Consider the following 55,875-nt stretch of genomic DNA (forward strand, 5'->3'; position numbering starts at 1 on the left):
CCGAGTCAATCGCGTTGCTGACGATCTTCGTGCTGGCGGCGTTCGTCGGTGTCGAGGTGATCAGCAAGGTCTCCTCGACCCTGCACACGCCGCTGATGTCCGGGGCGAACGCGATCCACGGCGTCATCCTGGTCGGCGCCATCATCGTCACCGGGCAGGCCGAGTCCGCGATCGTGGTGGTCGTCGGGCTGCTGGCCGTCGTACTGGCGACCGTCAACATGGTCGGCGGGTTCGTGGTCACCGACCGCATGCTGGAGATGTTCCGAGGCCCGGGGGCGCGCAAGAAGGAGCTGCAGAAGTGATCCCCACCTGGGCCCAGATCGGCTATCTGATCGCAGCGGTCTGTTTCATCGTCGCGCTGAAGGCGCTCTCGTCACCTCGGACCGCCCGAGGCGGCAACCTGCTCGGCGCCGCCGGCGCGGTGCTCGCGGTCGTCATCACGTTCGTCGCCTACAAGCCGGACCACTTGGCGCCGATCCTGATCGCGCTGGGCGTCGGCACCGTCGGCGGCGTGGTCGGGTCGCGCCGGGTGCAGATGACCCACATGCCGCAGCTCGTTGCCCTGTTCAACGGTGTCGGCGGTGGCGCGGCCGCGCTCGTCGCCCTGGTGGAGCTCGGGGAGGTGCACGACGGCCAGACGGTCGCCGCGATCGCGACCGCGTTCACCATTCTGGTCGGCGCGATCAGCTTCTCCGGCTCCATCGTGACATTCGCCAAGCTGCAGGAGCTGATGACGACCCGGCCGGTGACGTTCCCCGGTCTGCCGGTGCTCTTCATCGCCTCGATGCTCGGCGGTATCGCGTTGTCCGTCTGGCTGGTCTCGGACCCGCGGGTGTGGGTCGGCGTACTGCTCTGCCTGATCGGTCTCGCGGTCGGCGTGATGCTGGTGCTGCCGGTCGGCGGCGCCGACGTACCGATCGTGATCTCGCTGCTGAACGCCTTCACCGGTCTGACCGTCGCGGCCGGCGGGTACGTGCTCGGCAACACGCTGCTGCTGGTGGCCGGCACGCTGGTCGGCGCCGCCGGTACGTTGCTGACCAAGCTGATGGCCGACGCGATGGGCCGCTCGGTCTTCAACATCCTCTTCGGCGCGGTCCGCGGCGGCTCGACCCTCGGCGGCGGTACGGCGTCCGACCGGCCGGTCATCTCCGGCGGCGCGGAGGACGTCGCCATCCTGCTCGGGTACGCGAACCGGGTCATCGTCGTGCCCGGGTACGGCCTCGCCGTGGCCCAGGCACAGCACACGCTGCGCGACCTGGTCGAGGAGTTGCAGGCTCGCGGCGTGAAGGTCGACTACGCGATCCACCCCGTCGCCGGCCGGATGCCAGGCCACATGAACGTGCTGCTGGCCGAGGCGCAGGTGCCGTACGAGCAACTCCGTGAGATGGACGAGATCAACGGCGACTTCAAGTCCACCGATGTCGTCCTCGTCGTCGGCGCCAACGACGTGGTCAACCCGGCCGCCCGCAACACCCCGAGCGCCCCGATCTACGGCATGCCGATCCTGAACGCCGACGAGGCCCAGCGAGTCATCTTCCTCAAACGCTCGATGCGCCCCGGTTTCGCCGGTATCGAGAACGAACTCCTCTACGACCCCCGGACCACCCTCCTCTTCGGCGACGCCCGAGAGTCCCTCACCAAACTCCTGGCCGCCCTGAAGGCGGTCTGACCCGACGCCGCCGTCATTCCCAAATCCGCGAGGTAATTGAGCAGTCGTAGTAACCGCAAGTGCTCGCGGTAAATGGCGAGCGTTCGATCCGTGAGGCCGAGTGAGTCGAACTACGGCCATTCCACCAGGTGGTGCTCTCAGACCCAGCCGCGTTTGGCGGCGGCTACGCCGAGTTCGAAGCGGCTGGCGGCGTCGAGGCGTTCGGAGAGGTTGGCGGTGATGCGGCGGGCGGTGCGCAGCGAGATGCCGAGGAGGCGGGCGACCTGTTCGTCCTTGGCGCCACCGGCGAGCAGGCGCAGTACCTCTGCCTCGTGCGGGGTGAGCGGCGTGTTCTCGTCGCGGTCCTCGGGGTCGAAGAGTTCGCTCGCGCGGGACCAGTACGCGTCGAACAGGGCCAGTGCCAGGGAGACCACGGCCGGGCTGCGATGGATGACCGCGCCGGCCGTCGGGTTCTCCGGGTCCATCGGCATGACCGCGATTTCCTGGTCGAAGATCAGCAAACGCATCGGCAGTGTCGGTGTGGCCCGCACCTCTCCGCCGAGGCGATGCATGGCCTCGGCGTACTCGAGCGCTGCCTTCGAAGCGGTCATGCTCTGCAGGTAGATGGTTCGCATCTTGAGGCCGCGCTCCAGCAACGGCACATCCGGTGACCGGTCGACCGGGTGGATCGTGTCGTCGATGTGCGCAGGGACCAGGCCCCAGAACGTCTCTCGGGCCTTTTGCGCGAGTTCCTCGACCCGGCGGGACGCGTTCGCCCGGCCCTTCAGGATCTCGACATCGCCGCTGCTACGGGCGGTGAGGAGTTCGTTGTACTGCTCGCCGACGATCTCGGCCGAGGCCTCTGCCTCCCGGAGCTCGGCGAGGAGTTTGGTCAGCTCGCTTCGGCGGCGTTCAGCCAGGCTCGTCAGGCCGACCCGCGGATGGACCGCATGCTCGCCATCGGGGTTGGTCCAGGTGGGCACCAGGAGTTCCAGCTCGCGCAGCTTTTCCATCCGCTCGTGAACTTCCGTCACCGGCCGGTTCACTAGCGCGGCAACTTGTTCCGGCGTACTGTCTGGATGCTTGAGCAGGGCGTGATAGACCGCGTAGGTGGCTTCGTCCACACCCAGCGGCTCGAACACGTATCCCTCCTTCAACGCTTGTCGGAACCGACCATATACAGAGCGCGTCCATAGTTCGCATTCAAGTGTTCGGTTCGGATTATTTCGAAGGGACGTTTTGTGATCAAGAAGTTGCTGATTGTGATGGGTAGCGCCCTCCTGCTCGCAACAGTTGCCGCGGCACCGGCGGAGGCGGCGGGTGCTGCGCCGAGGTGCATCCCGGCGACCTGCTGGTAGGAGCGGCCATGCGGATGCCTGAGGTCGAGCAGGCGTCCCGTAGACTGCTGGCGTGGCTCGTGGCGATGGTCGGCTCACTCATGATCTTGACCCGCAGGACCTGGGACCGCAGGACGCTTGTGGCGTCTTCGGGGTTTGGGCGCCGGGGGAAGAGGTCGCCAAACTCACCTATTTCGGGCTCTACGCTCTGCAGCACCGGGGGCAGGAGTCGGCTGGCATAGCGGTCAGCAACGGCAGTCAGATCCTCGTCTACAAGGACATGGGGCTGGTCAGCCAGGCGTTCGACGAGGCGACCCTCGCGTCCCTGCGGGGCCACATCGCGATCGGTCACTGCCGGTACTCGACCACCGGGTCGAGCGTGTGGGCGAACGCACAGCCGACGTTCCGGTCCACCGCGACCGGGTCGATCGCGCTCGGTCACAACGGCAACCTGACCAACACCGGTGAGCTGGCCGCCAGCCTGAACGGCAGCGGCGACCTCGGCCTCGAGCTGGATGCCGAGGTCGAGCACGCGAAGGCGAACGCCAAGCACAGCGCGTCGTCCGACACCGACATCCTCACCTCGATGCTGGCCGGGTACCCGGATCTCACCATCGAGCAGGCGGCGGCGAAGATCCTGCCGAAGGTCAAGGGCGCGTACAGCCTGATCTTCATGGACGAGAACACCCTGTACGCCGCTCGCGACCCGCAAGGCATCCGCCCACTGGTGCTGGGCCGGCTGGAGCGTGGCTGGGTGGTCGCCAGCGAGACCGCCGCCCTCGACATCGTCGGCGCCTCCTTCATCCGGGAGATCGAGCCCGGTGAGATCGTCGCGATCGACGCCGACGGGCTGCGCTCGACCCGGTTCGCCGCGGCGGACCCGAAGGGCTGCCTGTTCGAGTTCGTCTACCTGGCCCGCCCGGACACCCAGATCTCCGGTCAGCGCATCCACTCCACTCGGGTCGAGATCGGCCGCCGGCTGGCTCGCGAGCACCCGGCCGACGCGGATCTCGTCATCGCCACCCCGGAGTCCGGCGTACCGGGTGCGATCGGGTACGCCGAGGAGTCGGGCATCCCGTACGGCTCCGGCCTGGTCAAGAACGCGTACGTCGGCCGCACCTTCATCCAGCCCAGCCAGACCATCCGCCAGCTCGGCATCCGGCTCAAGCTGAACCCGCTGCGCGAGGTGATCGAGGGCAAGCGGCTGGTCGTGGTCGACGACACCATCGTGCGCGGCAACACCCAGCGCGCGGTGATCCGGATGCTGCGCGAGGCCGGTGCCAAGGAGATCCACGTGCGGATCACCGCGCCGCCGGTGAAGTGGCCGTGCTTCTACGGGATCGACTTCGCCAGCCGCGCCGAGCTGATCGCGAACGGCCTCAACACCGAGGAGATATGCCGCTCGCTCGGCGCCGACTCGCTCGGGTACATCAGCCTGGACGCGCTGGTCGAGTCCACCACGGTGCCGAAGGAACGACTCTGCCGCGCCTGCTTCGACGGCGTCTACCCGGTCGAGCTGCCGGACCCCGAGCACCTGGGCAAGCACCTGCTGGAGCTGCCGGTGGCCACCGACATCGACGGCCTGGCGACGGTCTCCGGCGGTGCCGGTGCGGCCGACGCCCTGAGCCGTCCGTGACCGGGCCGTTGGCGACCGAGCCGTCCGTGATCGCGCCGTCCCTACCGGCGTACGCCGTACCGAGGAGAAGAACGTGAGCCAGGGCGCGAGCTACGCCGCCGCCGGAGTGGACATCGAGGCCGGTGACCGGGCCGTCGAGCTGATGAAGGAGTGGGTGGCCAAGGCGACCCGTCCCGAGGTGGTCGGCGGGCTCGGCGGGTTCGCCGGGCTGTTCGACGCGACCGCGCTGACGTCGTACCGGCGGCCGCTGCTGGCGACCTCGACCGACGGCATCGGAACCAAGGTCGCGATCGCGCAGAAGCTGGACAAGCACGACACGATCGGGTTCGACCTGGTCGGGATGGTTGTCGACGACCTGGTCGTGTGCGGTGCCGAGCCGCTGTTCATGACCGACTACATCTGCACCGGCAAGGTGGTCCCGGAGACGATCGCGCAGATCGTGAAGGGCATCGCCGAAGCCTGTGTGGAGGCCGGTACGGCGCTCGTCGGCGGCGAGACGGCCGAGCACCCGGGCCTGCTGGAGCCGGACGAGTACGACGTCGCCGGCGCAGCGACCGGCGTGGTCGAGGCCGACGAGGTGCTCGGCGCGGAGCGGGTTCGCGCGGGCGACGTGGTCGTGGCGTTGGGCTCTTCGGGCCTGCACTCGAACGGGTACTCCCTGGTCCGGCACGTGTTCTTCGACCGGGCGAAGTGGACGCTGGACCGCGAGGTGCCGGAGCTCGGCGCCACGCTGGGTGAGGTGCTGCTGACGCCGACCCGGGTCTACGCGAAGCACTGCCTGGAACTGATCCAGGAGCTGAACGGCGAGTTCGAGGGTGACGCGAAACCGCTGCACGCGATGTCGCACGTCACCGGCGGTGGCTTCGCGGCCAACCTGGCCCGGGTGATCCCGGACGAACTGTCGGTCCGGATCGACCGCTCCACGTGGACGCCGGCGCCGATCTTCGGGCTGGTCGGGCTGCTGGGTGACGTGCCGCTGGCTGAGCTGGAGAAGACGCTGAACATGGGCGCGGGCATGGTCGCCGTACTGGACCCGTCCGCGGCCGACCGGGCCGTGGCCGCGCTGGCTGCCCGCGACATCCCGGCGTGGGTCTGCGGTGAGGTCAGCCAGACTCCTGGCGGGACTGTCACGCTCGAAGGTGTTTACGCGAAATAGCCGCCGCAGCCGCCGCAGTTTGGCGCGGGTAGCTGCCGTCTGGCTTCTTGCCCTCGTGCGGGTGGCGTCCTGCCTGACGCGCCACTGTCCGGGCAAGAAGCATCAGCCGTCAGCCGCTGTGACACAGGCCCGCTGACAGCCTGCTGGCCCAACTGGTCCGAGGCAGGCCGCGCCCTGGCCGTCGTGCCTGAGATCGGCGAACAGCATGCTGGCATGCCTCAGGCCACCAGCTTGGCCGCCTTGGATCAGGAGCCCGGGCGGCAGGCTGGCTGTGGCTTTGGGCCGCCTGGTCCTGGAGTTGGGCAGGCGGCACCGTCGCGGTGGTGCTGGTGTGGTGGTACTCGTCGGGCGCACGACGAACTGCTCAAGCACCCCTAAGGGTGCTGAGCAGATCAGCCGGGCTGGTGTTGCTTACCGACGGGGGTGGTAGTCGTCGGCGTCGTAGTCGTCGCCGTCGTCGTCGCCGTTCGCAGAACGGTTCGCACCCTGCTCACCGGACAGCTCGCGCTTGAGCTGGTCCAAATCGGTGTCCCAGGTGCGGTACTTCAGGTCGCGAGCGACCTTCGTCTGCTTGGCCTTTGCACGGCCGCGCCCCATAGCGTCGACCCCCTCGCACAAGTCAACCGGGTACGCAGCGTGGCGCCCACGGATCAGTCGTCAGTAATCGTGTTTCTAGGATACCCGGAGCACGGGATCGACACACGCACCGGCCCCCTGGCTGGACCCCGAGAGGTCCGATCACACGGTCGGATGGGGCGGTCCGGTTCCCTCAAACCGGCCCACCCCACCGCGTCGATCCCCGTTACTTGACCTCGCGACGTGAGCTTGCCCACAGTCCCACGATGGTCGGCAGGACGATCCAGACCCCGATCGCGGTGAGCGTCTCGGGCAGCATCCCGTTCAGGTTCCGCTCGATGATCCGGCCGAAGGCGCCGAACACGTCGAGCCAGTTGGCGTTGTCCTTGAACAGCGCCGGACCGGCCAGCGACCAGGCGGTCGGGGCGATGAAGAAGACCAGGATCGCGACCGCCGTCTGGGCGATCACCGCACCGAAGGCGGCGGCCATCACCACGTTGAGCGCGACGGTCAGGTAGCCCCCGGCCACCAGTCCGCCCATTTCGGCGTACGACGCGGCGTGATCGGTGACGGCACCGGCCAGAGCAGTGCCGGCCACTGCGAATCCGACGACGAGGGTCATCACCACGACGCTGAGCACGATGGCGGAGACGAACTTGGCCAGCTGGACCCGGACTCGGCGAGGCGACAGCGTGAACGTGGTCAGCGCGGTCCGCTGGGTCCATTCGCTCGTCATCGCCATCACTCCGACGACGGGCAGGATCAGCATCACACTGCTGGACGCGGCGCCGAGGAAACCGTCGAAGGCGGCCGGTCCCTCCGGCAGGTGGGTGAGCTGCCAGCCGATGGCGATCACGGCGAGCAACAGGACGGCCGCGATCAGGACCCGGCCGCTGCGGGTGTTCACGGACTTGCGCAGTTCGATGGTGACGAGTTTGAGGAAGGACTGGCCGCGCGCGGGCGGCAGCGAGGTCGCTACCTCGGCCGGTGCTTGGCCGGGGCCGAGGGGGCGACGTCAGTGATTGTGGTCATGGCTATGAGCTCCAGAAGTAGGTGAGGTCAGGCGGCTTCGGCGGCCGGGCTGGTCAACTGGAAGAACAGGTCCTCCAGGCCGGCGCCGTCGCTCTCGCGGAGTTCGAGCAGGATCTGGCCGGCCGCCGCGGCTGCCCGGCCCACCTGCTCGGCGGTGGCGTCGACGCGAAGCGAGCCGTCCAGCATCGGCTCGAGGTGCAGACCGGCGGCGGTCAGGGCCTGGTTCAGGCCGATCGGATCGAGACCGCGGACGAGCGTGCCGCTACCGGCCAGCAGCTCCTCCAGCGAGCCGTTGGCGACGATCCGGCCGCCGCCGATGACGACCAGCCGGTCGACGGTCGCCTGGACCTCGCCCAGCAGGTGGCTGGACAGGATCACCGTGCCGCCGCGGGCGGCGAAGTCCTGCAGCAGGCCGCGCATCCATCGGATGCCCTCCGGGTCCATCCCGTTGGCCGGCTCGTCCAGGATCAGTACGGCGGGATCGCCGAGCAGCGCGCTCGCGATACCGAGCCGCTGCCGCATCCCCAGCGAGTACTGCCCGACCCGGCGCTTCGCGGCGTGGCTGAGACCGACGGCCTCGAGCAGGTCGTCCACCCGGGTCTTGGGGACACCGAGCAGGCTCGCGTTGAGCAGCAGCGTCTCCCGCCCGGTCCGGCCAGGGTGCTGGGCGGCCGCGTCGAGCATGACCCCGACGACACGGCCCGGGTTCGGCAGGTCGACGTACCGCTTGCCGGTGATGGTGGCGGTGCCCGACGTCGGCGGGGTGAGCCCGGTGAGCATCCGCAGCGTGGTGGACTTGCCCGGCGCCGTTCGGGCCGAGGAAGCCGGTGATGCTGCCCGGCTGGACGGTGAAGGAGACATCGTGGACAGCCGTGGTGCTGCCGTACCGCTTGGTCAGGTTCTCGACGGTGATCATGACGTCGAGTCAACCGTCCGGCACCCCGGTCGCACATCGGACGAGCGGCTGCGATCACCCCCTACGAAAGTCGTCCGGGACGACCCCTGAACCCACCCTTACGGGTGACGAGATCACCATGACCGCGCAACTACGCTGACACAATGCGACGGTTGCGCCGGTGGTACGCCTGGTGGGTCAGGCATGCCCCGCGCCTGCGCGACATCCTGTTCGTCGGCTTCAGCCTGCTCACCGTCGTTCTCCAGGCCGCCTCCGGCGGGGGCGGCTCGGGAATCAAGGACTGGTACGTCCTGGGCGCCGGCGTGGTGGCGTCGGTCGCGCTGTTCTGGCGCCGGCGGTTCCCGGCGATCGTCACCGCGATCACCGTGCTGGCGATGCTGACCGCGGCGATCTTCGTCCCGATGGGCCTCGCCCTGCTGACCTTGGCGATCCGCCGCCGCGACCTGGTCCTCGCCGTCCTGGGCATCGCGGCGTACGTCGCCTATGTGGTGAACTCGTCGTGGTCCGGCGACAGCAACCTCGTGGTCTCGTTGTTCACCGCGCCGTTCCTGATCGGCACCTGGATCGCGGCCGGTGCCTACATCGGCGCGCGCCGCGACCTGATGGTGTCGCTGCGGGACCGTGCCGAGAGGGCCGAGGCGGAGCGTGAGTTGCGCGGCGAGCAGGCCCGGCTGGGGGAGCGGGCGCGGATCGCCCAGGAGATGCACGACGTCCTCGCGCACAAGGTGTCGCTGATCGCCCTGCACGCCGGTGGACTCGAGGTGAACCCGGCGGTCGGCCCGGAGAAGGTGGAGGACTCGGCCCGGCTGATCCGCGAGACCGCCCGGCAGGCGATGGAGGATCTGCGCGAGGTTCTCGGCGTACTGCGGTCCGACCTGAGCGTCGCCGGGGCCGACCTGACCCCGGTGCCACGGGCGTCGGACCTGGATCGCCTGGTCGAGGCGTCCCGGGACGCCGGGGTGAGTGTGACCGGCGAGTTCTCGCTGGCGGACGACGTACCGGTTTCGCTCGGGCGCACGATCTACCGCGTGGTGCAGGAGTCGCTGACCAACGTGCACAAGCATGCCCGGGGAGCCTCGACCGAGGTGGTCGTCCACGGCGGCCGGGGAGATGGCGTCACAGTCAGGGTGACGAACGTGCGGCCGGTGGCTGCTGGTTCACTGCTCCCAGGCTCCGGCGCCGGCCTGGTCGGCCTGCGGGAGCGGGTCCAGTTGGCAGGCGGCCGGCTGTCGACCGGACCGACGCAGGAAGGCGGCTGGCAGGTGGAAGCCTGGCTGCCCTGGCCGGACGGCCGGGACGACGTGGATGAAGGGGAACGATGACGCGGCTGCTGATCGTGGACGACGAGGCGCTGGTCCGGGCCGGGCTGAAAATGATCCTCGAGTCGGACGACGACCTCGAGGTGGTCGCCGAGGCCGGGGACGGCGCCGACGCCGCGGAGATGGTGGTCAAGCACCGGCCGGACGTCGTCCTGATGGACATCCGGATGCCTCGGCTGGACGGGCTGGCGGCCACGCGTGAGGTGCAGGCCCTGCCGGACCCGCCGAAGGTCGTCGTACTGACGACGTTCGACCTGGATGACTACGTGTTCCGGGCGCTGCAGGCCGGGGCCAGCGGCTTCCTGCTGAAGGACACGCCGCCGCGCGAGCTGGTGCAGGCGGTGAAGGTGGTCGCGGCCGGGGACGCGATGCTGTCGCCGGCGGTGACGCGTCGGCTGATCGGGCACTTCGCGGCGGACTCGCGCTCGGACCGGCAGCGGCAGGCGCGGCAGCGGATCGGCGTACTCACCGATCGGGAGCGCGAGGTGCTGGGCGCGGTCGGGCGTGGGTTGTCGAACGCCGACATCGGCAAGCAGCTCTTCATGAGCGAGGCGACGGTGAAGGCCCACGTCTCCCGCGTGCTGGTGAAGCTGGACGCCACCAACCGCGTCCAGGTCGCGATCCTCGCCCACGACGCCGGGCTGCTGGACGACTGAGACGCCGGGCCTCGGACGAGACGCCGAGCTCGGACGAACACCGGGCTCGGACGAGAGGCCGGGCTTGGACGAACAGCCGGGCTTGGACGGACAAGGCGGAACCGGTCGGGGCCGTCGGAGGGGAGGGGGACGACGGCCCGCGACCGGTTTCAGGTCAGCGATCCTGGGGGAGAGGATGCTGACAGGTCGGACTCAGACGCGGCCGAAGGCCACGCTCTTGGTCCAGATCTTCGCCTTCCGGACCGGCACACCCGGCTTCGAGGAGTGCCACAGCATGTTGCCACCGGCAAAGATGCCGACGTGGTACACGCCGCCGCCACCGCTCTTGAAGAACACGAGGTCACCCGGCTTGGCGGCCGTGCGGCTGATGTGCTTGGTCGCGCTGTACTGCGCACGCGACGTACGGGGCAGCTTCTTGCCGGCCTTCTTGTAGACGTAGCCGGTGTAGCCCGAGCAGTCGAAGCCACGCGGAGTCGTGCCGCCGTAGCGGTACGGCGTGCCCTTCAGCTTGGCGGCCTCGCGCAGCACCTTGGCGCGGAAGGTCGTGGTGGTGCTCGAGGTGCCCTTGCTGCCGTACAGCAGCCCGCGCTTGGCGGTCCAGGTCAGCCGGCTCCAGGTCTCCCGGGTCGTCGTACCGGTGACCTTGAGACCCCAGGATGCCTGGTACTTCTTCAGGACCCGGATGGTGCTGGCGCCGTAGTAGCCGTCAGGGCCGAGGTGCAGGGCCCGCTGGACGTACTTGACGGTCGGACCGGAGTCACGGAACCGGAGCAGCGGCCGGCTCGGGACGCTCCAATATCCACGCGGCGTAGTGGTTGCGGTGGCGGAGGTCGTCGCCGCCGAGGCGGAGGCCGGAGGGGTGATGACGGTGAGAGCGGATCCACCGCCGACTGCGAGGCCTACCGTGAGGACGGCGGCCGCGGCCCGAGGGGTCGTGGGCTTGGTGGGCTTGCGGTGCTTCGCGAGGGTCCGGCCGGTGGGCCTGGTACTGAGCTCGCTGGTCTGGCTGACGGCGCGCGACAGCGACGTCCGTCGGACAGTGACGGGCATGGTGGTCTCCCGACGCCTGCGGAGTTAGCTGTCGGGTTCGGGCTGGGATTCATAGCCCGGTCCGCTCCCGCGGACTTCACCCCAGGGTCCCGACCACTCACGGTCGAGACCCAACCTCCTGGGTCCCCCACCCCTGCCATGTATTTCGAGGGGGTCAGCTGTGTCTGGCAGGGCTCGGCGTTGACACAGCTGCGGTTCGTGTGGTTTACCGAACCGTCGCCGACTGTATAACAAAATGATCACGACGCAAACCCTCAGATCCTCAGGGTGTGTCGTGGAAGACCCTGAATGGCTCTCTGACGGATCAGTGACCGGTGGTGAACACCAGGTGTCCTGAGCGCGTCTGACCGGGGTTCAGGGGGCAAATGAGCAGCTCGATGTGATCTGGCTCACACTCAATAATTGCTTTCTGTGACAACGGGCACAGTGCGTACGCAGGGCACCCTCAGGTGCTTGTGAATTCAGCTAATTTCCGAGCAGTTCGACGAACCGGTCCAGGCCGATATTCCCGCCCGACAGCACCACTCCGACGCGCTCGGGCAGCGGCTGGATCCGCCCGGCCAGCAAGGCCGCCAGTGCGCTGGCACCGCTCGGCTCGAGGACGATCTTCAACCGCTCGAACGCGAACGCCATCGCGGCCACGATCTCGTCGTCCGCGACCAGCGCGAAGCTGTCCACCAGCCCCCGGTTCACCGCGAAGGTCAACTCGCCCGGAGTCGAGATCGCCTGCCCGTCCGCGATCGTCCGCGGTACGGCGATCTCCACCCGCTCGCCCGCCGCCAGCGACCGGGCGTGGTCGTCACCGGCGGCCGGCTCGACCCCGATCATCCGGATTCCCGGCGACAGCGCCGTCGCGGCCGTCGCGCAACCGGCCATCAACCCACCGCCCCCGACCGGGACGAGGAGCGCGTCCAGCGGCCCGGTCTCCTCGATCAGCTCCAGCGCGACCGTCCCCTGCCCGGCCATCACGTCATAGTGGTCGTACGGCGGAATGAGAGTGAGCCCTCGTTCGGTCGCCAGCTCCTTGGCCAGTGCGGCCCGGTCCTGGGCGTAACGGTCGTACGTGACGACCTCGGCGCCGTACCCACGGGTCGCGGCGAGCTTCGTCGGCGGCGCGTCGGCCGGCATCAGGATGACCGCCGTGGTCCCCGCGATCCGCGCCGCCAGCGCGACGGCCTGCGCGTGATTCCCCGACGAGTACGCCGCGACGCCGTACCGGAGCTGGTCGGCCGAGAGTCGGCTGACCGCGTTGTACGCGCCGCGGAACTTGAACGCGCCGATCCGCTGCAAGTTCTCCGCCTTGAGGAACACCTGCGCCCCGACCCGCTCGTCCAGGGTCCGCGAGGTCAGGACCGGCGTACGGTGGGCGACCCCGGCGATGCGGTCGGCGGCGGACCGGACGTCTGTGAGACTCAATCCGGTCATGGGGCCACGCTATCTGCTCTCGCGCGCAACCGATGTCAAGATGGCTCGGTCGGCTCCGTACTGATGGGCGAGAGGCTCCCGGCCGGGGGCCGTGGATGGAGGAGACACCATGAAGTACCTGCTGGTGCTGAACATCAACCCCGACGTGCTGGCCGCGCTGACCGAGGAGGAGCAGCAGGCGATCGGCGCCGGGCACGAGAAGTTCATGGCGACCATCAAGGAGTCGGGCGAGTTCCACAGCACGGTCGCGCTGGGCGAGCCGGCCAAGTCCGCGGTGGTCAAGGTCCGCGACGGCGTACCGGCCGTGACGGACGGGCCGTTCGTGGAGTCGAAGGAGTTCCTCGGCGGCTACTACCTGATCGACGTGGCCTCGGCCGAACGTGCGTACGAGTTGGCCGCGATGATCCCGGACGCCGCGATCGAGGGCCTCGGCGTCGAGGTTCGGCCGGTGGAGTTCGAATCCGGTCTCTGAACGCAGAAGGGGTCTCGCCGTCGTGGCGAGACCCCTTCTTTTGTTGGGTTCTCAGGCCGTCTGGTTGTCTACGTTCGCCCTCGGCCGCGTTCCGCTTGATCGACTCGATCCCGTTCAGTGCGCCGGCCTCGCATCAGCCTGCCGGGACGTCGCGGACCACGCCGGGTGGGCCGGACCAGCCGGGCCAGGGACCGGGCGGCGGGCCGTCGGCGTCGGGGCGTTCCTCTGCGACCGTCTTGTACGGCTTGAGGCCGCGCGCCTGGTAGTTCACCATTGCGGCGGGTCCGTCGAGGGTGTTCGTGTTCACCCAGACGCGGGTGATCGGTTCGACGCTGTCGTGGCGCTCGTGCAGGGTCCACGCGTTGCGGAGGCCGACTGTCAGCAGGTGACCGCCGATGCCCCGGCCGATGAAGGCTTTCAGGAGCCCGAAGTTCTCGAGCTCGACCTCGCTGCCGACGCCGCGCATCGCGACGTACCCGGCCGGAACGCCACCGACCCACGGCACGTACGTCTCGAACCCGGGCCGGCTCAGCCACTCGACCCACTGGTCCCAGTTCCAGCCGAGCTTGCCGATCCAGTGCCAGTGACCGCCGACCGCGGTGTAGAGGTAGCGGGCGAACTCCGGCGAGACCTCCTCGACCCGTCTGATCTCCACCGGCTGCTCACGCGCCGGCACGATCTCGTCCGGGCTGTGCTGCTCCAGGTAGGTCATAACACTGAGCGCCAAGCTACTTCCCCTCTTTCAGTACGCCGCGGATGCCTGCAACCACCAACTCGATACCCAGCTCGTAGTACCGGTCTGTTGACGTCGGGCACACCAGAGTGTCAGCGGCGGCCGTGACCAGCGGGTACTTGCGCGGCGGCAGGGCGGCCAGGGACGCACGCTTCCTTCGCAACGAATCCTCGCGTGCGATCGGGTCGCTGACCTCACGTGCGATCGGGTCGTTGGTCACCAGCGTGATCAGGGAGCAGATCGACTGCCGTCCGACCTCGGCCGCGTCGTCGACCGAGAACCCGCCCTCGGTGAGCAGTTCCATCGTCCGCTCCGCCATCACCAGGCCCGGCTCGGCCACCAGGATGCGGGACAGCGTGAGATCGGCCAGCCGCGGGTGTCCTCTGAGTGCGTCGACGAACGCCGCCAGCACCTGGTGCAGCTGACGGTCCCACGGCTCGTCGGTCGGCTCCGGCAGTACGACATCCGCCAGCAGCCGGTCGCCGAGCGCGGCGAGCAGGTCGTCCTTGTCCTTGAAGTGCCGGTACAGCGCCATCGGCGTGACCTCGTGCAGACCGGCCAGCCGGCGGAGCGTGACGGCGGCCGGGCCCTCGTCGTCCGCGATCGCGAGCGCGCTGTCGACGACCTTGTCCGGATCCAGCCGGCGGGCGGGTTCTTTGCTGATCACGTTGACAAGTTTACACCGTAGACCTAGCGTGTACTGCGTACGCATACAACGTATACATACAGCGTAGACTTCTTCTGAGTGAGGTAGGCATGCGACGCAGTCCCTGGGCCACCCTGGCGGTGCTGGCCCTAGCGCAGTTCATCGTGGTGCTCGACGTGACGATCGTGAACGTCGCGCTGCCGCACATCCAGGCGGACCTGAACTTCTCCGCCGACTCCCTGCAGTGGGTGATCAACGCCTACACGCTGCTCTTCGGCGGCTTCCTGCTGCTCGGCGGCCGGATGGCCGACCTGCTCGGCCCGCGCCGGGTGTTCGTGGCCGGGCTGTTGCTGTTCGGTGTCACGTCGCTGGTCGCGGGGTTGTCCAACTCACCCGAGTTCCTCATCGGTGCGCGCGCCGTACAGGGTCTTGGCGGGGCGCTGCTGTCTCCTGCGGCTCTCGCGATCCTGACGGTGACGTTCGCGCATGGGCGGGAGCGCAACATCGCCATGGGCGTGTGGGGTGGTCTCGCGGGTCTCGGTGGCACGCTCGGTGTGGTGGTGGGCGGCGTACTGGTCGACTCACTCAGCTGGCAGTGGATCTTCTTCGTCAACGTGCCGATCGTGATTGCACTGGTCGCTGTGATCCCCGTGTTCGTTCCCGACGTACGGCACGCGGTTGGTCGACGTACTTTCGACACTCTGGGGGCTGTGCTCAGTACGGCGGGGCTGCTGGCGGTCGTGTACGGCGTGGTGCGGTCGGAGCCGTCGGGGTGGGGTTCGTTCGAGGTTGTCGGCGTACTGACTGCCGGAGTGGTGCTGCTGGTGACCTTTGTAGTGGTGGAGAAGCGGTCTGCTGCTCCACTGGTGCCGCTGCGCTTGTTCCGGTCACGTGCGTTGAGTGTGTCGAGTGGATCGCTTGCACTGAACGGTGCTGCGTTCCTCTCCATGTTCTTCTTGACTGCTATCTACCTGCAGCAGGTGCGTGGGGACAGTGCGCTCGAGGCGGGTGTGCACTTCCTGCCGATGGGTGGTGCGGCGATCCTCGGGGCGGTGCTGGCGTCGCAGCTCGTGCAGCGCGTTGGCACTCGTACTGTGCAGCTCGCTGGGGCTGTGTTGAGTGTGACCGGCTTGCTGCTGCTCTCGCAGGCTGACGCTACCGGCAGCTATGTCACTGAGTTGCTGCCTGGGTTGGTGATTTTCGGCTTCGGCATCCTCGGTGTCGGTGTTCCTGGTCAGATCACGGCTGTCTCCGAAGTCCAGCCGGCTGAGGCCGGCGCCGCGTCCGGTGTGGTCAACGCGATGTACCAGGTGGGCGGCGCACTCGGTCTGGCGATCGTCACCACGCTCTCCATCACTCACACAACGCATGAGCTGACGCGCGGCGCCACTGAGCAACAGGCCCTCGTCGCCGGCTACGAACGAGGCCTCCTGGCCGCCGCCGTCTTCGCCGTAGCCAACGTCCTCCTCACCCTCGCCTCCCCCCAACTCCAACCCACTTCGGAACAACTGACCGAAGCCACCGCTGCGGCATGAGGTTGCCTGTGGCAACCCCCTAGATGGCATTAGGGGTAGATGCGAGGGCGTTCCCGGATCCGGTGGGGCAGTTGGTTCGGAATGGTTGGTCCGAACTGATCTGTACAGGAGGACGGGATGAAGCGACTGGTTGGGGCGCTGGTGGCCGGGGTGACTGCTATGGCGGTCGTTGCGGCTCCGGCTGCTGCTGGAAGTGCACCTTTGCAGGGGCAATTGGACAGCGTGGTTGCGGCGAGTGCGGTGGGTGGGCTCGCCGAGGTGCGTGACGGGCATCGGGTCTGGCGCGGCGCCAGCGGTGTAGCGGAAGTCGGTACGACGCGGGCTGTGCCGGTCAACGGACGGTTCCGGGCCGGAAGTATCACGAAGACGTTCGTGGCGACCGTCGTACTGCAGCTGGTCGACGAAGGCGAGCTGCGGCTGGAGGATCCCGTTGAGAAGTGGCTGCCTGGGGTGGTTCCGAACGGTCAGCAGATCACCGTGCGGCACCTGCTCAACCACACGAGCGGGCTGTACGACTTCAAGGACACGTTGACGATGCCGGACATCCTCGCCAACCGGTGGCGGACGTGGACCGCCGACGAGGTGATCCAGCGTGCGGTGGCCAATCCTCCGACGGTCGAACCGCCGGGCCAGACCTTCGACTACTCGAACACCAACTACACCGTCCTCGGCGAGATCATCACGGCGGTGACTGGGGAGTCGTACGGCGACGCGGTCGAGCGCAGGCTGATCCGGCCGCTGGGTCTGCACGGCACTGAGATGCCCGGAACGTCACCACGGATCCGCGGGCCGCATCCGCACGGCTACGTCCCGTCCGGGCACGGTCTGCTCGACTTCACCGAGATGAACCCGTCGGTGTTCGGCGCCGGCGGCGAGCTGATCTCGACCACCCGTGACCTCAACAACTTCCTCACCGCCTTGCTCGCCGGCAAGCTGCTCTCATCACGTCTGCTTGCAGAGATGAAGACGCCGGCTGAGGCGGGCAGGAACTACGGCCTGGGGCTGGCCTGGCGAGACACCACCTGCGGCCTCCGGCTCTACGGCAACGACGGCGACTCCCTCACCTACCAGTCCTGGACCTTCTCCACGACCGATGCCCGCCACCAGGTCACTGTTGCCCTCACCCCCGACTTCGGAGCCGACTCCGACCAGTACGTGGACACCCTTCTGGACAAGGCTGTTTGCGGCTCCGCGTGAACCGTGTCGTCCCTAGGATCAAGGACAGCGGGGACATGTTCGCGTGCTCGGGTCGTACGACGAGGCCGAGGACCTGGTGCAGGAGACGTTCCTGCGGGCGTGGCGTGCGTACGGCGACTTCGAGGGTCGCTCGTCGCTGCGGGCGTGGCTGTACCGGATCGCGACGAACGCGTGCATCGACGTACGGCGTCCGCGGCGGGTGTTGCCGTACCACCTGGAGCCGGCCTCGTTCCCTGCGGTCGCGCTGCCGGCGCGGGAGGACGTGCCGTGGCTGCAGCCGTTTCCCACGTACTGCTGGACCGGGCGGAGGAGCCGGATGCGGTCGCGATCCGGCGGGAGACGATCGAGCTGGCGTTCCTGGTCGCGATCCAGCACCTGCCTGCGCGTCAGCGCGCCGTACTGATCTTTCGTGACGTGCTGGGCTGGTCCGCTCGGGAGACCGCCGCTGCGGTCGAGCTGTCGGTGGCGGCCGTCAACTCGGCGCTGCAACGCGCCCGTCCGATCCGCTCGATCACCCCCAAACTCACGCCGACCTACCGCGGCCACTGGCGCTTCCTCCCCACCACCGTCAACCACCAACCCACCCTCGCCGCCTACCTCAAACTCCCGATCGCCACCACCTACCGCCTGTTCGCCCTCGACATCTTCCGCATCGAGTCCGGCCAAATTGCACAATTTCACCCGGTACCGCCTCCCGAGCCATCTCCCCTGAAACCCCGGCGACGCGGGCGGGCGTCACCGGTCTCGGCTCGGACCTGAATGGTTACCTCGACAATCCGCCTCCGGTCCGGCGGGTCGCCTTGTCGTACGTCCTGCCCGTCACCGCGCCGCCGTTCTCTGCCACCTCCGAAACGTGCGCGGCGGCGGACTTGCCTTTGGGCTTCTGCTGGATTTCGGACTTCTTGATCTTCCCGCCGGTTCCCTTACTGCTGTTGCTGTCTTTTCTAAACGTCATGACGTTTCACGTCCTCACATGTCGTATGACGGAGTACATGAGCTTAGAGGCGTCATGGGGGCAAGAGGTCGGATTTGAGCGGCGCTATTTGGCGTCGGCGTAGCTTTTTACGGCGGCCACGGTGAAGGCGAAGTTGGTGGGGGTGGGGCCGAAGGTGAGGGTGCCGGCGAGGTTGCCGGCTTGTTGGATGGCGGTGGCGACCTGGTCGGCTTCGTCGGCGGGGCAGTGGACGATGACCTCGTCGTGCTGGAAGAAGACGAGCTCGGCCTTGAGCGGCGCCAGCGACTGGCGGAGGGCGCCGAGGAGCAGCAGGGCCCAGTCGGCGGTGCTGCCCTGGACGACGAAATTCCGGGTGAAGCGGCCGCGGGCCCTGGCGTGGCGGGGATCCGTGGTGGGTATGTCGGCCGGCGGGCCCTCCAGGAGCGCCGCGTCGAGCGGGTGACCGCTGGGCGGGCAGGTGCGGCCGAGGTACGTACGGACCAGCCGCCCCTCCTCACCCGCCCGCGCCGCGTCGTCGACGTACGCGACCGCCTGCGGGAACCGCGAGTGTGATACCCGAGGAGGAGTCATGGTATTCAGAAAGAGGCCGACGGATCAGGAGATGATGTCGGGAAACGGGCGTCGGGAAGACAAGCGGAGAAGTACGCCAAGCGCGGCGGTTTGGGAGACGATGACAGGGTCCGCGGACACACAGGGCAGGGTCACCAGTGATTACTCCCAGCGCACCCGGCGGCCGGCGCGGCAGGTCAACGAGAACGGCGTCTGACGCGCCGGTCACGCCGCCGGGCGTGTTCCTAGTCTAGGCGTCCGGCGGCACCACTCCGGCGGTCGCGACGTGGAATGTCACGGCGTCCGGGTGAAGGTGAGGCTTCGCCAGTGACGTGACCAACTTCGCGCCGTCGGCTGCCTCACGCTGAATCCACTCGATCGGCGCAGATCGCCCGATCCGCCGTATCTCCGCGACGGCCTCGAGGAACTCGCGTGACTCCGCGGCCGTCCATGGGCGCTTCCGCTCCCGCTCGACCGCTTCCGCCGCACTCGATTCCTGCTGCCAACGGCCGTTGCCGGCGTGGATGATCTGCCCGTCGGGACGCAGTACGGCGACTTCATCGACGTACTGCGGTCTGTCGATCGCCTCGGCCGTGTCGAGCACCCTGTGGTAACTGCTGTCGTGCATCGCCGGATCGGCGAGCCGGCCGTAGCCGTAGACCTCGAGTGCGCGGATGTGACGATCGAGTACGCCGAGTCGGCTGGCAGCCTCCGGTACGGCGAGGATCGCGACTTCGACCCGATATCCAGCCGACTTGAATTCCTGAGCCGCTTGCTCGACGTCCCCGGGGCTGAGCAGCGGCGACTCCATCACCACGTCGAAGCGGTGGGAACGCGCGTACGACGTCGCCTTCGTCGTCCATCGGCGGCTGTCCGTGCTCAGGTAACCCTCGGACGTTGGCTCTTCGTCGAGCGGCGTACGAAACAAGGGCCAGTAGTGCTGATACCGGTCCGGGCTGATCGTCACCGGCTGCCGCCCGTGGCGACTGAGGACGCCTTCTATCAGCGCGGTCACCACCGCCTTGCCGTCCCCAGGCTGCCCGGCGACGATCACGAGAATCGGCTGCTCCTGCGGCGTTCCGGTCAGTTCGTCCGGAACGATCCGCTCCCGAAAGATCCGCTCGTTCTCGGCTGCGTCCAGAACCGGCTCGCAGCGCGGGGTCTCATCAGGCTCGGCCAGCAAGACCTCGCCCTCCGAATAGATGGCATCAATCTCCGCCCCATCCTCCGGCCGCAACCCCCGCCGCCGCGCAGCCCAACCCCGCTGCTCGGCCCGCCACTTCGCAATCGCCCCGACGTCCGGCTCCGCGCGCGCGTCCTCACCAGCGATCAACTCCGCATACAACCCGATCGCCTGCCCGGCCCCCTCGAGCGCAACCTCAAAAGCCGCCACCTGCTGCCTAGGCGCCCCACCTACCACAGCCACTTCGGCTAGCACATGGACCATACGCAGACGCTACCGAACCCCCGGTTCTCCAGCCGAGCCATCGGCTGCGCACCGGCCGAAGGCCGAGCACGATGAGCCAAGCTAGCAAGCTCACGTTGAATGGTCCGGCCAGGAAGCTCAGGCCAGCGAAGATCCCGGACGATGCGGCAACGAATCCGAGCACCCCGGTGATCACGCCCCAATAGCCGAACCATGGTGGTGCGCCCAAGTCGCGCAGGAACCCCATCCCTGCCGTCAGAGCGCCGAGCCCCAAGACGCCGAAGGCGAGCACCGACGCGGATGAGGCCACGGCCCAGAGAGCATCGCCTGGCGGCACGGTCCCAGTGCGCGAACCCTGCGCCCGTCATGGCCGCGTGCTGTGGCAGGCCCGCGACCGACACCAGGTTCGGATCATGTGAGAGGTTTTCACTTACGAGGTGGCCGTTTCTCGGCGCTCGATACATTGTCTGGGCTTGTCATTTCTGACGGACCCAGGTGGGACCTGCGCAAGAACGTCTCCCCGGCGTGTATTGCTGACTCGTGAGAGGCTCTGAGCCCGCAAAGGTGGGTGGGAGGAGGGTAATGAGACACATCTACCTCGTCACGCATCCCGAGGCGCAGCATCACGTTGACGGCATCGTTGGAGGCTGGCACGACTCAGAGTTGACAGCCCTGGGGCGACTGCAGGCCGAACGCATCGCCGAGGTCCTGGCGAGCAGGATCGGACTCCAGCCGGTCGAGGTCTACTCCTCTGATCTGCGTCGAGCCAGCCAAGCGGCAGAGCGAATTGCTCGGAGGTTCTTCGTCGAGGTTCAGACTGATGCGCGGCTTCGCGAGAGGTCCAACGGTGAGGCTGACGGGCATCCCCAGGCGTGGCTCGCCGAGCGCCGCATCCCACTTCCGGAGTACGGCGATCGACTCGGCCACCACGACGGACCGGCTGGTGCGGAGACACGAATGGCACTGGTCGAACGCCTGTACCCGGCACTAGAGGACGTCCTCCGTCGACCAGTCGCGAACCAGATAGTGGTGTCTCACGGGTCCGCATCGAGCTATCTGATTGCTGCCTGGATCGGCATGCCGATGACGTCGACAGACCGGGTCTTCTTTCCCCTGAGTGCAGGCAGTATCACCACCCTCCGCCGCAACGACACCCACTTCAGCCACCAGGTTGTGTCTCTGAACGACACCCACCACCTGCAGGGTCTTGGAGAGCCACCCCTGGTGTGATCCCGCCGCACATCGTGCAGGCGATCGTCGGGCACGCGGACGTACACGTGACGACCTATGCGCATGCGTCGCCGGAGGACCGGCGGAAGGCGCTCGACAAACCGGGGGTTCTCCTCACCGCGTAGGGACGTTGCGGTCCTAGCGGGAGTGGTTGGCGGTTCTCAGAAAGAGAAAACCACACTCAAGAAGTGCGGTCAGGGGCAATCTCGAACCGCCGACCTTCCGCGTCCTTGCGTTCCTGCACACCGGGGGTCACCAACGCCGGCTCCGAAGGTACCAACCGGGTCATCAAGACCATCGCCCGCGACGCCTACGGCTTCCGCAACCCCGGCAACCAGCGCTTACGCACCCACTGTGCGACCACCCGTCGAGCCCGTGGACACCTCGATGCCCGGCAATTTCGTTGAGCCCGCACCCTGCAATCGTGTTAGCTGGCGGCACCGAACTGTCAGTACCGCAGGTGGCCGCTCGGCTGTAGCAGGGAGTTAAACGTGGAGGACAATGTTGTCGACCCCGTTGCCCACAATCGGGCAGCCTGGGACAAGTATGTCCAAGAGGGCAACGAGTGGTCGAGGCCGGTGAGTGCTGAGGATGTCGAGCGCGCCCGCATGGGCGACTGGTCGATTGTTCTCATCGGGCGTGAGCCAGTCGACCGCTCCTGGCTGCCGACGGACCTGACCGGCAAGGACGTGTTGTGCCTGGCCTCCGGCGGTGGCCAGCAGGGTCCGATCCTCGCCGCCGCAGGGGCGCGGGTCACCGTATTCGACAACTCACCCCGCCAGCTCGGCCAGGACCAGATGGTGGCGGCGCGCGACGGACTCGAGCTGCGCACCGTCCTAGGCGACATGCGCGACCTCAGCGCCTTCGGCGACGCAACATTCGACGTCGTATTCCATCCGGTCTCCAACCTCTTCGTACCAGACTTGGCACCGGTGTGGCGTGAGTGCTTCCGCGTCCTGCGACCGGGCGGAAGTCTGCTCGCGGGCTTCCTCAACCCTGATGTGTACTTGTTCGACCACGAGGCGCTCGACGAGCGCGGCGAGCTGATCGTCGTGCACAAGCTGCCCTACAGCGATGTCACGCAATACTCCGCCGAGGAACGCGCCACGAAGTTCGGCGCGGATGCCGCTCTTGAATACAGCCACACCCTCACCGACCAGATCGGCGGGCAACTCGCCGCGGGGTTCGTCCTCACCGGCTTCGCGGAAGCGCCGCACCAATCCAACGCATCCGCTCAATACATGTCGCACTATTTTGCGACGCTGGCGGTCAAGCCGGGCTGACCCAGCCGTGGGGCCGGCCGAGACAGCCGTGTCTCCGAATGGCCAAGTGAAGCGCTGTGCCAGCCCGACCGCTCAGCCCGCGTGCCGGCGGAATTGAGCAAACCCGACACGCTTGACCCGCGCCGCACTCGCCTGGGTTTGCAGCCATCTGGGCGACAGGCGGGTGCGGAGGTCGTGATCAGAGCCAGAGCGACCACACGCTGGCAGTCGCGCCGCACGCGACACTAGCGCCCCCCACAACACCGGTCCTCGAAGGTCTTCCAACGCGTTGCGCATGATCGCTTCCCGGGTCCGTTCGATGGTGTAGAGGACGTGGCCCCAGGTGCCTTGAGGAGACAGGACCGGGTTAGCGCGAGCGGTCTTCTCAGCCGATGACAGCGACGTGTCGGCATGAATCTGTTGGATCTCGGCAAGTTGCCCGGACAGTTTCTGATGGGCGCCCACAAGCCGTCGTCCCGCCACGAAGAGGGCACCGAGGGACGCCGTGCGATCGGCGTGCGATTAGCTATGGCCAGTCAGGGTCACTCAGAAGTACTCGGAGGCACTGGCCAATGGCCGAATTCACGCTCAAGAAGGGTGGTCTGGGGCGGTCTCGAACCGCCGATCTTCCGCTTTCAGTTCGACAGCAGTCGCAGGGGAGACCACACGGCCGGTCGCCGAGTTGCTCCATCCGTCGGGTGCTCGCGGCCGCCGGCGCTGCCTGGTGCGGTCCAGGTTGCGGTCACTGGGCTAGGCCACCTTGGTGATCTTGCATTCGATGCCTGCCGGTCCAATGGGAGCTTCTGCCGGGGTGGTTCCTCCGAAGGTCGTCGTGTCGCGAACCTCGAAGGTCTGACCGCCGATCCTCTGCTGAGAAGCTCCATCCAAGACCTCAACGGTCACTGAGTAGCTCCGCGAGTCGCCTGAAATCGTGCCGCTGATCGTCACCGTGCCCTGTGATCCGACGGTGTTCACCTGGCAATCGACGCTGGTCTTGTAGCTTTTCGTGTCAAGGACCGGAGCATCCCCTCCTTGCGCACCGATCACGTAGCGCACGGCTGCGACACCCAGGCACGCCAGCACACCGAAGGCGATGACCATCTGAGCCTTCCGCCAGGGCCGTCGAGGCGGGCCATATCCATCGTTGGCCATGGTCCACTCATGAGTCGGCAATTCCTGCCCCCCAGTAATCGTGATCGCGCAGTAAGCGCCGGTCAGCATACATCTCAGGCCGGGTGGCTTGATCATGATCGGTCGGGTGCTCCTGCGGCTGACGGTGCCGTCGCGCAGCGTCCAGGCGATCGTCGGGCAGGCCGCCATCCTCGTCACGCCGGTGACGAGCGTGGTCCCCGGTGCATCGCATGCACGCGGTCGGCGTGATTGCGCTTAGCTTGCGGGATGTGGCCTGGCATCCGTCCGACCGGCTGGTGGAGCAGGTCCACGCCGTTCTTCGGAAGGCATTGCAGGCGGCCGTTCGCGAGGAGGTGCTACAGCGGAATGTCGCCAAGCTTCAACGCGTTGGTGGGGTTCAGCAGGCTGTCACCCCGAAGACGCGGCGATCCCACCGCACGGTGCCGTTGATCGAGATTTGCAGTGAAGGGCTGCGCAGTCACAAGCGGCAGCAGGCGAAGGAACGGCTGCTGGGCTGAGGGAGATGCGCCTCCATGATCTGCGCCACAGCTGCGTGACGCTACCGCTGATGCTCGGTGTGCGCGACACATGTCCGCCAAGTGATGTGCGACGGGCTAGAAGTCTGCCGTCCACGTGAGGGAGTAACGCACGGATCTGCCGATGAGAGGGCGCAAGCCTCCTGCGAGCAACCGCGCGGTCCGGCCAGGGACTGTGAGCCCGTTGTCTATACCTTGCTCGCCACCACCATGTAGTTCTCGGCCTCAGGGTTGTACGTGCTCCTTTCCGTCCGGAGTCCGACCTGGTGCAACTCGGCTGCGAGTTCGTCGTATCGGTAGGGCCAGCACGACAGCAGTTCCGAGCGGACAAGAACCGACCCAGCCGCATCAACTTGCGCGACCGCAATCTCGATGTGGTGCTCCTCCTCCCAATGTGACGCAATCTCCCAGCGGTAGACCACGACGGCATTGCGACCGTTCCGGCGGACAAGTCGGTCACTGATGTCCAGCCGGGAACCTCTGGCCCTCACGAGTTCCCAGGTGCGGGAGGTGAGTACCAAGCGCCCGCCACGGCGCAGAAGCCGTGACATCGACTCCAGAGCAGCAACCCTGCCTCTCGCGCCCACGGCATGGTGCAGCGAGTTGCCAACGCAGAACACCATGTCGAAGGTGTCGTCATCGAAATGGTCGGGCAACTCTTGCCAGTCCGCCCGCACTGTCCGGACAGGTGCCCTGAACTCCTCAGACAACTCCGCAGTCCGACGAACCATCGCTTCGCTGGCGTCAGTTGCGACAACCTGCATGCCAAGACCGGCGAGGCCAACCGCCAACTGTCCGGTTCCGCACGAACAATCGAGGACGTGAGCGTTCGACGGCAGGAGACTGAGGACGTCATCGAACGACGCAGCGAACTCGGCCGGAGCCAGCTTTGCATCCGAGATGAGCCACTCGTACACCTCGGCAAGCGCGTTATAGCTCGTCGTCACAACTACTACCTCCGACACGGGGCAGACTCAAAGTCGCACATCAGTACATCAGCGAAGCAAGTCGGTTCACCAATGGTTTTGCAAGGGCAACCCGCCCTGTCATGCCGCGATGCGTACTTTCGGCTGTCGCAGATCATCTGGCGGATGAATGTGGCGCATCACCCGACGGAGGACAGACCATCCGGCCGGACCTCTGCCGGATTTAGCTCTTATGGATCAAGGCGCGCCTGCGGCGCGCTGCGCGGGCGTGCGCATGCGCCCTCCGGCCGTTCACCACCCGCGCAGCGCGCTCCGGGGATCTTTCCTGGAGCAACAGCAGACGCCTCCGGCGGGGGCCTCACGACTCCGGGATGACGGGTCCGATTTGGCCGGCTAGTTGGGAGGGGTCGGGGTGCGTCTTCCCGTCGGCCGCTCAGCCCAGTCAGGACCTATCAGGAGCCACCAGAGGGGCCAAGATCGTTCGTCCAGCGGGGCGCTCCATTTGGCCCCTCTGGCGTCTCCTGATCGCGCTACGCGTGGGCTGAACGGCAGACGGGAAGACGCAAGCGTTGGCCTTGTGCAGGTGCACCAAACGACAAAACCCGCCCTCGATCCCTTGACAGGAAGAGGACGGGTTCTCGTGCAACATCCGTGCAACTACAGATGGTCTTTCAGGGGGACTCACGGGCACTTGCGGTCGAACCAGAATGGCCCGATTCACGCTCAATGAAGGTGGTCAGGGGCGGTCTCGAACCGCCGACCTTCCGCTTTTCAGGCGGACGCTCTACCAGCTGAGCTACCTGACCGGGGAGAAAATGCGGCGGCGGTGTTTGACACCGCCGCCTCTCCTGGCGACCCAGACGGGACTCGAACCCGCGACCTCCGCCGTGACAGGGCGGCACGCTAACCAACTGCGCCACTGGGCCAGATTTCTCGATGATCCTACAGCATCCTCGAGGTGGTTCTGACACCGGTCTTTCGACCGTATCCCCAACGGGATTCGAACCCGCGTTACCGCCTTGAAAGGGCAGCGTCCTAGGCCACTAGACGATGGGGACTCGGACCCGCGGGAGCCGAAGCTCCAGGGACAGCCGTAAGCATAGAGGAGTTGGGCGCTGGCTCCAAAACGAGTTACGAGACGGGCGCCGTACGCCGGGGAGGAGACGGCGTACGGCGCCCTGGTGGGGAGGGCTAGCTGGTTGCGTCAGGGGCGATCAGCTGGGGGTAGTGCGCCTTGAACAGGTCGTAGAAGCCGAGCGCCGGCAGGATGTGGCCCTGCGGCCGGGCGGCGTCCGCGAGGCCGTGGGCCCACAGGGCGGACCGCATCCGCTGGTTGGGTGTGCCGTGGCGCCCGTCGCCGTCGAAGCCGCAGTCGCCCAGCTGGTAGAACATCTGCCCGAATGGCTCGACCCGCTTCCACTGCATCGCCGCCCCGCGGGCATGGGTCAGGAAGTACGCGCTGTACGCGTCGGCCATCAGTTCGGCCCACCGTGACGCCTCGGGTGCGGGCAGGTCGGCGCGCATCAGGCCGTCGGCGTACTGCACGTGGTGACCAAACTCATGCGCCAGGATGGCCTGCGGCGCCACGTCACCCAGTCCGACCCGGGCGAAGCCCTCCAGTACGCCGTCACCGAACGCGATCCGCTTCGGCGAGACGCCATACCCGGGGATGACCTCGCCACCCGGAGCGGCGTACGCGTTGAACGTGAAGAGGGGCAGGTCGCCGTACCCGAGGGCCAGGCTGTTCAGCTCCCGCGCGACCAAGTCGGCCGAGATCCGCGAGGCGACCGGGTCGAAGCCGTACAGGGCGGTGAAGACGCGGTAGTTCACCTCCGGATCGAGCATCGAGCGGCCGTGAGCGGGCACACACGTACGCCGCGTCGCAGGCGGTGCTGAACTCAGTCCAGACCGACGTCCAGCGGCAGGTCCGCGCCATGACGATGGGCAACCTCGCGGCGCGGGAGCTCCGGATCGTCGACGGGATGTTCCAGGCTCTGGAACGCGGCGTTCGGTACGACGTGATCTACGGAGCCCATGTCCTCCAGGACGCCAACGCACTGCACATGGTGCAGGCGTGTATCGACGCGGGTGAGACCGCACGGGTCTTCCCACACGTGCCACTCAACATCACCATCCTCGACGACCGGTGGGCGCTGGTCGGTGCGCGGTCCGACGTACGACGTGGGCCGGCGTTCGCTGCGGTCGTCGTACATGACTCTCCGCTGCTGGCCGGGATGGCCAGGATCTTCGAGGCGCTGTGGCGGATGGCCGTGCCGATCACCGGCGGTACCGAGCTGAACGACGTGACCGCCGGCCCGAGCCTGGAGGAGAAGCGGCTGCTGACCTATCTGAGTGCCGGGCTGACGGACGAGTCGATCGCGCGGGAGTTCGGCGTGAGCGAACGCACCATCGCCCGCCGGATCGGCCGCCTCCAGGAGGCCCTCGGCGCCCAGACCAGGTTCCAGCTCGGCGTACAGGCCTCCAGGCAGGGCTGGCTCTGACTCACTACCCTGGCTGCGTGATCGAGATGAGCCGGGCGGACTTCGAGGTGCTGGTGTCCGAGGCGCTGGACGAGGTGCCGTCGGAGCTGGCGGCGCTGATCGACAACGTCGCGATCTTCGTCGAGGACGAGCCGCCGGCGAGCGATCCGCAGTTGCTCGGGATCTACGAGGGCATCCCGCTGACCGAGCGCGGGCATTACTACGGCGGGGTGCTGCCGGACCGGATCACGATCTACCGCAACCCGACGCTGGCGATCTGCGACACAGTCGAGGACGTCGTAGACGAGGTGAACATCACCGTGGTGCACGAGATCGCCCATCACTTCGGCATCGACGACGCCCGCCTGCACGAACTCGGCTACGGGTAGGCGTTGCTACTTGGTGCGATTCGGCCGTAAAAATGCGACGCGGATCACGAGATTGAGGTAACCTCACCCGGCCGGAGTCGGGGACCGGTCTCTTCGTCATCGCCAACCGAGTGAGGCCCCCGCGTGAGTGACCCGACCTCCCAGACGCCTGCCTGGAACCCCGACAACGAACCGACGCTCCCGTACGGCGTCCCGCCGGCCCAGCCGCAGCCCGCCCAGCCGCAGCACTACGCCCAGCCGCCGCAGCCCCAGCCGAACTACGGCCCACACCAGAACCCGAACTCCGGCCCACAGCAGGACCCGTACTACGGCCCACAGCAGAACCCGTACTACGGCCCGCCGTACGTCGACCAGCAACACCTCGGCCCGCACCAAACGCCGCCCAGGAGCAAGGCACCCTGGCTGATCGCAGCCGCGATCGCAGTCGTGGTCGCCCTCATCGGCGGAGCAGCGGTCGTCCTCCTGACCCGCACGGGCTCGACCACCACTGCGGAGCCGACCGCCACCTACTCCGACGGCCTTTCCACCCCCAGCCCGTCAGATCCACCGACGACCATCCCGAGCACTCCACCAGCCAGCCCCACGCCAACTCCCAAGCCGACCCCGACCCCGACGCCGGCTGAGCGGACGCGGACGCTGAAAGACATCGACGAGGGCATCAAGGTCTACGACGACGTCTACGTCAAACCGGCCAGCGGCTGGACCAAGGACCGCTCGACGCAGTACTCGGTCACGCTCGGCTCCCGCACCAAGGCTGGTGCTGTGTTCGTCATGGTGAGTCCCGTCGGCTACCCGGCACGCGTCGCGGTCGCGGCCGTGGCGCAGGATCTGATCAAGGCCGATCGCCTCACCGGCGTCCGGAAATCATCCGTCAAGACTCTCAGCCCGGCGAACTCGAACATCGGCAGCCAGGCCCAGTTGACCTATTCAGGCCGGTACACCGCGAGCAACGGCGGAGTCCTCTCGCTCGTTGCCAAATGCACCACGATGACCGGCGTCGAGTCGATCCACAACGTCACCGTGACGTTGTGCGTCGCCGCCCGCAAGGACGCTCAGACAGCGGTCTTCCGCGACGGCACCCGCATGCTGGCGTCCGTCGCCCGCTCGATCTGATGGGGTCGGAGCAGGGGCTGGGCCGGCTACGTCCAGGACCTGGACGCAGTCCGGCCCGAGGTGCAGCGGATGACCGCGTCGGTGGCCCGCTCGATCCGAACGTCAGGAGCGACGGAACCGGAGCTTCCACGGCATCAGCGCCGACTCCATCTGGACCCTGAAGCTCATCTTCGAGGCACCCGCCGTACGCTCCTCGAACCGGATCGGGACCTCCGCGATCCGCAGCCCGCGGCGAACCGTGCGGTAGTTCATCTCGACCTGGAACGAGTACCCGTTGCTCTGGATCGTGGTGACGTCGATCCACCGCAGCGTGTCGGCCTTCCAGGCCTTGAAGCCGGCGGTGGCGTCCTTCACGTGCAGCCGCAGGATCGCGTTCACGTAGAAGTTGGCCCACGCGGACAGTGCCCGGCGGTGCCAGCCCCACTCGGCGGCCGCGGAGCCGCCCTCGACGTACCGCGAGCCGATCACGACACCGGCGTCCGTCGTCCGCAGGGTCTCGACCATGGTCGGGATCACCGAGGCCGGGTGTGACAGGTCCGCGTCCATCTGGATCACGATGTCCGCGCCCTCGTCCAGCGCCCGGCTGATCCCGGCGATGTACGCGCGGCCGAGACCGTTCTTCTCGGTCCGGTGCAGTACGCCGACGGTCTCGGGGGACGCCTTCGCCAGCTCGTCGGCCACGTCGCCGGTACCGTCGGGCGAGTTGTCGTCGACCACGAGCATCTGCAGGCCCGGCAGGTTCAGGTCGGACAGCAGCCCGGCCAGCACGGGCAGGTTCTCCCGCTCGTTGTAGGTCGGCACGACGACCACGATCTTGCTCAGCTCACCCATGACATTCCTTCTTCGGGGACCACCGGACGCTATCGCATCACCCGGTCTAGGGTCTTACAGGTGACCTGGATAGGTGTCGATGTCGGTACGACGAACTTGAAGGTGTGCCGAGTTCCGGGCACGCCAGGGCCTGGCGTGGTCGTCCGGTCGGTGCGTACGCCGGATGACGCTGTGGAGCTGCAGGACGCCGTACGGCGATTGGTCGGGGAGCTCGCGGGCGGGGAGCAGGTCCAGGGGATCGGCATCTCCGGCATGGCGGAGACCGGCGTACCGCTCGACCGGGAGCTTCAGCCGCTCACCAAGCTCATCACCTGGCGTGACCAGCCAGGGGTGGCGGAGGCTGAGCAGCTGCGGGCTGAGATCGGTGCTGAGGAGCTCTACGCCCGGACTGGTCTCCGGCGCAGTCCCAAGCTGCCAGTGGTCACCTGGCGGTGGCTTGGCGCCCAGCGAGCCCGCACCAGGCTGTGGGCCGGTGCTCCGGACCTCGTCCTAGCCGCGCTGACCGGCACCTACGCGATGCACCTCACGCACGCCCAGCGTCTCGGCGTACTGGATCTCCGCACCAAGCAGTGGGACCCCGACCTGCTCGCGTACGGCGGCCTGGACCGCTTGCCACCCGTTGTCGAGCCCATGACCGTCGCAGCGACCACACCGGACGGCATACCAGTGGTGCTGTGTGGTCACGACCACCTGGTCGGCGCGTGGGCGGCAGGGGTGCGTGAACCCGGTCAGGTCGCTGACTCCCTCGGTACGGCGGAAGCCGTCATCACACCGAGTCGTGCACCGGTGCTGGACGACGTACTGCGGCGAGAGGGCATCAGCACTGGCTGGTACGTCGACGGCCGGTACGGCTGTGCGATCTCGGGCAACGGTGCGGCGGGCGGTCTGGTCGAGCAGCGGCTTGTTGCACTCGACCGCGACTACACGTGGCTGAACGCCGTACTGGACGAGGTGGACGCGCCCAGTGAGCGGTTCATCGCGCCTTATCCACAAGGGCGACAGGCGCCTGCGCCGGATCCGACGTCGACGTACGACGTACTGCGGTCGGTGGATGATCCAGCGGAGGAGATGCGGGCGCTTGTGGACGCGCTGAGCTTCCACGCGCGGTGGATGGCTGAGGAGCAGACGCGGTTGCTGGGGATCGAGTGGCGGAGCACTGTGGCGTTCGGTGGTCCGGTGCGGCTTGGTGGCTGGATGCGCCGGAAGGCTCAGGCGTCCGGTGGCCGGGAGTTCGCCGTACTGGACGGTGAGGCGACGGCAGCCGAGGGAGCTGCGCTGATGGCCGCCGAGGTGGTGACGGGATCGGCGGCGAAGCCGTTGCCGGCAAGGCAGATCGAGGTTTGTCCACAGGTTGCGGAGGCGTGGGATGGCGCGTTCTGGCATCGATTCCATAAAGTGGTGTCGCGGACTACCTGAGGAGAGTTCATGACACCGACACTCGACGCCCTGGCGTACCCCGACGGCACGTTCGCCATGGTCGCGATGGATCAACGCGAGAGCTTGCGCGCGATGCTCGCCGAGCACGGACGGCCCGACGGGCCTGCGGCGATCACGGCGTTCAAGGCCGCCGTCGCGGAACACCTTGCCCCGCTGGCGTCCGGCTTCCTGATCGACAAGGGGTACGACGCTCCCCGCCGGCCCGGATTGATCCTCGCGGCCGACGCGCTGACGCAGGAGCGCGGTGGACCGGTCACGGACACTCAACTGGACGAGTCCGTCGATCCGCACGCTGCCCGCGAGGCCGGTGCGGTCGCGCTCAAGCTGCTGGTGATCTGGAAGCGCGACGACCAGGCGGACCGTCGGCTGGCGATGTCTGCGGAGTTTGTCCGGCGCTGTGCTGACGCCGGCCTCCTGTCGGTCCTGGAGCCGGTGGTCCAGCCGGCACCCGGCGAGGACGACTTCGAACTCGACGCCGCCATCGTCGAGGCAGCGGAGGTGCTCGGCCCGGTCCGCCCCGACCTCTACAAGGCCCAGGTCCCCAGCCGCGGCCTCGGCGACCCCGACCAGATCATCAAGACCTGCGAACAACTGACCAACACGTTGGAGGTTCCCTGGGTGGTGCTCTCCAACGGGGTGGCTCGCGACGACTTTCCGCGCGCGGTCGAGCTGGCGTGCCGCGGTGGTGCGTCGGGAACCCTCGCCGGCCGAGCCCTGTGGACACCAGCGCTGGAGACGGATGACCCGGCGTCCGTGTTGGCGACGACCTGCCGGGAGCGGTTGGCATTGATCGCCGGTACCGTCCGCCAACACGCCCGTCCGTGGACCCAGCTGGGCTAGGCGCGCCGGCAACTGTTGCACAGTCACACCGATGTGGTCGACCCTGATGCACGCTGATCCTGCCGCCGTCGGCGCTGTCGTAGAGCTGCTCGGACAGATGAGAGGACAGTGAATTGCCCGCGACGAACCGCCTCATCGATTTCCGATCTCCGTATGTGGCACAGGATGGCGGTCAGGTCCTGCGCTCGAGTGCCTTGGCGCTGGTCAAGCAGGTCCTCAGCATGACGGACATCCACAGCAAGCACCGGCGGGAACTCTTGACGATCGGGCTGTGGAAGTGGACCGAAGCGCCGGGAGTCAGCCCGCACCCCAAGTACAACATTCGCTATGTCAGCCGAGGCGTCCTGGGTGAGGACGCCGCCAAGATCAACCACGAGCATGTCTGGCCACGCAGGTGGATCATCGACAGCCTGCTCTCACGCAACGACTGGACCATCGCCGAATTGGAGGAGCTACTCGACGCGTACGGCGTCGCGTGCGTCGTCACGACTGAGGAACATGCTCGTCTCAGTGGCGGGTCCGGACAGGGGTGGCAGCGGTACATCCAAGCCAAGGTGGACGTTTGGGACCGCCAACTTGGCCGCTGGGCAGAGCTGGCCGCTGATCTCTCGCCCGACCCGGCAGTCAAGTCGGAGCCGGCGGAGGCCGAAGAGCCGTCCGCCGCCGCCCTTGATCTGCAGCAGGTACTGAGCCAGCGCTCCGGTGAACGTGCTGCCCTCCTCAGCGACCTAGCTCGATGGGTCGAGCTCGAGGAGGCAATCGCAGTGGTGGGAGGCACTCAAGACCCCCAACAACCGATCGGCGCCTACTTCCGCATCCATGACACGCAGATCGAAGAACCGACCCCCACAGTCGCTTACGCGCACTGGAACGGCCGGATCTCCTTCCGCCTCGTCGCGGAAGACCTTCCAGCCGCCAAACTGACCGGCATACAGATCGTCAGCCACGCGAAGTACGGAGTCGAATGCCGCGTCTCGGACGATGGCACACTTCGGGTCGCGAAGGATCTGTTGTTCCTCGCCCTCGAGAAGCTGCGCGGTCACCTGTGACCGGACTCGAGAAGTTCGGTTGCTCGACATCGTGGCCTGGAGGTCGAGAGGCGACGGCGCGGCCTACTAGCGCGAACAGTTCGTGGTCTGGGGCGCCGGCTGATGTTCCCCATCCGCAAGGATCGCCCAGGTCTCAGCCGACAGGTGGTGGCGTCGTTGGGTCCCACTCGATCAGGTCGACCTCGGCCGGTGCGGCCTCGGCGGACGAGGGGAGTTGCAGGGTCTTCACCTCATGCGGCCGGAACGCCGTCTCGAACGAGCGGCCCAGGAACGGCAGGTGGACCTTCACCTCGGCCGCCCGCCCGCTGGTCTCGTAACCACGCAGGATCACCGCGCCGTTGTCGTCCTCACCGCGTTTCAGCACCGAGAAGATCACGTCATCTGAACCACTGACCGTCAGATAGGACTGCGACACCGGCAGTGGCCCGTCGTGGAAGCATTCGATCAGCGGGGTCACCGGCTGGTTGAGCTCGGCCGCACGTCGTACGACGCCGGCCGCACGCCAGTCACCGCCATGCGGCTGCAGCCGATACGTGAACCGCTGGATGCCCTGATCCAGGTACTCGTAAACTCCGTCGTCGTCCAGCCGCCGCGGATCGTGCCACGCATAGACGGGCGACCGCACCACGGTCATTGCCAGCACCGGCTTGCCCGCCTTGGATCCGTCGACCGCGAACGAGTACTTCCCGTCGTTCAGCACCGCGACGCCACCGCCGGCACCCGAGATGTCCACCCACGCGTGCGATGGCACCTCTTCGCGGTTCTGCTCGCGCACCAAGTGCCCGTAAGGAATCTCGTGCGTCGCCTCGGCCTTCTTCACCGCGAACGGGAAGCACAGCTTCAGCGCCTTCAAGGTCTCCCGCCAGTCGATCGTCACCCGCACCTCGACCGCGTCGGACTCCGCATCGAGGACGAACTCCTCAACCAGCTTGGAATCGCCGTACGCCGACTCCACCCGGACCAGCTGACGAACCGGCCCGTCCGCGAGTCGTCGTACCCGGGTGACCTCGAAAGCGCCGGTCGTGTTCCACAGCGACCGTACGCCGTGGCTCCAGGTGTCGGTGTCGTCGTCGATGACCTGGGCGTGGGCGATCCCAGAGGCCAGCAGGTTCGGCCCGTCGGTCAGTCCGAGCGTCCGAAGCCAGCCCGTCTTCCGATCGACCTCCGCGTGCACAAGGCCGTTGTCCAGTACCAAGCGATCATCCGAGGGAGCACCAAGGTGGTACGACGCACCGCCCGGACGCAACGTATAGAGCTGGTACCCGAGCGGCGGAACCGTTGCCGTGAAGGCGATCCGCCGCCGCCCGTTCGCTGTCGCCGCCGACCGGACCTCCTGTACGTCGACCAGCCGGCCGTCGAGGCCCTCCGACAACGCGATCGCACCACGCAGCGGCGCCGGGTACCCGAGCTCGAGCTCCACGGTGGAGGTCACCGGCCACGCGTGCGGGTTGAACACGGCAACCGGCACCATCGCCGACTCGGCCGGGATGTCGATCTGCCGTGCGATCGACTGGATCGAGCGGTTCGCCAGCCGGGCCGCGATCGACTTCGCCTCGCCGAGCTGGTCACGTGCGTCGTCGTACGCCGGCTCGATCGCCGTACCGGCCGCGATGTCGTGGAACTGGTTGAACAGCACCTGTTTCCAGGCGTGCCCGAGCTCGGCGGTGGCATCCGGCGTACCGCTGACCGCCGCGGCGATGGTCGTCCACTTCTCCGCGGCGAGCAGGGCCTGCTCGGCCAGGCGGTTCTGCCGTTTCACCCCCGAGTGCGCGGCGTAGCAGCCGATCGCGTGCGGTTGCAGCTCGGTCGCGTGCACGGGGATGCCGTCGAACGTGCGGGCCTCGTCGAAGAACCGGCGCATCGTGGACGGGAACATCTCCGGGAACAGGTCCCGATGGGCGAGTTGCTTGATCGACTCGATGTTCTCGATGGTCGGGCCGCCGCCGTGGTTGCCGACGCCGTAGCAGACCATCAGCGGCTCCGTTGTCACCGGCAACTGTTGCAGCGCCTTGGTGACATGGCCGGAGATCTCACCGCCGGGTGAGCAGTACTCGTGCGGGATCCGGTAGGCGAGGACGCGGGAGCCGTCGGCCGACTCCCACCAGAACTTCTGCCCGGGGAGCTCCCGTTCGTGGCTCTGCGGTCGCAGGAACGCATACGAGTCGAGCCGGGCCTTGCTGAGCAGTTGCGGCAAGGTGGCGTTGTGGCCGAACGGGTCGACGTTGCAGCCGACGGTGGCGATCACGCCGAGGTGCTCCGCGAGCCAGCGCTGGGAGTACAGCGCATGCCGGACGAACGCCTCACCGCCGGGGATGTTGCAGTCCGGCTCGACCCACCAGCCGCCGACGATCTCGAACCGGCCTTCCGCCACCCGCTTGCGGATCCGCTCGAACAGCCCCGGGTCGTGCTCGGCGATCCAGCTGAAGTACGCGACCGAGTCGGCGGTGAAGACGTAGTCCGGGTACTCGTCCATCCGGTCGAGCGCCGAGCGGAACGTCGCCCGCACCTCCTGGTAACCCTCCTGCCACTGCCAGAGCCACACCGCGTCGATGTGAGCATTGCCGATCATGTGCAAGGGACCACGGGTCATGGGGCCTCCCGGCCTGGACTGAGGAGCGTAAGGAGCGAAGCGACTGGAGCGACGAGGGAAGGCCGGGAGTCATAGCCCCATGACCCGCCGCGCGGCAGCGCGGCAATTCGCACAGTCATGGGCTCTCCACGGTGTCTGTGCCTACTGCCCAGCGGTCGACCAGTTCGCTGATCAGGTGCAGGGCGAGGACGTGCATCTCCTGGATCCGGGCCGTCTCCTCGGCCGGTACGACGACCGCCAGGTCGGCCGCTGCCGCGAGATCCTTGCCCCGCGTCGAGGTGAAGGCGACCGAGCAGGCGCCGTTGGCCCGCGCCGCTGCGAGCCCGTTCACCACCGTAGGCGAAGCGCCCGATGTACTGAAACCCACCACCATGTCCTGTGGACGAGCCAACGCGGTCACCTGTCGCGCGAACACGTCGTCGTACGCGTAGTCGTTCGCGATGCAGCTCACGACCGCGGCGTCGCCGACCAGAGCGACCGCGGGGAGGGGACGACGTTCGCGGAGGTAGCGGCCGATCAGCTCGCCGGCCAGGTGTTGTGCGTCGGCAGCAGAACCGCCGTTGCCGTACGTGTACAGCACGCCGCCGGCAGCAAGCCGGCGGATCAGTTCATCGGCGACGGCCTGCACTTGGGGCAGCTGCTCCCGCATCGCCGCTGTCACCTCAGCATGTCGCTCCAGCTGCCCGTCCAGCAGCCCGTCCACAAAGAGCTCGGTCATCGTTCCCCCATGCGCTGGTAGCCGATCGCGGCGGCACCCAGCACCCCGACCACATCACCATGTCTGCTGAGCACTACGTCGCACGCGGCCGCGGCCGGTGGCATCGCCTGCCGCAGCGCCGCCTCGCGGACCGGATCCAGCAACTGAGCACCCGCCCGGGTCACACCGCCGCCGAGTACGACGAGCTCCGGCTCACAGACGTTGATCAGTACGGCGACCATCCGGCCGAGCATCGCGGTCGTCTCGTCCCAGACCGCGCGGGCGACCGGGTCACCGGCGAGTGCCTGCTCGGCGACATCCTTGGCGGTGATGGCTGTCAGCGTGGCCAGGCTCGACTCCGGCCGGTCCGCGACCGCCTCGGCGGCGCGCCGCGCGATCGCCGTACCGGACACGTAGGCCTCCGCGCAGCCGCGGGCGCCGCAGCCGCACTGGCGACCCTGCCAGTCGACGACCACATGCCCAAGCTCACCGCCTTGATCCGCCGCCCCGCGAAACAACTTGCCGTCAGCAACCACTCCGCCACCGAAGCCGGTCGAGACGGTGAGATAGACCAGGCTCCGTACCTCCCAGCCACCCCAGCGGTACTCACCGAGCGCGGCCGCCGTCGCGTCGTTCTCCACGTACGTCGGCACGTCGAAGTGCTCGGCCACGAATCGGCCCAAGGGCACTTCATCCCACCCCGGCAGACCGGGCGGACCGAGGATGACGCCGGTCCGCGGATCCAGCGGCCCACCACACCCGACACCGACCGCGGCGACCCCAGCCGAACCGGAGTCGGCGAGCGCCTGTTCGCCCAGCTCCAGCAGGCGTTTCAGGACCGCGGCCGGCCCTTCCCCGACCGCGGTCTCGATCTGGCAGAAGGAGCGGACCGTGCCGTCGGGCGACACGACGCCGGCGGCCAGCTTGGTGCCGCCGACGTCCAGGGCCAGCACGGGCTGCCCGGGGTCGGGCGGGCCGGGGTGATGCGAGCTCACGCTCAGCCTTTCTGCGCGGTCGTGGCCACGCCGTCGAGGATGTACCGCTGGCCGAAGGCGAACAGGATGATCATCGGGACTACGGCGATCACGCTGGCGGCCACCGCGATCTCCCACTCATAGTGACCCGAGAGGGCGAAGGCGTCGATGATCTGCTTCAGGCCACGCGGCATCGTGAAGTACTCCGGGGTCTGCAGGTAGATCAGCGGTTTCATCAGGTCCGACCAGCTCGCCTTGAACTCGAAGACGAACACGATCACCAGGGCCGGCTTGCAGAGCGGGAACGCGATCCGCCGGAACATGGCGAAGTAGCCGCAGCCGTCCACCCGGGCCGCCTCGAACAGCTCCCGGGGGATGCCGAGGAAGAACTGCCGCAGCAGGAACACGTAGAACGCCGAGCCGAACAGGTTCTGCGCCCAGAGCGGGATCTGGGTGTCGATCATGCCGAGCCGGTTCCAGATCAGGTACACCGGGATCATCGTCACCGCGCCCGGCAGCATCATCGTCGACAGCAGCACCCCGAACAGCAGGTTCCGGCCGCGGAACCGGAAGTACGCGAACCCGAAGGCGACCAGCGCACTCGACAGCGTCACCGCGGCGGCGGCCATGAAACCGACGGTCAGCGAGTTCGTCAGCCAGCGCAGCACCGGCGCGGTCTCCCACACGCGCACGTAGTTCGACGGCTGGAACACCTCCGGGATCAGCCGGTTGTCGAACACCTGCGACCGCGGCTTCAGCGACGCGCTGACCAGCCAGACGAGCGGATAGACGAACGCGAAGGTCGCCAACGTCAGGAAGAACAGGAAGGGGAGCCGGCGCGGGCTGAAGCTGGAGGGCTTCTTCGAGGCCTGGCCACCCGAGGGCCCCGGCGACGTGACGGCGACGGCGGCCGCGGGGGCTGTCGACGGAGTCGGAGTGGTCGGTGGAGTCGCCATGGTTCACCGCTCCCCGTGGTAGTAGACGTACCGGTTGCCGACGCGGAACTGGATGAACGTGATCAGCAGGATGATCACGAACAGCAGCCACGCCATCGCCGAGGCGAACCCCATCTTGAAGAACTGGAACGCGTTCTGGAACAGGTAGACCATGTAGACCAGAGACTCCTCCGACGCCGCCGCCTTCTGCTGCGGGCCGTAGAACATCGTGTAGGCCTGGTCGAACATCTGCATTGCCGCGATCGTGTTCGTGATCACGGTGAAGAACAGCGCCCCGGAGATCATCGGCACGGTGATCCGGAAGAACCGCGTCATCGGTCCGGCGCCGTCCAACTCGGCCGCCTCGTACAGCTGCTTCGGCACGCCGTTCAGCGCGGCGAGATAGATGACCACGGTGCCGCCGAGGGTCCACAGGCTGACGATCGCGAGCGACGGCTTCAGCCAGTTCGGATCGGTGGTCCAGTTCGGTCCGTTGATACCGATCCAGCCGAGCACCTTGTTGAGCAGGCCCTGCTGACCGTTCAGCAGCAGCAGGAACATCGCCGCCGCGGCGACCGCCGGTGTCATCTCGGGCAGGTAGAACGCGGTCCGGAAGAAGCCGCCGGCGCGGCCGACCCGCTGCAGCATCATCGCCAGGATCAGCGCGAAGATCGTGCCGAGCGGGACGAACATCGCCGCGTAGACGAAGGTGTTGCTGAGCGACTTGAGCACCCGCGGGTCGTTGAACAGCTCACGGTAGTTGTCCAGCCCGACGGCGTTCGGTGACTGGATCATCTGGTAGTCGGTGAAGGACAGGACCAGGCTGGCGATCATCGGGCCCGCGGTGAAGATCAGGAAACCGATCACCCACGGCGCCACGAAGAGCCAGCCGGCCCGGTCCTCCTGCTTCGCCAGCGGGCTGCGCTTCGGGCGACCGGCGCGGCCGCTCGAAGCGCTTCCGCCCGGACCGCCCGGTCCGCCGTCCGGCTGCGGGACCTGTTGGGTCTCCGCACCGGCGCCGGCCGGGGCCGACGCCGATCCCGACGTGCTGGTCGTCGCCATCGATCAGCCCTGGCTGACCTTGTCGAAGGCGGTCTTCGCCTCGCTCTGCGCCTGATCGAGGGCGGCCTGCGGGGTCGCCGACCCACCCAGCGCCTTGCCGACCGCGTTCTTCCAGGCGGCCTCGATCTCCGCGCCGGCCGGCGACGGGTTCAGCGCCTTCGCCTTGTCCAGCACGTCGTAGTAGTTGTTGATCGCCTGGTCGAACCCGGCGTCACCGGTGGGCTTGAGGTACTTCGCCTTGATCTCCTCGTCGGCCAACTTGTTGCCGGTGAACAGGCCGGTGAAGAAGCTCTTGTCCTTCTGCACGGTCTGCATCCGCGCCTCGGCCGCCTTGTGCCAGGTCTCGACCGAGGTCAGCGTCTTGGCCCACTTGCAGGCGGCGTCGAAGTTCTTCGCGCCCTTCGGCACCACCCAGGCCGAGCCGCCGATGGTGCTGATCGGCTCGCCCTCCCGATTGGTGAACGGGGTCGACTGCAGCTCGAGCCCGTGCTTGCGGGCGTCGCGCAGGACGTTCACGTACCAGTTCTCGATCGGGAACGCGGCCAGCTGGTCCTTGGTGAACTGGTTCTTCTCACCGAACAGGTCGAAGGTGTCGCGAAAGGTCTTGAAGTTCGACCAGCCGCCCTGGAGGTTGATCAGCTTGATCGTGTACTGCAGCGCCTCGACCGCCTTCGGGTCGTTCAGGTTCGGCTCGCCGCCGGGCTTGACCAGCTCGGCGCCGTTGGCCATCGCCCAGAGCGGGAAGAAGTCCGGCATCTTCGGGTCGTAGCCGATCCGGGCCGGCCGCCCGGCCTTCGCGACGTACAGCTTCTTCACCGTCTGCTCGAGCTTGTCCCAGTGGGCGGTCTGGATGTCGCTGGTCTGGACACCGGCGGACTTCAGCGCCTTGCCGCTGATCAGGTTGGTCGAGACCGTGTAGAACTCCGGGATGCCGTAGGTCTTGTCCTTCAGCTTGACCTCGTTCATCGCGGCTTCGCGGTACTGACTGGTATCGATGTCATTGTCTTTGATGCAGTCGTCCAGCGGCTGGATCGCGCCCTTGGCCGCGTACGTCCCGATCAGGTTCCGGGCCATGTAGACCACGTCCGGCGGGTTGCCGCTGGAGACCGCGGTGAGGAACTGCTGGGCGTCGAAGTCGCCCTTGTTGTTCTTCACCGTGACGGTCGGGTACGCCGACTTGAAGGCGGAGATCCGGGACTGGGCCACCTCGTCCTCACCGCTGAAACCCATCACGTTCAGCGTGCCCGACGGGGTCGAGTCGGCGGAGCTCTGGTCGCTGCCGCCGGAGTTCTCCTTGTTCCCGACGCCGGCGCAGGCCGTGAGGACCAGGGTGCCGGCAGCCAGCACCACGGGAAGGCGCAGGTGCTTCATTGCGATTGCTCCTAACCTCGACAGGGGACGAGAGCGCCCAAATGTGGCATCGATGCCACATTTTCGGATGCACGCACCGTATGTGTGACTTTCTGCCATCGTCAAGATGTTGCGCCGAAGGTTGTGGACAACGGTCCGGTCGCGGCGCGCCGAAACGCGCTGGGAACGCTCAGCCGCGCGGTGCGGGCCCGGTGGAGCCGCGGACGATCAGCCGTGGTGCGACCCGGACGATCCGCCGTTTGGCCGGGAGCTCGCCGCGGATCCGGGCCAGCAGCAGCCGGGCGCAGCTGCGCCCCAGCTCGACTGTGTGCTGGTCGACCGTGGTGAGGGCCGGCTGCACCAGCGACATCCACGGCACGTCGTCGTACGCCGCCAGGCTGAGCTGCCGCGGGACCTTCAGCCGCCGGTCCTTGAGCTCGGCCAGGGCACCCTGGGCCAGCACGTTGTTCGCCGAGATGATCGCGGTGACGTCGTGCTCGTTCAGCAGCTTGCGGGTCGTCTCCCGGGCGGCGTCGGCGTCGAAGCTGGTGTACGCGATCAGGTCCTCGTCGAGGTCGACGAAATTGTCCAGGTGCGCGGCCCGGAACCCGGCCAGGCGCCCGGCGCCGGTCGACCACTTGGTCTCGTCGATCAGCAGTCCGATCCGGGTATGGCCGAGTGCGATCAGGTGATCGGTCAGCTCGCGCGCACCGGCCTTGTTGTCGCTCATGACGACGTCGCCGTTGGACCTGCCGAGCTCACGGTCCGCACACACCACGTGGACGCCGTTCTCCTGCAGGACTCGCGGGCACTTCGCCGTGACGGGTGTGACGATCACTCCGGGCACCCGCATCGCCAGCAGTGTCTCGGCGGCCCGCATCTCCTCTGCCGGGTCGCCGTTGTCGTTGACGAGCACCATCTGGTACTCCGCCGCCCGCAGCTCCTCCTCGATCCCGGCAGCCAGATCGGCGTAGAACGGGTTGCGCAGGTCGGAGATGAGCACCCCGATCGAGGTCGACGTACGACTCCGCAGGTTGCGGGCGTTGTGGTCGAGTACGTACCCGATCCGCTCGGCCGCCGCGCGCACACGGGCCCGTACGTCGGGAGACGCATAGCCCCGGGTGTGCAGCGCGCGTGAGACGGTCGACGGCGAGACACCTGCCTCGCGGGCCACATCCTGCACCGTCGGACGACGTACGGACGGCTGGACCGTCTGCTGCACCGCCCGTGCCGCCTGCTGCCCCCGGGGACTCATGGCAGGGAGTCTAAGGGCGTTCGACGTCCAGCGTCGCGGTGAAGCTGGTCCAGCTGGACTGGATGGCGGCGAAGTCGTCCGGGCCGAAGTCATGACGGTCCGTGTCCGTGCCGTCGACGTAGTACAGCGCGGGTACGCCCAGACCGTGCTGGATCTTCAGGTACTCACGCCACTCCGCGTGACTGGGCATCATCCAGCCATCGGTGTCGATGCCCAGCTCCGGACAGGTCGACTTCACCACTCCGGCGCGGTAGGTCATGTGACGAGCGACATAGCCTGGTTCACCGTGGTCGGCCCGCAGGACGTCGTTCAGCCGGATCATGTCCGTCACGTCGATGAACGCCGGGTTGGGGGTGTGCGTGACGACCAGAGCGTCGGGCTTCACCCGCTTGGCGGTGTCGTAGACGAGCCGCAGTTGCTCGTGCAACAACGCACTGCCCCAGCGCGGGCCACTGTGCCGCAGCGAGGAGCCGGACGGCGTTCGCGCGGTGAAGTCGATCTTGAAACCGTCTGCGTCAAGGTCACCAAGCATGTACTCAACTGCTTCGGTGATCAGCGCAACACACGCAGGAGAATCCGGATCGAGGCCGACCGGGTTGCCGGCCGCATCGGTGATGCAGGCCTCTGCCGGAGCTCCTTCCTCGTCCCACGCCTTCCACCACAGCAGCACCCGCTGTCCGGCCGTGTGCCGCTCGGCGATCCAGCCCTTGAGGTCGTGCCACTTCGCCGGATCCGGCCGGCAGGTCGCGTACGACGTCTGCCACTTGTCGTCGACCACCACCGTCTGTGGGCGGATGCCCTGCTCGGCAAGGGTCTCCAGGAACCGGTCGTAGTTCACCTGGGTCGCCAGCGGCTGGGGCGCCTGGTCGGTCCGGGCAGCGATGGCGCACTGCGCACCCCACCCGCAGAAGATCGTCCTGGTGGTGCCGGGCCTGGTGGATCTCGATGTCGCCATAGGTCTCGTCGAGTCCGCCGATCGTGTCCACCGACGCGTGCAGCCGCAGGGCGAACCACCGCTGTCCCTCGATGTGCACAGCGGCGTAGGCCTTGGCGGGGTGGAGCTCTACGGCATAGTTGCCGATCTTCAAGGGATGTCCTCTCAGGGAAGGCGTACGTCGACCAGTGCCTCGGCCAGCTGGCCCAGGTACCGGCCGTCACGGGTGATGCCGGCGGCGATGCGCGCACGTCGTACCGGCTGGCGCACATGCGGAACAACGGAGAACAGGTGCTCGTCGACCTGCTTGCACTCCCACCCCGCGGGCAGCACGAGCTGTGCACCCGCACAGCTGACAAGCAGCTCGAACGGCTGCCCGTCAACGGCCTCCACCCGGTACGGCGTGATGCGAACACCGCCCGTGAACACCGGGTCGTCCGGCACCAGCAGCTCGCGGTGGACCCTGGCGACCTCCTCACCCAGCCGGGTCAGCTCGTCCAGGTAGTCCTGCGTGATGATCCGGGGCTGCCAGTGCCCGGAGATCATCAGCTCGGGCTGGAGTCGTTGGTAGAGAGCAGCCGAGGCGGCGAAGTCGTCCGGACGGAACAGGTTCGCGTACTGGAAGTTGGGGATCTCCGCGGACTCACCCGGCACCCAACTGCTCGTTTGCTGGTCTCCAGTGGCCAGCACGCGCCGACCGTCCACCTCGAACCCGATGGCTGATGCGTAGAGCGTGTGCCCAGGCAGTGCGTGGATGTCCAGCTCGTACTCCCGCCACCGGACACTGGTGCCGTCCGGCACATGCCTCTCGCAGGCAATCGGCTCGTACCAGAGACAAGGCAAGTCGTAGTGGGTCGGGTTCTCCAGCACATGTGCCACCGGACCGGACGCCCACACCTCCGCGCCGTGCACCTCGCGCACCAGGTTGAACGCCGCCACGTGATCGTCGTGATAGTGCGTGGGTACGGCGACCTCCACCCGCTCGATCCCGTAGTCGCGCTGCAGTGCCCGCAGACTCGGCAGCCACGGCCGCACGGTGTAGCGGTCACCACCCTGCGGTATGCCGGTCGACAGGTCGTAGCCGTAGTCGATCAGCAGCGCAGTGCCGGAGTCGCTCAGCAGGACATAGCTGCGGGACTCGCTGGTGTGGTTCATCAGCAGGTGGGGGCTGAGCTCGACGAAGGGGTCGTCCAGCTTGCGCAGCATGTCTGTGCGTATACCGAGACGCACGTGGATCAGCTCGCCGAGCGTCTCGCAGGTCCGCCAGACCGCTGTCACCGGGTCAGGCATCGGTGACCCGTGGCTGGGGAGCAGGAGCCTGGGCTCGTGGTCCAGGAGTTGCACCAGAGAAGCCATGGTCAATGCGGCGCCCTCGAGACCGACGTACGACCATTGCAAGGCGGCGGCCGACCACACCTTGCCGGGACCGTGGATCAGGTCTCCGGTGAAGGCGTAACCGTCCACGAGATAGGTGACGCTGCCAGGGGTGTGGCCGGGTGTCGGAACAGTCTGTACGTCGACATGGCCGATGCGGCGACTGCTGTAGTCCTTCATGACCCCAGTGACCTGGACAGGATCGAGCAGGGAGAAGCGGTCGGTGCGCAGGTCGTAGTTGTTCGCCACCTCCCGTCCCTGCCAGTGGTGGTCCACCCCGGCGATGAGGCCCAGCTCGTTCTCCGGCACCCAGATCCGCGCTCCGGCCGCAGCCAGGCGCGGCAGACCTTCCACCTGATCCCGGTGGTGATGCGTCACCAGCACGTCGGTGACCGTGTCCACGCCGTACGACGACAACTGGTCGAGCCAGCGCCCGCTGCCCGCGTCGATGGCGACGGCGGACCGCTGCACGGGATCAACGAGCAGATACACCGTGCAACTGTCCTCGATGGCATAGAGGTCCGCGCTTACCAGTTGGCTCCCCAGAGTCACACCCAGCAGCCTAAGCAACGCTTCCCCCGAGCTGGCAAGTGAGGGTGGCATCGATTCCATCCCCGATCGAGTAGCGCTGCTCTGCGTAGCGCTTCCAGGGATGCTCCAGGCGGGCGGAAGAAAGCAGCGCTACTCCACGTGTAGGAGGTCATTGGCTGGGTACCGACGCGCCTTGCCAGCCCGGAGTGCGGGCAGCACAGCCGCGACCGAGGAGGTGCGAGGTGCGGATTCTCGGGGTCAACGCGATCTTCCACGACCCGTCGGCCGCCCTGGTCGTCGACGGCCGGATCGTCGCCGCGGCGGAGGAGGAGCGGTTCAGCCGGCGCAAACACGGCAAACGGCCGGTGCCATGGTCGGCCTGGGAACTCCCCGAGCAGGCGATGCGCTGGTGCCTCCAGGTAGCCGGACTGCAGCCCGCCGATCTGGATCGGGTGGGTTACTCCTTCGACCCGTCGCTGTGCGTGGACCTGTCCGAGCTGGGCGTCACGGACCCAGGCGACCACGTTCGGACCGACTATGCCCGCCGAGCGCCGAACTTCCTCGCCGCGGCGTTGCCCGGGCTGGACCCGGGCAAGGTGACCTTCGTACCGCATCACGTCGCACACGCGGCGTCGGCCGGTCTGGCAGCGCCGTACGAGCGGAGCGCCTGTCTGGTCCTGGACGGGCGCGGTGAGCGCGCTTCCCACCTTGGCGGCGTGTACGACGGCCCGGAGCTCCAGGTGCTCGCCACCCAGGACCTGCCGCATTCGCTAGGTCTGCTGTACGAAGACTTGACCGAGCACCTCGGGTTCCTGCGCTCCAGCGACGAGTACAAGGTGATGGCCTTCGCCTCCTACGGCAAGCCCCGCCACCTGGCCGACTTCCGTGAGCTGGTCCGTACGACGGACTCCGGCGGCTTCCGCACCGACAAAGTGGACTGGGCCGGCTACGCACCGAAGATCCAGCCTGGCGACGAGCTCACGGACGCTCACGCGGATCTGGCCTGCAGCGTGCAGCGGCGACTCGAGGAGGTCATGCTCGAGCTGGCCAGCTGGCTGCACGAACAGACCGGCGCCCGAGCGCTCACGATGGCTGGCGGTACCGCACTCAACTGCGTCGCCAACTCGGTCGTCGCGCGGAGAGGGCCCTACGAACACGTGTGGGTCCAACCGGCCGCAGGGGACGCTGGTACGTCGCTCGGCGCAGCACTACAACTGAGCGCCTCGGCAGGTCGGCCAGAGCCTATGCAGACACCTGCACTCGGCCGTGGGTGGTCCGACGACCAGCTGGCCGCCAGGCTCAACCAAGCCGCACTGCCGTTCGATACCCCGGCAAACCTGGCTGGTGTGGTTGCGCAGGCCTTGGCGGACGACCACATCGTGGCCTGGTACCAGGGCCGGTCCGAGTACGGTCCGCGCGCACTCGGGCACCGGTCGCTGCTGGCGCACCCTGGTCGTCGCGAGAACCTGGAGCGCCTCAACGACATCAAGGGCCGTGAACAGTTCCGGCCGGTGGCCCCGCTGGTGTTGATCGAGCGCGCCGCGGAGATCTTCGACGGTCCGCTGCCCAGCCCCTACATGCTGTTCGTCCACACCGTGGCCGCGGCCTGGCAGGACCGCATCCCCGCGGTCGTCCACGTGGACGGCACGGCTCGGATCCAGACGGTGGACCATGCGGACGAGCCCTTGCTGGCGAGGCTTCTGGAGGAGTTCGAGCGACGAACCGGATTGCCGGTGCTGATCAACACCAGCCTGAACACTGCTGGTCGTCCGATGGTCGACAGCCCGTCCGACGTACTGGAGCTGTTCGGGTCGACCCCTGCCGATCTCCTGGTCCTCGGGCCGCACGTCGTACGCCGGGAGGGGGCGTTCCGTTGACGCAGACCAGTGTGGTGATCCCGACAGTCGGTCGCGCCTGCCTGGCCGACCTGCTCGCCGACCTGGCCGGCCAGTGGACCGGCCCGGTGTACGTCGTCGACGACCGCCCGGAGCCGCATGGCGCGTTGCCGGCGGGGGACTACCAGGTACTGCGTTCCGGAGGGCGAGGACCGGCCGCCGCACGCAATGTCGGCTGGCGAGTCGCGAAGACCGAGTGGGTCGCCTTCCTGGATGACGACGTGCGGCTGCCGGCGGACTGGTCGAGCGCGTTGAAGAACGACTTGACAGTCGATGACCGGGTCGCTGGTGTCCAGGGCCGCATCAAGGTGCCGAGAGGGTCACGGCCGACCGACTGGGGACGCAGTACTGCCGGCCTGGAGAAGGCGGATTGGGCCACCGCCGACATGGCCTACCGCCGTACGGCGCTCGACCAGGTAGGCGGGTTCGACGAGCGGTTCCCGCGGGCCTATCGCGAGGACGCCGATCTGGCGCTCCGGATCAGGCAGCATGGCTGGGAACTACGCAAGGGCGCACGACATGTCGTCCATCCGGTCCGGGAGGAAGACTTCTGGGTCAGTGTGCGCGTGCAGCGCGGCAACGCGGACGACGCGCTGCTGCGGGCAGTCCATGGCCGGCACTGGCGCACGCTGGCCCAATGTCCGTCCGGTCGATTGAAGTGGCACCTGGCCACCGTTCTGTCTGCTGTCGTTGCGCTGTCCGGCTCGAAGAAGGCCGCCGCGGTCTGGGCGCTCCTGACCGCTGACTTCGTCCGGCGTCGCGTCGCACCCGGTCCTCGTACGCCGGACGAAGTCATGCGGATGGTGGTCACCTCCGTCGTGATTCCCTTCGCCGCCGTCTGGCACCGCGCCCGCGGCACCTGGCAACATCGCGGCAGCACGCCATGGCACAAGGGGCAGCCGAAGGTCGGCGCCGTGCTTTTCGACCGCGACGGCACGCTCATCCACGACGTTCCCTACAACGGCGATCCCGAGCAGGTACGAGCGGTTCCCCAAGCCCGCCAGGCGATCCGCAAGCTCAGAACAGCCGGCGTGCCGGTCGCCGAAGTCGTCCGGCCAGATCTCCTGACAGCTGTCAGCCGACTGTTGGGAGACCGCTGATGAGGACTGCGCTGGTCACCCGGATGGACAACGACGGTGACGTACTGCTGGCCGGTCCGGCCATTCGGGCCGTCGCCGCGATGGATCGGGTCGTCCTGCTCGTCTCTCCGTCCGGTGAACAGGCCGCGCGGTTGCTGCCCGGTGTCAGCGACGTGTATGTCTGGCCGTGCCCGTGGACCGGCTTCGATCCACCGGCTGTCGACCGGCGTGGCGTCGAGACCTTGGTCGACGCACTTGCCCTGGAGCGTCTCGGTGCGGCCATCGTGCTGACGTCGTACCACCAGAGCCCTTTGCCGATGGCGCTCCTGCTGCGGATGGCCGGCATCAAGAATATCGCTGCCAACTGCGAGGACTACCCGGGCGCCTTGCTGGACCTCCGGCACCACGCCGGCCCGGGGCACGAGGTCGAGCGCGCGCTGGACCTGGTCGAGGCGGCCGGCTACAGCCTGCCCGACGGTGACGACGGCAGCTTGCGCATCAAGAACATCTTGCCGGTCGTCGAGGAAGGCCCGTACGTCGTCGTTCACCCCGGCGCGTCTGTCCCGGCCCGTACGGCGTCACCCGATCATTGGGCCGTCACGGTCAAAGCCCTGACCGCTGACGGTCACCGTGTGCTCGTCACCGGGGCAGCCGACGAGCGCGCACTCACCGCGGAAGTTGCCGGTAGCAACGGCGTCGACCTCGGCGGTCGCACCAGCTACCGTCGACTGGCCGCGATTCTCAAGACGGCACAGGCTGTTGTCGTCGGCAACACCGGGCCGGCCCACCTGGCGGCCGCCGTCAACACTCCGGTCGTCTCACTCTTCGCGCCCGTTGTCCCGGCCGCCCGATGGGCGCCGTGGCGGGTGCCCTCCGTCGTTCTCGGTGACCAGTACGCGCCCTGCCGGGACTCGCGCGCCCGGGTCTGCCCGGTGCCGGGTCACCCGTGCCTGGACCAGGTGTCGCCGGACGAGGTCGTCGTCGCCGTTCGCAAGCTGATCGAGGAGGTCGCGACATGAGGATCCTGGCCTGGCACGTCCACGCCGCCTGGATGACGTCGTTCGTCCAGGGGCCGCACGAGTACTACGTCCCGGTCCTCCCCGACCGAGGTCCAGACGGGATGGGCCGCGCGCAGACCTACCCCTGGCCGGAGTCCGTCCGCGAGATCACTCCCGAGGAGCTGCGCACGGCCGACTTCGACGTGGTGGTCCTGCAACGCCCACACGAGCTGGGACTGTTCCAGCGCTGGGCCGGCCGCTCCCTCGGCCGGTACGGCGTCCCTGCCGTGTACGTCGAGCACAACACGCCCAGGGGTGACGTCAACGACTGGCAACACCCGCTGGCGGATCGCACCGACATCCCGATCGTCCACGTCACGCAGTTCAACCGGACCATGTGGGACAACGGCCGAGCGCCCGCAGCGGTGATCGACCACGGTGTGCCTGACTACGGCTACCAGTACTCCGGTGACATCGACTCACTCGTTGTGTCCGTCAACGAGCCGGTACGACGCTGGCGAGTGGCCGGAATCGACCTGGTGCGGCAGATAGCCGAACAGGTTCCGGTGAGTGTGTTCGGGATGGGCGCCGACGAACTGACGGCCCACATCCACAGCGGACTGGCCGATGTCGGTGAGGCCGACCAGGACGGCCTGCACAAGCGGATGGCAATGCACTTCGCCTACCTGCACCCGTACCGCTGGACAAGCCTCGGTCTGTCCCTGATCGAGGCCATGACGTTGGGCATGCCCGTGCTCGTGGTGTCCGCGACAGCGGCACCGGAGGCTGTGCCGGCCACCGCGGGCCTGGTCAGCTCGAACGTCGACCTGCTGGCGGCGACCGCGCTGCGCTGGCTCGTCGACCCGGATGAAGCCCGTGAGAAAGGTATGGCGGCCAGAGCGCACGCACTCGAGTACTTCGGGCTGCCGAGGTTCCTGGACGACTGGGACCGCATGCTGAAGGAGGTCTGCCGATGAGAATCGCCATGGTGTCCGAGCACGCCAGCCCACTGGCCGTGCTGGGTGGGGCCGACGCAGGTGGCCAGAACGTCCACGTGGCGGCACTTTCCCTTGCTCTGGCCGAGCGCGGCCACCAGGTCGAGGTCTACACCCGCCGCGACGACCCGGACAGCCCGGAACGAGTACCACTGGGTGCAGGCGTCGAGGTCATCCACGTGCCCGCCGGACCGGCCGAACAGCTGCCCAAAGACAGACTTCTGCCGTACATGAAGGCCTTCGGGCAGTGGATGGGGCAGCAGTGGTCACCCGAGCCGCCTGCCGTAGTGCACGCACACTTCTGGATGTCAGGTGTCGCCTGCCTTGAGGCGCGCCGTGCCGTCGAGTTCCCGTTCGCGCAGACCTTCCACGCCCTCGGTGTGGTGAAGCGCCGTCACCAGGGCGCGGCGGACCCGAGTCCACCCGAGCGGCTGAACATCGAGTCGAACCTGGCCTCCGTCGCCGACGCGGTGATCGCGACCGCCACCGACGAGGTCCGCGAACTCCTCGAGCTCGGCGCCCCGGCTGAGTCCCTGCACGTGGTTCCCTGCGGAGTCGACCTCTTCGGGCCTTCGATGTCACAGGACCATTGGTGGAGCGGCCGGCACGGTGGCCGCATCCTCTCGCTCGGGCGTCTGGTCGAACGCAAGGGAGTCGACACCGTCATCCAGGCTCTCAGCCGGGTGCCCGGCGCCGAGCTCGTGATCGCCGGCGGCCCGGCCGATGGTTTCGACGACGACCCGGAGGTACGGCGACTGCGCGCCGAAGCGGATCGCCTCGGCGTCGCCGACCGGGTGCACCTGGTCGGCGCGGTGTCTCGCAAGGACGTGCCGGCGTTGATCCGGTCGGCGGACGTGGTCGTCTGCACGCCGTGGTACGAGCCGTTCGGAATCGTCCCACTGGAAGCGATGTCGTGTGGTCGCCCGGTGATCGCCGCCGCGGTCGGCGGACTGCTCGACACGGTCGTCGACGACGTCACCGGCGTCCATGTGCCGCCCAGGGATCCCGACCGGTTGGCCGTTGCCCTGCAGCAGCTGCTCGACGACCCGCCACGCCGCCGGCGGCTCGGCGTGGCCGGGGCGCTCCGGGTCAAGGCGAAGTACACCTGGGCGAGAGTTGCCGAGGACACCGAGCAGGTCTACGGGCGGATCATGGCGCGAGTGGCAACGGGAAGAGTGCGGTGATGGCCCGGTTCGGAACGATCACCGGCCACCTCGACCAGCTGCGGGCCGGTCTGGAAAGCCTGGACGGACAGGCCGTGACGGTGGACGCGTGGGGGCGCGAGCTGGCCGACCTGTTCGCGGCCGGTGGCCGATTACTTGCTGCAGGCAACGGCGGCAGCGCGGCCGAGACACAGCACCTGACCGCCGAGCTGGTCGGACGGTTCGAACATGCCGACCGCCCGCCGCTGTCCGCGATCGCCCTGCACGCCGACACGTCCAGCGTGACCGCCATCGGTAACGATTTCGGCGCCGACGATGTCTTCGCGCGGCAGGTGCGGGCCCACGGACGACCGGGCGACGTACTCGTCCTGCTGTCGACGAGCGGCCGCAGCACGAACCTGCTGGCAGCGGTCGACGCCGCTCATCACAGCGAGCTCAAAGTCTGGGCCCTGACCGGACCGAGGCCGAATCCACTGGCTGAGCGGGCCGATCAGGCGCTCGCGGTCGAGTCCGCCGCGCCGACCGCCGTACAGGAGGTTCACCTGGTGGCGATCCATGCACTCTGTTCGACCGTCGAGCGCTACCTGTCGTACAGGGAGGTGGCCCGATGACCGTCCGGGTCCTGGTGGTCGGCGATGTGCTGCTCGACCGCGACATCGAAGGAGACGTACGCCGGATCAGCCCCGAGGCACCTGTTCCGGTCGTACAGGTCGAAGGAACGAACGAGCGGGCCGGTGGTGCCGGCCTGGCTGCGACCTTGCTCGCCCGCGAGGGAATCGAGGTCCATCTGGCCACCGCGCTGGCCGACGACGAGCCGGCCAAGCGCCTGGAGGCGTTGCTGACCGGGCGCCTGCCGGTGACCGAGATCCTGCGTGCGCCCGGAACGCGGTGCAAGACACGGGTGCGCAGTGCGGGGCAGTCGTTGCTCCGCCTGGACGTCGAGGCGCCGGCGGAGATGGGTGACGGGTGCGATGTCGCCGCGTTGGAGGAACAACTCGAGGCGGCGGACGCCGTTCTCGTGGCCGATTACGCGGGCGGAGTCGTCAGTCACCCGGAGGTCCGGGACGTGTTGCGCCGGTGGGCCTCGCAGCGAGCCATGGTGTGGGATCCGCATCCGCGAGGGGCGGAGCCGGTGCCGGGTGTCACGCTCGCGACCCCCAACAGAGCCGAGGCCTGCCAGTTCGCCACCTCGGCAGCACCACTCGATCGGCTCGCCACCGAGCTACGCGATCGCTGGCAGGCCTGGGCTGTCGCGGTCACCGACGGCGGCAACGGAGTCTTCACCGCTGCGGGTGGCGCGCCGGCCATGTTCACTCCGGCGCCGTTCAACCACCGAGGCGACGCGTGCGGTGCAGGTGATCGGTTCGCCGGTACGGCGGCGGCCGAGCTCGGCTCCGGTGCGACGACACGGGCCGCGATCGAGGCCGCGGTGATGGACACGGCTGGTTGGCTGGCGGCCGGAGGCGTGAACGCCGCCGAGGTCGTGGGTGCGGCCGAGCCGGAGCAGGATGCCGCCGCGCTGGTCCGCCGGGTCCACGCGGCCGGTGGCACCGTGGTCGCGACCGGCGGCTGCTTCGACATCCTGCATGCCGGTCACATCGCCAGCCTGGAGGCCGCCCGTCGCCTCGGCGACGCGTTGATCGTGCTGCTGAACTCCGACGACAGCGTCCGCCGGCTGAAGGGAGCGGATCGCCCGGTGAACTCGCTGGCGGACCGCCGGCGCGTTCTGGAGTCGTTGCGCTGCGTGGACGCCGTCGCCGTCTTCGGCGGCAGCGATCCGTGCGTGCTGCTCGATCAGCTGCGGCCGGACATCTGGGCGAAGGGCGGCGACTACAGCGCGGAAATGTTGCCTGAGACACCGATTGTGAGCAGCTGGGGTGGTCGCGTCGTGCTGGTGCCTTATCTGCCGGGACGTTCCACCACAGCGATTCTTCAGGAAGGGAGTGCTCGATGAGCTTGGATCGGGTAGCCGTGACCGGAGGGGCCAGCGGACTCGGAGCCGCGGTCGTCGCCGCGGTCCGCAAACATGGCGGTACGGCGATCGCCCTGGACCGGCAGCGGCCGTCCGCCGAGGACGTGCCGTGGATTCAGGTGGAGCTGTCCGACCCGTCGTCGGCCGAGCCAGCCCTGGCCGCGGCCGAGGCGGTCGGCGCGGGACCGTTGACCGGAGTGGTGACCGCGGCCGGCATCGATGCGTGCGGGCGGATCGAGGACATCCCGCTGGACGACTGGGTCCGCGTGATCAGCGTGAACCTCATCGGTACGGCGGCGATCGCACGGGCCGCGGTGCCGCGGCTGGAGCGCAGTGGCGGGCGGATCGTGACGGTGGCATCGACCCTCGGACTGCGCGCGTTGAGCGATGCGACGGCGTACTGCGCGTCGAAGTTCGGCGTCGTCGGGTTCAGCCGGGCGCTGGCGGTGGAGACCGCCGGACGGGTGGGGGTGACGATGCTGGTGCCGGGCGGGATGAAGACGGCCTTCTTCGACGGTCGGCCGGAGCAGTACAAGCCGGGCAAGGACGCCATGCTGAACGATCCCGAGGCGGTGGCCGAGACCGTGGTCTACGCGCTGTCCCAGCCACCCGGCGTCGAGATCCGTGAACTGGTCGTCTGCCCGTCCGTCGAACCCTCCTGGCCCTGATGCGTCCGGTCGTCATCCTCCGTGCGCTCGGGCTGGGCGATGCGCTGACCGCCGTACCGGCGTTGCGTGGGTTGCGACGCCGGTACGGCGACCGGCCGCTGCTGCTCGCGGGACCACAGCCGGTGTCGGCCTGGTTGGCGCGACTGGGCCTGGTCGACGACGTCATTCCGACGACCTCGCTGTCTGCGCGACCGCCAGGGCTCGAGCTGGGGCCGCATGACGCGGTGAATCTGCACGGCCGTGGACCACAGAGCCATGGCGTACTGCAGGAGGGTGGTCCGGACGAGTTGATCGCCTTCGACTGCGTGGCCGCCGGCCATGTGAGGGGTTGCCCATGGCAACTTGACGAGCACGAGGTGGATCGGTGGTGCCGGCTGGTGACGTGGGCCGGTGGTCCTTGTGGTCCTGAGGACCTGCGGCTGCCCATACATGCCGATAGCGATGGTTCGGTGGTGGTTCATCCGGGGGCGGCGACCCGGGCGCGGCAGTGGCCGGTGTCGCGGTGGGCCGAGGTTGTCGAGTGGCTGCGCTCGGAGGGTCGCCACGTCGTGCTGACCGGATCGGAGACCGAACTGTGTGCGCGGATCACCGCGGACGAGGACCTGAGCGGGAAGTTGTCACTCGACGCGTTGGCGCTCCGGGTGGCTTCGGCGGCGCTTGTGTTGAGTGGCGACACCGGCGTCGCGCACCTGGCGACGGCTGTCGGCACGCGGTCGGTGACCTTGTTCGGGCCGGTCCCGCCCGCGTGGTGGGGGCCGGCGATCGACCTCGATCTGCACACCGTGCTGTATCACGGCAGCCGACTCGGCGACCCGCACGCGGATCAGCCCGATGAGGCGTTGCTGCGGATCGAGGTCAGCGAGGTGTTGTCTGCGGCAATGGCGCAGCTTCACGGAACCAGTCGACCGTCGATCTGAGCCCGGCGCGCCAGTCGATCCGCGGCCTCCAGTCCAGGACCTGCTCGGCCAGCGTCGTGTCCGGACGTCGCACGCCGGGATCGTCGACCGGGCGATCGATGAACTGGACGGTCGAGTGCGATCCGGTCGCGGCGATCACGTCCTGTGCGATCCGCAGGACCGATCGCTCGTCCGGGTTGCCGATGTTGATCGGTCCGGGGTGACCGCTGAACGCGAGCCGGAGAATGCCGTCGACGGTGTCCGTGACATGACAGACCGACCGGGTCTGGCTGCCGTCACCGGCGACGGTGAGCGGTTCTCCGGTCAGGGCCTGCCGGATGAAAGTCGGGATCGCGCGCCCGTCGTCGGGACGCATCCGCGGGCCGTAGGTGTTGAAGATCCGGGCGATCGCGGTGTCGACGCCCTCGCTGGTGCGGTAGGCCGTGGTGAGTGCTTCGGCGTACCGCTTGGCCTCGTCGTAGACACCACGCGGTCCGATCGGGTTCACGTGACCCCAGTACGACTCCGGCTGTGGGTGCACCTGCGGGTCGCCGTACACCTCCGACGTACTGGCGAGCAGGAACCGTGCGTTCTTCTCCTTCGCCAGGCCGAGTGCGTGCCAGGTCCCGATCGCGCCGACCTTCAGAGTCTGGATCGGCAACCGCAGATAGTCGATCGGCGATGCCGGACTGGCGAAGTGCAGCACCAGGTCGACATCGCCCGGAACGTGCACGAAGCCGGTCAGATCGCAACGCGTGAACGTGAAACCCGGCTTCTCCATCAGGTGCGCGACGTTGTCCGCTGTGCCGGTCAGCAGGTTGTCCAGACAGGTGACCCGATAGCCGTCAGAGATCAGCCGCTCGCACAGATGACTGCCCACGAACCCAGCTCCACCGGTCACCACGACATGCTCCATCGCTCCTGGGTACCCGGGGGAGTGCCTTGGAAACAGCGGTGTCAGAGTTCGCGGCGGGCTTCGTCGACCGTGGAGAAAATCCGGAACTGACCGCCCAGACCAG

Annotated in this window: 58 protein-coding genes, 3 tRNA genes and 1 riboswitch (2 of these 62 running past the window's edge); of the genes, 32 read left to right on the top strand and 29 right to left on the bottom strand. The window is 67.8% G+C overall.

The features are described 5' to 3' along the window. Positions 1-302, top strand: the 3' portion of a protein-coding gene (locus AB0F43_RS09795; protein ID WP_132149116.1) for an NAD(P) transhydrogenase subunit alpha. It extends 4 nt beyond the left edge of the window; only the last 302 of its 306 coding nucleotides appear in the window; the start codon falls outside the window, past its left edge; it ends in the stop codon at positions 300-302. Next, complete coding sequence (locus tag AB0F43_RS09800) at positions 299-1,669, top strand: NAD(P)(+) transhydrogenase (Re/Si-specific) subunit beta (RefSeq protein WP_360473281.1); 1,371 nt, start codon at positions 299-301, stop codon at positions 1,667-1,669. Before AB0F43_RS09795 ends, AB0F43_RS09800 begins: the two co-directional genes overlap by 4 nt. 137 nt (positions 1,670-1,806) lie before the next feature. Here the strand turns inward: AB0F43_RS09800 and AB0F43_RS09805 are convergent, their stop codons facing one another. Continuing rightward, the gene (locus tag AB0F43_RS09805; RefSeq protein WP_360473283.1) at positions 1,807-2,790 is read right to left on the bottom strand and encodes a helix-turn-helix transcriptional regulator; all 984 of its coding nucleotides are present in this window, start codon (positions 2,788-2,790) and stop codon (positions 1,807-1,809) included. Positions 2,791-3,058: 268 nt separating this feature from the next. On the opposite strand from AB0F43_RS09805, the gene purF reads away from it, so the two are divergent. Then, the gene (gene purF, locus AB0F43_RS09810) at positions 3,059-4,621 is read left to right on the top strand and encodes an amidophosphoribosyltransferase (protein ID WP_360473285.1); all 1,563 of its coding nucleotides are present in this window, start codon (positions 3,059-3,061) and stop codon (positions 4,619-4,621) included. Between the two features lie 73 nt (positions 4,622-4,694). After that, entirely contained in the window at positions 4,695-5,777 is a 1,083-nt protein-coding gene (purM, locus tag AB0F43_RS09815) for a phosphoribosylformylglycinamidine cyclo-ligase (protein WP_360473287.1), read from the top strand. Between the two features lie 411 nt (positions 5,778-6,188). On the opposite strand, the gene AB0F43_RS09820 is transcribed toward purM, so the two are convergent. The 3 genes from AB0F43_RS09820 to AB0F43_RS09830 form a co-directional block, all read right to left on the bottom strand. Then, on the bottom strand, positions 6,189-6,374 hold the full coding sequence (locus tag AB0F43_RS09820; RefSeq protein ID WP_360473289.1) for a DUF3073 domain-containing protein: 186 nt from the start codon (positions 6,372-6,374) through the stop codon (positions 6,189-6,191). Positions 6,375-6,579: 205 nt separating this feature from the next. Further along, entirely contained in the window at positions 6,580-7,260 is a 681-nt protein-coding gene (locus AB0F43_RS09825; protein WP_360473291.1) for an ABC transporter permease, read from the bottom strand. Between the two features lie 152 nt (positions 7,261-7,412). Continuing rightward, complete coding sequence (locus tag AB0F43_RS09830; RefSeq protein WP_360473293.1) at positions 7,413-8,165, bottom strand: ATP-binding cassette domain-containing protein; 753 nt, start codon at positions 8,163-8,165, stop codon at positions 7,413-7,415. Here AB0F43_RS09830 and AB0F43_RS09835 point away from each other — a divergent pair. Genes AB0F43_RS09835 through AB0F43_RS09845 form a run of 3 tightly spaced genes read left to right on the top strand, consistent with a single transcriptional unit; the run spans position 8,158 to position 10,276 of the window. Next, positions 8,158-8,391 (top strand): hypothetical protein, encoded by a 234-nt coding sequence (locus AB0F43_RS09835; RefSeq protein WP_360473295.1) that lies wholly within the window; start codon positions 8,158-8,160, stop codon positions 8,389-8,391. The two genes, AB0F43_RS09830 and AB0F43_RS09835, sit on opposite strands and share 8 nt — an antisense overlap. Positions 8,392-8,444: 53 nt before the next feature. Next, on the top strand, positions 8,445-9,623 hold the full coding sequence (locus AB0F43_RS09840; RefSeq protein WP_360473297.1) for a histidine kinase: 1,179 nt from the start codon (positions 8,445-8,447) through the stop codon (positions 9,621-9,623). Next, positions 9,620-10,276: a response regulator transcription factor gene (locus tag AB0F43_RS09845; RefSeq protein WP_360473299.1), complete on the top strand. Its 657-nt coding sequence runs from the start codon at positions 9,620-9,622 to the stop codon at positions 10,274-10,276. Before AB0F43_RS09840 ends, AB0F43_RS09845 begins: the two co-directional genes overlap by 4 nt. Positions 10,277-10,468: 192 nt before the next feature. On the opposite strand, the gene AB0F43_RS09850 is transcribed toward AB0F43_RS09845, so the two are convergent. Together AB0F43_RS09850 and AB0F43_RS09855 are read right to left on the bottom strand one after the other, a co-directional pair. Beyond that, the gene (locus AB0F43_RS09850) at positions 10,469-11,326 is read right to left on the bottom strand and encodes an NlpC/P60 family protein (protein WP_360473301.1); all 858 of its coding nucleotides are present in this window, start codon (positions 11,324-11,326) and stop codon (positions 10,469-10,471) included. Next, positions 11,326-11,516, bottom strand: a riboswitch (cyclic di-AMP (ydaO/yuaA leader). Its footprint overlaps the gene before it by 1 nt. Positions 11,517-11,791: 275 nt before the next feature. After that, the gene (locus AB0F43_RS09855) at positions 11,792-12,751 is read right to left on the bottom strand and encodes a pyridoxal-phosphate dependent enzyme (RefSeq protein WP_360473303.1); all 960 of its coding nucleotides are present in this window, start codon (positions 12,749-12,751) and stop codon (positions 11,792-11,794) included. 109 nt (positions 12,752-12,860) lie between these two features. On the opposite strand from AB0F43_RS09855, the gene AB0F43_RS09860 reads away from it, so the two are divergent. Next, the gene (locus tag AB0F43_RS09860) at positions 12,861-13,223 is read left to right on the top strand and encodes a YciI family protein (protein WP_360473305.1); all 363 of its coding nucleotides are present in this window, start codon (positions 12,861-12,863) and stop codon (positions 13,221-13,223) included. A gap of 133 nt (positions 13,224-13,356) precedes the next feature. Here the strand turns inward: AB0F43_RS09860 and AB0F43_RS09865 are convergent, their stop codons facing one another. Both AB0F43_RS09865 and AB0F43_RS09870 read right to left on the bottom strand, forming a co-directional pair. Further along, entirely contained in the window at positions 13,357-13,950 is a 594-nt protein-coding gene (locus AB0F43_RS09865; protein ID WP_360473307.1) for a GNAT family N-acetyltransferase, read from the bottom strand. Position 13,951: 1 nt separating this feature from the next. Next, positions 13,952-14,623 carry a TetR/AcrR family transcriptional regulator gene (locus AB0F43_RS09870; protein ID WP_360473309.1) on the bottom strand — a complete coding sequence of 224 codons (672 nt, stop codon included), beginning with the start codon at positions 14,621-14,623 and terminating at the stop codon, positions 13,952-13,954. 89 nt (positions 14,624-14,712) lie between these two features. On the opposite strand from AB0F43_RS09870, the gene AB0F43_RS09875 reads away from it, so the two are divergent. From AB0F43_RS09875 to AB0F43_RS09890, 4 genes are all read left to right on the top strand, one after another. Beyond that, complete coding sequence (locus AB0F43_RS09875) at positions 14,713-16,137, top strand: MFS transporter (RefSeq protein ID WP_360473311.1); 1,425 nt, start codon at positions 14,713-14,715, stop codon at positions 16,135-16,137. Between the two features lie 117 nt (positions 16,138-16,254). Further along, positions 16,255-17,334, top strand: coding sequence for a serine hydrolase domain-containing protein (locus tag AB0F43_RS09880; RefSeq protein ID WP_360473313.1), 1,080 nt, complete (start codon positions 16,255-16,257; stop codon positions 17,332-17,334). 43 nt (positions 17,335-17,377) lie between these two features. Next, a complete protein-coding gene (locus tag AB0F43_RS09885) occupies positions 17,378-17,737 on the top strand; it encodes a sigma-70 family RNA polymerase sigma factor (RefSeq protein ID WP_360473315.1) in 360 nt (119 codons plus the stop codon). After that, entirely contained in the window at positions 17,737-18,093 is a 357-nt protein-coding gene (locus AB0F43_RS09890; RefSeq protein WP_360474498.1) for a hypothetical protein, read from the top strand. The genes AB0F43_RS09885 and AB0F43_RS09890 overlap by 1 nt, the downstream gene beginning before the upstream one ends. 4 nt (positions 18,094-18,097) lie before the next feature. On the opposite strand, the gene AB0F43_RS09895 is transcribed toward AB0F43_RS09890, so the two are convergent. The 3 genes from AB0F43_RS09895 to AB0F43_RS09905 all read right to left on the bottom strand — a co-directional run bounded on the left by AB0F43_RS09895 (position 18,098) and on the right by AB0F43_RS09905 (position 20,231). After that, positions 18,098-18,289 carry a hypothetical protein gene (locus AB0F43_RS09895; protein ID WP_360473317.1) on the bottom strand — a complete coding sequence of 64 codons (192 nt, stop codon included), beginning with the start codon at positions 18,287-18,289 and terminating at the stop codon, positions 18,098-18,100. Between the two features lie 84 nt (positions 18,290-18,373). Next, complete coding sequence (locus AB0F43_RS09900; protein WP_360473319.1) at positions 18,374-18,859, bottom strand: DNA polymerase; 486 nt, start codon at positions 18,857-18,859, stop codon at positions 18,374-18,376. A gap of 229 nt (positions 18,860-19,088) precedes the next feature. Beyond that, complete coding sequence (locus tag AB0F43_RS09905) at positions 19,089-20,231, bottom strand: zeta toxin family protein (protein ID WP_360473321.1); 1,143 nt, start codon at positions 20,229-20,231, stop codon at positions 19,089-19,091. A 573-nt stretch (positions 20,232-20,804) separates the two neighbouring features. Between AB0F43_RS09905 and AB0F43_RS09910 the strand changes: the two genes are divergently transcribed. The 4 genes from AB0F43_RS09910 (at position 20,805) to AB0F43_RS09925 (ending at position 22,777) form a co-directional block, all read left to right on the top strand. Beyond that, positions 20,805-21,494, top strand: coding sequence for a histidine phosphatase family protein (locus tag AB0F43_RS09910; protein ID WP_360473323.1), 690 nt, complete (start codon positions 20,805-20,807; stop codon positions 21,492-21,494). Beyond that, positions 21,491-21,619, top strand: a complete 129-nt coding sequence (locus AB0F43_RS09915) for a hypothetical protein (protein ID WP_360473325.1) — start codon at positions 21,491-21,493, stop codon at positions 21,617-21,619. Before AB0F43_RS09910 ends, AB0F43_RS09915 begins: the two co-directional genes overlap by 4 nt. A 63-nt stretch (positions 21,620-21,682) precedes the next feature. Next, positions 21,683-21,901: a transposase gene (locus AB0F43_RS09920; protein ID WP_360473327.1), complete on the top strand. Its 219-nt coding sequence runs from the start codon at positions 21,683-21,685 to the stop codon at positions 21,899-21,901. Positions 21,902-22,102: 201 nt separating this feature from the next. Next, on the top strand, positions 22,103-22,777 hold the full coding sequence (locus tag AB0F43_RS09925) for a class I SAM-dependent methyltransferase (RefSeq protein WP_360473329.1): 675 nt from the start codon (positions 22,103-22,105) through the stop codon (positions 22,775-22,777). Positions 22,778-23,506: 729 nt separating this feature from the next. On the opposite strand, the gene AB0F43_RS09930 is transcribed toward AB0F43_RS09925, so the two are convergent. After that, a complete protein-coding gene (locus AB0F43_RS09930; RefSeq protein ID WP_360473331.1) occupies positions 23,507-24,085 on the bottom strand; it encodes a hypothetical protein in 579 nt (192 codons plus the stop codon). 32 nt (positions 24,086-24,117) lie between these two features. Here AB0F43_RS09930 and AB0F43_RS09935 point away from each other — a divergent pair, with 32 nt between their 5' ends. Continuing rightward, the gene (locus tag AB0F43_RS09935; protein WP_360473333.1) at positions 24,118-24,405 is read left to right on the top strand and encodes a hypothetical protein; all 288 of its coding nucleotides are present in this window, start codon (positions 24,118-24,120) and stop codon (positions 24,403-24,405) included. A gap of 206 nt (positions 24,406-24,611) precedes the next feature. On the opposite strand, the gene AB0F43_RS09940 is transcribed toward AB0F43_RS09935, so the two are convergent. From AB0F43_RS09940 to AB0F43_RS09960, 5 genes are all read right to left on the bottom strand, one after another. Next, positions 24,612-25,388 carry a class I SAM-dependent methyltransferase gene (locus tag AB0F43_RS09940; RefSeq protein WP_360473335.1) on the bottom strand — a complete coding sequence of 259 codons (777 nt, stop codon included), beginning with the start codon at positions 25,386-25,388 and terminating at the stop codon, positions 24,612-24,614. Between the two features lie 694 nt (positions 25,389-26,082). Continuing rightward, positions 26,083-26,155: transfer RNA gene (locus AB0F43_RS09945), tRNA-Phe, on the bottom strand. Positions 26,156-26,198: 43 nt separating this feature from the next. Next, positions 26,199-26,275: transfer RNA gene (locus AB0F43_RS09950), tRNA-Asp, on the bottom strand. A gap of 59 nt (positions 26,276-26,334) precedes the next feature. Continuing rightward, positions 26,335-26,407: transfer RNA gene (locus AB0F43_RS09955), tRNA-Glu, on the bottom strand. Positions 26,408-26,540: 133 nt separating this feature from the next. Then, positions 26,541-27,194, bottom strand: coding sequence for a hypothetical protein (locus AB0F43_RS09960; protein ID WP_360473337.1), 654 nt, complete (start codon positions 27,192-27,194; stop codon positions 26,541-26,543). Between the two features lie 44 nt (positions 27,195-27,238). Between AB0F43_RS09960 and AB0F43_RS09965 the strand changes: the two genes are divergently transcribed. The 3 genes from AB0F43_RS09965 (at position 27,239) to AB0F43_RS09975 (ending at position 29,331) form a co-directional block, all read left to right on the top strand. Then, complete coding sequence (locus AB0F43_RS09965) at positions 27,239-27,850, top strand: LuxR C-terminal-related transcriptional regulator (RefSeq protein WP_360473339.1); 612 nt, start codon at positions 27,239-27,241, stop codon at positions 27,848-27,850. Positions 27,851-27,867: 17 nt separating this feature from the next. After that, positions 27,868-28,218: a metallopeptidase family protein gene (locus AB0F43_RS09970; protein WP_360473341.1), complete on the top strand. Its 351-nt coding sequence runs from the start codon at positions 27,868-27,870 to the stop codon at positions 28,216-28,218. Between the two features lie 123 nt (positions 28,219-28,341). Beyond that, a complete protein-coding gene (locus AB0F43_RS09975) occupies positions 28,342-29,331 on the top strand; it encodes a hypothetical protein (RefSeq protein ID WP_360473343.1) in 990 nt (329 codons plus the stop codon). Positions 29,332-29,433: 102 nt separating this feature from the next. On the opposite strand, the gene AB0F43_RS09980 is transcribed toward AB0F43_RS09975, so the two are convergent. Beyond that, a complete protein-coding gene (locus AB0F43_RS09980; protein WP_360473345.1) occupies positions 29,434-30,162 on the bottom strand; it encodes a polyprenol monophosphomannose synthase in 729 nt (242 codons plus the stop codon). A 60-nt stretch (positions 30,163-30,222) separates the two neighbouring features. On the opposite strand from AB0F43_RS09980, the gene AB0F43_RS09985 reads away from it, so the two are divergent. The 3 genes from AB0F43_RS09985 to AB0F43_RS09995 all read left to right on the top strand — a co-directional run bounded on the left by AB0F43_RS09985 (position 30,223) and on the right by AB0F43_RS09995 (position 33,488). Beyond that, positions 30,223-31,578: an FGGY family carbohydrate kinase gene (locus AB0F43_RS09985; RefSeq protein WP_360473347.1), complete on the top strand. Its 1,356-nt coding sequence runs from the start codon at positions 30,223-30,225 to the stop codon at positions 31,576-31,578. A 9-nt stretch (positions 31,579-31,587) separates the two neighbouring features. Further along, positions 31,588-32,439: an aldolase gene (locus AB0F43_RS09990; RefSeq protein ID WP_360473349.1), complete on the top strand. Its 852-nt coding sequence runs from the start codon at positions 31,588-31,590 to the stop codon at positions 32,437-32,439. Positions 32,440-32,594: 155 nt separating this feature from the next. After that, positions 32,595-33,488: a hypothetical protein gene (locus tag AB0F43_RS09995; RefSeq protein WP_360473351.1), complete on the top strand. Its 894-nt coding sequence runs from the start codon at positions 32,595-32,597 to the stop codon at positions 33,486-33,488. Between the two features lie 133 nt (positions 33,489-33,621). Here AB0F43_RS09995 and AB0F43_RS10000 read toward each other — a convergent pair whose 3' ends face one another. The 9 genes from AB0F43_RS10000 to AB0F43_RS10040 form a co-directional block, all read right to left on the bottom strand. Further along, positions 33,622-36,078, bottom strand: coding sequence for a glycoside hydrolase family 38 C-terminal domain-containing protein (locus AB0F43_RS10000; RefSeq protein WP_360473353.1), 2,457 nt, complete (start codon positions 36,076-36,078; stop codon positions 33,622-33,624). A 115-nt stretch (positions 36,079-36,193) separates the two neighbouring features. Next, positions 36,194-36,796 carry an SIS domain-containing protein gene (locus AB0F43_RS10005; RefSeq protein ID WP_360473355.1) on the bottom strand — a complete coding sequence of 201 codons (603 nt, stop codon included), beginning with the start codon at positions 36,794-36,796 and terminating at the stop codon, positions 36,194-36,196. Further along, on the bottom strand, positions 36,793-37,770 hold the full coding sequence (locus tag AB0F43_RS10010) for an ROK family protein (RefSeq protein ID WP_360473357.1): 978 nt from the start codon (positions 37,768-37,770) through the stop codon (positions 36,793-36,795). The genes AB0F43_RS10005 and AB0F43_RS10010 overlap by 4 nt, the downstream gene beginning before the upstream one ends. A 2-nt stretch (positions 37,771-37,772) precedes the next feature. Beyond that, positions 37,773-38,705 (bottom strand): carbohydrate ABC transporter permease, encoded by a 933-nt coding sequence (locus AB0F43_RS10015; RefSeq protein WP_360473359.1) that lies wholly within the window; start codon positions 38,703-38,705, stop codon positions 37,773-37,775. Positions 38,706-38,708: 3 nt separating this feature from the next. After that, a complete protein-coding gene (locus AB0F43_RS10020) occupies positions 38,709-39,746 on the bottom strand; it encodes a sugar ABC transporter permease (RefSeq protein WP_360473361.1) in 1,038 nt (345 codons plus the stop codon). Positions 39,747-39,749: 3 nt separating this feature from the next. Next, complete coding sequence (locus AB0F43_RS10025; protein ID WP_360473363.1) at positions 39,750-41,117, bottom strand: extracellular solute-binding protein; 1,368 nt, start codon at positions 41,115-41,117, stop codon at positions 39,750-39,752. 169 nt (positions 41,118-41,286) lie between these two features. Beyond that, positions 41,287-42,351 (bottom strand): LacI family DNA-binding transcriptional regulator, encoded by a 1,065-nt coding sequence (locus AB0F43_RS10030; protein ID WP_360473365.1) that lies wholly within the window; start codon positions 42,349-42,351, stop codon positions 41,287-41,289. A gap of 10 nt (positions 42,352-42,361) precedes the next feature. Then, a complete protein-coding gene (locus AB0F43_RS10035) occupies positions 42,362-43,306 on the bottom strand; it encodes a hypothetical protein (RefSeq protein ID WP_360473367.1) in 945 nt (314 codons plus the stop codon). A 144-nt stretch (positions 43,307-43,450) separates the two neighbouring features. Then, complete coding sequence (locus tag AB0F43_RS10040; RefSeq protein WP_360473369.1) at positions 43,451-45,211, bottom strand: MBL fold metallo-hydrolase; 1,761 nt, start codon at positions 45,209-45,211, stop codon at positions 43,451-43,453. A 221-nt stretch (positions 45,212-45,432) separates the two neighbouring features. Between AB0F43_RS10040 and AB0F43_RS10045 the strand changes: the two genes are divergently transcribed. The 9 genes from AB0F43_RS10045 to AB0F43_RS10085 are packed head-to-tail and all read left to right on the top strand — an operon-like array spanning position 45,433 to position 54,877. Continuing rightward, positions 45,433-47,067: a carbamoyltransferase C-terminal domain-containing protein gene (locus AB0F43_RS10045; RefSeq protein WP_360473371.1), complete on the top strand. Its 1,635-nt coding sequence runs from the start codon at positions 45,433-45,435 to the stop codon at positions 47,065-47,067. Next, positions 47,064-48,185 carry a glycosyltransferase gene (locus tag AB0F43_RS10050; protein ID WP_360473373.1) on the top strand — a complete coding sequence of 374 codons (1,122 nt, stop codon included), beginning with the start codon at positions 47,064-47,066 and terminating at the stop codon, positions 48,183-48,185. Before AB0F43_RS10045 ends, AB0F43_RS10050 begins: the two co-directional genes overlap by 4 nt. Then, positions 48,185-49,183, top strand: coding sequence for a glycosyltransferase family 9 protein (locus AB0F43_RS10055; protein WP_360473375.1), 999 nt, complete (start codon positions 48,185-48,187; stop codon positions 49,181-49,183). Before AB0F43_RS10050 ends, AB0F43_RS10055 begins: the two co-directional genes overlap by 1 nt. After that, positions 49,180-50,139: a glycosyltransferase gene (locus tag AB0F43_RS10060; RefSeq protein ID WP_360473377.1), complete on the top strand. Its 960-nt coding sequence runs from the start codon at positions 49,180-49,182 to the stop codon at positions 50,137-50,139. Before AB0F43_RS10055 ends, AB0F43_RS10060 begins: the two co-directional genes overlap by 4 nt. After that, positions 50,136-51,341, top strand: a complete 1,206-nt coding sequence (locus AB0F43_RS10065) for a glycosyltransferase (protein ID WP_360473379.1) — start codon at positions 50,136-50,138, stop codon at positions 51,339-51,341. Before AB0F43_RS10060 ends, AB0F43_RS10065 begins: the two co-directional genes overlap by 4 nt. Further along, positions 51,341-51,931 (top strand): SIS domain-containing protein, encoded by a 591-nt coding sequence (locus AB0F43_RS10070; protein WP_360473381.1) that lies wholly within the window; start codon positions 51,341-51,343, stop codon positions 51,929-51,931. The genes AB0F43_RS10065 and AB0F43_RS10070 overlap by 1 nt, the downstream gene beginning before the upstream one ends. Further along, positions 51,928-53,274 carry a PfkB family carbohydrate kinase gene (locus tag AB0F43_RS10075; RefSeq protein WP_360473383.1) on the top strand — a complete coding sequence of 449 codons (1,347 nt, stop codon included), beginning with the start codon at positions 51,928-51,930 and terminating at the stop codon, positions 53,272-53,274. Before AB0F43_RS10070 ends, AB0F43_RS10075 begins: the two co-directional genes overlap by 4 nt. Next, complete coding sequence (locus AB0F43_RS10080; protein WP_360473385.1) at positions 53,271-53,960, top strand: SDR family oxidoreductase; 690 nt, start codon at positions 53,271-53,273, stop codon at positions 53,958-53,960. Before AB0F43_RS10075 ends, AB0F43_RS10080 begins: the two co-directional genes overlap by 4 nt. Next, entirely contained in the window at positions 53,960-54,877 is a 918-nt protein-coding gene (locus tag AB0F43_RS10085) for a glycosyltransferase family 9 protein (protein ID WP_360473387.1), read from the top strand. Before AB0F43_RS10080 ends, AB0F43_RS10085 begins: the two co-directional genes overlap by 1 nt. Here AB0F43_RS10085 and AB0F43_RS10090 read toward each other — a convergent pair. Both AB0F43_RS10090 and AB0F43_RS10095 read right to left on the bottom strand, forming a co-directional pair. Beyond that, complete coding sequence (locus tag AB0F43_RS10090; RefSeq protein ID WP_360473389.1) at positions 54,816-55,772, bottom strand: NAD-dependent epimerase/dehydratase family protein; 957 nt, start codon at positions 55,770-55,772, stop codon at positions 54,816-54,818. The two genes, AB0F43_RS10085 and AB0F43_RS10090, sit on opposite strands and share 62 nt — an antisense overlap. A gap of 41 nt (positions 55,773-55,813) precedes the next feature. Continuing rightward, positions 55,814-55,875, bottom strand: the final stretch of a protein-coding gene (locus tag AB0F43_RS10095) for an STAS domain-containing protein (RefSeq protein ID WP_360473391.1). Its footprint extends 322 nt past the window's final position; the window shows 62 of its 384 coding nt (coding positions 323-384); its start codon lies beyond the right edge, outside the window; the stop codon is at positions 55,814-55,816.

The sequence above is a fragment of the Kribbella sp. NPDC023972 genome (genome assembly GCF_040639075.1).
Classification (GTDB): Bacteria; Actinomycetota; Actinomycetes; order Propionibacteriales; family Kribbellaceae; genus Kribbella.

Coding starts and splice junctions, on each gene's coding strand:
- AB0F43_RS10035 (WP_360473367.1), bottom strand. CDS start 43,306: ATGGCGACATCGAGATCCACCAGGCCCGGCACCACCAGGACGATCTTC.
- AB0F43_RS10090 (WP_360473389.1), bottom strand. CDS start 55,772: ATGGAGCATGTCGTGGTGACCGGTGGAGCTGGGTTCGTGGGCAGTCAT.
- AB0F43_RS09935 (WP_360473333.1), top strand. CDS start 24,118: ATGCACGCGGTCGGCGTGATTGCGCTTAGCTTGCGGGATGTGGCCTGG.
- AB0F43_RS10020 (WP_360473361.1), bottom strand. CDS start 39,746: ATGGCGACGACCAGCACGTCGGGATCGGCGTCGGCCCCGGCCGGCGCC.
- AB0F43_RS09990 (WP_360473349.1), top strand. CDS start 31,588: ATGACACCGACACTCGACGCCCTGGCGTACCCCGACGGCACGTTCGCC.
- AB0F43_RS10065 (WP_360473379.1), top strand. CDS start 50,136: ATGAGAATCGCCATGGTGTCCGAGCACGCCAGCCCACTGGCCGTGCTG.
- AB0F43_RS09900 (WP_360473319.1), bottom strand. CDS start 18,859: ATGACTCCTCCTCGGGTATCACACTCGCGGTTCCCGCAGGCGGTCGCG.
- AB0F43_RS09925 (WP_360473329.1), top strand. CDS start 22,103: ATGGGCGACTGGTCGATTGTTCTCATCGGGCGTGAGCCAGTCGACCGC.
- AB0F43_RS10085 (WP_360473387.1), top strand. CDS start 53,960: ATGCGTCCGGTCGTCATCCTCCGTGCGCTCGGGCTGGGCGATGCGCTG.
- AB0F43_RS10000 (WP_360473353.1), bottom strand. CDS start 36,078: ATGACCCGTGGTCCCTTGCACATGATCGGCAATGCTCACATCGACGCG.
- AB0F43_RS09960 (WP_360473337.1), bottom strand. CDS start 27,194: ATGCTCGATCCGGAGGTGAACTACCGCGTCTTCACCGCCCTGTACGGC.
- AB0F43_RS09850 (WP_360473301.1), bottom strand. CDS start 11,326: ATGCCCGTCACTGTCCGACGGACGTCGCTGTCGCGCGCCGTCAGCCAG.
- AB0F43_RS10005 (WP_360473355.1), bottom strand. CDS start 36,796: ATGACCGAGCTCTTTGTGGACGGGCTGCTGGACGGGCAGCTGGAGCGA.
- AB0F43_RS09820 (WP_360473289.1), bottom strand. CDS start 6,374: ATGGGGCGCGGCCGTGCAAAGGCCAAGCAGACGAAGGTCGCTCGCGAC.
- AB0F43_RS10075 (WP_360473383.1), top strand. CDS start 51,928: ATGACCGTCCGGGTCCTGGTGGTCGGCGATGTGCTGCTCGACCGCGAC.
- AB0F43_RS10055 (WP_360473375.1), top strand. CDS start 48,185: ATGAGGACTGCGCTGGTCACCCGGATGGACAACGACGGTGACGTACTG.
- AB0F43_RS09895 (WP_360473317.1), bottom strand. CDS start 18,289: ATGACGTTTAGAAAAGACAGCAACAGCAGTAAGGGAACCGGCGGGAAG.
- AB0F43_RS09860 (WP_360473305.1), top strand. CDS start 12,861: ATGAAGTACCTGCTGGTGCTGAACATCAACCCCGACGTGCTGGCCGCG.
- AB0F43_RS09875 (WP_360473311.1), top strand. CDS start 14,713: ATGCGACGCAGTCCCTGGGCCACCCTGGCGGTGCTGGCCCTAGCGCAG.
- AB0F43_RS09855 (WP_360473303.1), bottom strand. CDS start 12,751: ATGACCGGATTGAGTCTCACAGACGTCCGGTCCGCCGCCGACCGCATC.
- AB0F43_RS10030 (WP_360473365.1), bottom strand. CDS start 42,351: ATGAGTCCCCGGGGGCAGCAGGCGGCACGGGCGGTGCAGCAGACGGTC.
- AB0F43_RS09830 (WP_360473293.1), bottom strand. CDS start 8,165: ATGCTCACCGGGCTCACCCCGCCGACGTCGGGCACCGCCACCATCACC.
- AB0F43_RS10015 (WP_360473359.1), bottom strand. CDS start 38,705: ATGGCGACTCCACCGACCACTCCGACTCCGTCGACAGCCCCCGCGGCC.
- AB0F43_RS09980 (WP_360473345.1), bottom strand. CDS start 30,162: ATGGGTGAGCTGAGCAAGATCGTGGTCGTCGTGCCGACCTACAACGAG.
- AB0F43_RS09840 (WP_360473297.1), top strand. CDS start 8,445: ATGCGACGGTTGCGCCGGTGGTACGCCTGGTGGGTCAGGCATGCCCCG.
- AB0F43_RS09845 (WP_360473299.1), top strand. CDS start 9,620: ATGACGCGGCTGCTGATCGTGGACGACGAGGCGCTGGTCCGGGCCGGG.
- AB0F43_RS09880 (WP_360473313.1), top strand. CDS start 16,255: ATGAAGCGACTGGTTGGGGCGCTGGTGGCCGGGGTGACTGCTATGGCG.
- AB0F43_RS10060 (WP_360473377.1), top strand. CDS start 49,180: ATGAGGATCCTGGCCTGGCACGTCCACGCCGCCTGGATGACGTCGTTC.
- AB0F43_RS10025 (WP_360473363.1), bottom strand. CDS start 41,117: ATGAAGCACCTGCGCCTTCCCGTGGTGCTGGCTGCCGGCACCCTGGTC.
- AB0F43_RS10070 (WP_360473381.1), top strand. CDS start 51,341: ATGGCCCGGTTCGGAACGATCACCGGCCACCTCGACCAGCTGCGGGCC.
- AB0F43_RS10080 (WP_360473385.1), top strand. CDS start 53,271: ATGAGCTTGGATCGGGTAGCCGTGACCGGAGGGGCCAGCGGACTCGGA.